The sequence below is a fragment of the Flavisolibacter ginsengiterrae DSM 18136 genome (assembly GCF_059568575.1).
Map to the genome: position 1 here is coordinate 1 of NZ_JCANTR010000025.1, position 57,671 is coordinate 57,671.

Consider the following 57,671-nt stretch of genomic DNA (forward strand, 5'->3'; position numbering starts at 1 on the left):
AAAAATGAAAGCTTATACAGCTGTTCAAAAGAAGCTGCTCATTTTAGTTTATACATTATGGAAGAAAGATGAAGCATATGATCCATTCTATGGGTATAAATCATCCGGAGAAAAGGAGCTGGCGCTCTCTTTCGTTAATATTAAAGCATAGGTGCAGAAAAAAAAGTAGCTCCGTTGTTGAACAGAGCTACACAAGATGAACATCCGTCGAGCTATCGCCGTATGCTCTCTTTCGTTACTTAAAATTAAAAAATATGTCTAAATAAATTTGGTTTTTCAGACAGTACCTCGCTGGCGAAGTAAATACCCCTGCGTTCTCCGCGCCCTCTGCGGTTATTTCAATGGCCGCGAGTCCTTTGCTTATGATTCTCGTCGATGAATCATGTTATACTCATGCAAAGAGACTCGCTGGCGAAGTAAAAAGAATGCCGCAAAGCCGCGAAGACTTTAAGAAACACAAAGAACCAAGGGAGAAGTACAAAGAATTCAAGGACTCTCCTTGTCAACTTTTTAACTTGTTAACTTGTCAACTCCTAATATCCCTCCCCCTACCTACAAAGGGGTAATTTTTGGCGCTGTTCGTTTAATACTCTAACAAAGTATATTTTTATCGCTATAGTTTTTGTGAACATCATTCATACATACCATAAACGGCTGCTATTCATATTGGTGTTCCTTGCCGGCAGTTATGCCGGCAGGGCTGGTATCAATTTGTTTGTGAATGAACAACCCATCAACCCGCAGCAATTATCACTGCACTATTTCCTGGATAGTGGCTCAGAACGCAGCTATGATCGCTATCGCTCCATCATGACATTGATGCAACCTGTTCCCTCATCCCTTAACCTGAGTTATAAGAATGAACAGGTATGGCTGCGCCTCGACCTTTCCGGCCTTCCACTTACAGATTCTGTTGTATACCTGGAGATCAACAACCCTCATATCAACTACCTGGGTGCCTGGCTGTTGAAAGATGGGCATCAGTTGATGGAATACCCAATGACCGGCGATCACCTTCCCTTCCATACAAGGAACATGAACCATGCGCAGTTTGTGTATAAGATCAACCTGAAAACAGATCACCTGCAGTTACTGTTGCTGGTGGATAAAAGAAATGAACAATTGCACCTGCCGCTTAATTTTTTCACTGACGAGGCCTTTATGGTCTACAACCGTCAGAACAATATGTTACAGGGATTGCTGGTAGGCATCAGCATATTCATCCTGTTGTTTACACTATTCCTTTACTTCAATATGCGTGACAGGCTCTATGTTTATTATAGCCTGTATGTGTTGATGGTGGCAGGTTATATATTCACTGACTTTGGCTTAAGCTTTATGTTTTTGTACCCCGACCACCCGGGCATAGCGGATTTTATTCGTCCATTTACCATTTCACAGGCGCCTATTTATTACATTCTTTTTTCAAGAGCCTTACTGGAAACCAAAATTCACTTTCCCCGTATCTATACATTCACCAACTGGTTTATCGGTATTTATTTACTCTGTTTTGTGCTGGCTTTTACCGTAATCCCCAATACAGGTATGTTGCGCATTTTCTGGCTGGTATTTATGCAGGTGCTGATGGTAGCTTCCATTATTCCCGTATTTGTTTTTGCAGCAATGGGATATCAAAAAAAGATCAGGTATTCGGCCTATATCTTTTTTGCCTCCCTTTTGTTCACCATCTCCTCGCAGGTATATATGCAATACATCACCGGCAATCTGCCCGATTCATTGCTCACCAGGAATGCCGTGAACATTGGATTTTCTATGGAGATCTGCCTGCTGGCCCTGGCCCTTTCGGTGCGGTTCAAGAACTACAAGCTTCGTGCAGAAGAATTGCTGGTTGAGCTGAACCGTAGACAGGAGAATATATTTAAGTCTGTCAGTGAATACCAGGAAAAGGAAATGAAACGCTTGTCCGGTCTCTTGCACGACTCCATAGGTGCAGGACTTTCTTCTATCAAATACAATCTCGAAGCACTGGGCGATGCGCCAATGGATAAAGCTTCATTGCTTCAACATACAATTGACGATGTGAGCAGCCTGACGGATGAAGTGCGGAACATTTCGCATAGCCTCTCGCCCGTGATACTGCAAAAAAAGGGATTGATGCAGGCCTTACGCGACCTGGTTGAACAATACAACCGGACGGGGAAGATCCATATCCACCTTGAATCTATCGGAACTTTGGAAGTTTCTGCCTTTCAAAACGAGTTAATGGTTTACCGCATAGTGCAGGAATTAATGCAGAATGCCGTCAAGCATGCGCATGCCACGGAAGTAATGATACAGGTGATGCTGGAGCCTGAGCTGATCTCCATTTTTGTGGAAGACAATGGGCGCGGATTTGATAAGGCGAATTTGAAAGAAGGATTAGGATTCTCCCAGATAAAAGGTTTGGTTACATTTGTGAATGGCCGGTTTGAAATGGACAGCCAGGTAAATAAAGGCTGCCGCATATCGATCGAATTTCCCATCATACCTCATGAAGCAACGGATAAAACTATTATTAGCAGACGATCACCCTATGTTTCTGGAAGGGGTTAGGAATGCCCTGCAAAAATTTGATCACCTGCAGATCGTTGCTGAATGCACTGATGGAGATGCAGTAGAAGAATATATCAGCCAGCACCCGGTGGATGTGGCTGTGCTGGATGTAAACATGCCAGGTAAGAATGGAATAGTATTGTCGAAGATCATCAGGAAAGATTACCCCCATACCAGGGTGGTGTTTCTTACTATGTATCATCCAGGCGCCCTGGCAAAAGAAAATCTCTATACACCCTTCGCTCATGGATATGTTTTGAAGAATTCAGGAAGCGCTGTTCTTTGCGAGGCCATAGAAACGGCTTATAGTGGCAACACCTACCTCGATGCAAGGTTGAAGGACCTGGTGCAATTGCCTCCCACTGATTTCATCCCCTCTCCTGTTAAATTAAGCAGCCGCGAAAAAGAGATTATTAAACTGGTGCTGCAGGGAAAAGGCAACCGGGAGATAGCAGAAAAATTATTTCTCAGCGAGCTAACCATCAAAACCCACCGCAAGAACATCAATCAAAAACTGGAAGTGAAGAACGCCATGGAACTGGTGCAGACAGTGAACAGGCTGGGAATAGACCTGGAAGGTTGAGTCGGGAGTCTGGAGTCCTGAGTCCGGAGCCTGCTATTCTCCTTTATAATCTTTTTCATCCTATTCATCTTAGTTCTATGGTATTTGTAAAACTTTCTTCGCCAGTTCTATGGCATCGGGTTCGCCGGTGTACTTAGCCGGCTCGTCCGAAAGTTTTACTACAGGCGTCCATGATTCATTTTCAGGCATGGCTTCGGTCATTTTAATAACGATATTCATAGCGGTGAGTCCTACATCATTCGAGAAATTGGTGCCTATTCCGAAAGACACACCAATCTTGCCCTTGCAGTAATTGGAGATCAGCTCCACTTTTTTATAATTAAGCGCATCAGAGAAAATAATGGTCTTGTTGAGTGGATTGATACTAAGAGAACGGTAATGCAAAACCGTTTTCTCGGCAAAGATCAATGGGTCACCACTATCATGACGTACCCCGTCAAAAAGCTTGGAAAATTTCCTGTCAAACACTTCAAAGAATTCATCGGTAGTAAAAGTATCGGACAAGGCTATGCCAAGGTCACCTCTATATATTTCTATCCAGTTTTCCAGGGCCATAGTATTGGCCATCTTAAACCCATACTTAGCGGCGTGAAACATGAACCATTCATGGGCATGGGTACCAATGGGTTTGGTATTATGCATTCTTGCCAGGTGCACATTGCTGGTACCAACAAAATTCTTTCCCCATTGTTTTAGTGTCTTTACGACCAGGTCCTGCACTTCATAGGAGTGCCTGCGGCGTGTTCCGAATTCTGCAATGGTCACACCCAGTTTGTCATAGGCTTCAATTTTACTCCTCGTTTTTTGCGCGACCGTATCATTGCTTTCCCTGTCTTTATTCAACAAGCGATAGAAATTTTCTGATATAAGACACAGCAAGGGCACTTCCCAAAGTATGGTGCGATACCAGTACCCTTCAACATAAACTTCCACATCCTGGCCGTTCTGTTCAATTGTCACCTCCGATGGATCATACCGATATCCCTGCAGGAAGTCGAGGTATACAGGATCCAGGTAAGGACATGTTTCACCCAGCCATTCCTTCTCTTCCCTGGATAAAGACAATCCTGTCATGGAGGCAACAGAAGCTTTCAAGGCAGCTGCAAATCCTTCAGGAAATACGTGATGACCACGGTTAATGAATTTATAGCGTGCCCGGGCCCTGGGAAATAATTTCACAACGCATTGCTGCATGGTAAACTTGTAAAAATCATTGTCCAGTATGGAGGGTAATGTAACCATGGAAAATTAGGTAAGTATCCTACAAATCTAAACAATGGATGTAAGCTCCTAAGCACAATACAAAAGGTGAGCATAAAATAAATAGCTTCCACCTAACTCTATTACGAGATAACTGTAAGGCATAAGGGAAGCTTATTATGGCTTGCAACCACTCAAAAGTCTTAGGATACTTTACGCTACACGCTTATCATGTTTTCTTAGATTTACAATACAACATCTTTCATACTCATAAACCCTTTTCCATGAAGTTTACACTTTCCCTCTTCTCAATCCTCTTCTCCTTTACTGCTTATTGCCAGCAGGGCTTTAACGGCCTTGATATGAACATGGCCAATTTATCAAGGTTAAGTGATGCCAGAACCAGGTCCATCTCTCCCGAAAATTACACAGGCGCCAAAGGCCGTGGAGGCATGGCTGATCCCAGGCTGGATAGCGGCAAAAGAAATGTGGCCAACTCTGCCCATGCTGCCAAAGACCTGGGAAAGGGATGGAAAGTAAACCCCTTTATAGAGATAGTTGGTAAAGAAACAATGACCATTGCGGAGATCGAAGGACCGGGAGCCATTCAGCATATCTGGATGACACCTACAGGCAACTGGCGTTTCTCAATACTCCGTTTTTACTGGGATGATGAAAAAGAAGCCTCGATTGAAGTGCCGGTGGGTGATTTCTTTGCTATGGGACTCAATCAATATGCGCCATTGAATTCACTGGCCGTGACCGTCAATCCTGGCAGCGCTTTTAATTGCTATTGGAAAATGCCTTTCCGCAGGAAATGCCGCATCACCATGGAGAACCTTGACAATGCACCTATGCGTTTGTATTACCAGGTTGATTATACATTGACACAGGTTGGCGACGATGAAGCTTATCTGCATGCCCAATTCAGAAGATCCAATCCTACTACAGGTGCACTACATACCCTGGTGGATGGCATCAGGGGAAAAGGACAATATGTAGGCACTTATATCGCCTGGAATGTCAACAATAATGCCTGGTGGGGCGAAGGTGAGATCAAATTCTACATGGATGGCGATACAGAATATCCTACTATCAATGGCACTGGCACAGAAGATTATTTTTGCGGGTCCTACAATTTCGAGAACAATAAAACACACCAGTATGAACCATTCTCCACTGCCTATGCAGGTTTGCACCAGGTGATCAAACCGGATGGCCTGTATCTTTCTCAACAAGGCTTTGGGATGTACCGCTGGCATATCATGGATCCTATCCGATTTGAAAAAGACCTGAGGGTGACCATACAGGATCTTGGCTGGAGACATGACTGGCGGTATTATCCTCAAAAATCAGATATATCATCCGTGGCTTTCTGGTACCAGCGGGAACCGCATGCGCATTTTCCATCACTTCCATCGAAAGATGACCTGGAAATACCCAAATGGTAAGAGGGAAATGAAAATCAACTTAACTGATGATATATATCATGTGCCTGCGGAAATTCATGAACTTACTTGCACCCTAATTCCTTTTCTATGGATCCCGTGATAATCCGATTTATGCAAAGGCAGACTGTAGCTTCCTTTACCTGTATTGATGAAGAGGGTTTGCCTTATTGCTTCACCTGCTTTTACGCTTTTGATGCGGAGAATAATTGTATTTATTTTAAATCTTCTTCTTCTTCAAAGCATGCAGGATTGCTGCAGAAAAATGGAAACCTGGCTGGTTCTGTATTACCCGATAAACTGAATGTACTGGCTATTCAGGGCATCCAATTCACCGGGCACATTGCCACCATTAGCCAGGGAAGCACGTTTTATCATAAAAAGTTCCCCATGGCTATGGCTATGCCGGGAGAGGTCTGGACCGTGTGCCTGGATACGATAAAGATGACCAACAATAAAGCCGGATTTGGAAAGAAGCTTACCTGGAACAGGGAAGAACCCCTGACCCTGAAGAAGACCTTTCTGCCGTCCATATACTAAAGAGTTTTTTTCATGTGTATTTAAGTGTAAAAAAAGCCGCTTCATTCCTGGAGCGGCTTTTGCTTTTTATGTTAAGCTCTTAGAAGTTAAAACCAAGACCTACTTTAAACGAACGGTTGTAAGAGTTCAGGTTCTGGTTGGCATCTACTTTTGATAAACCATGATCATAAGCGGCTGTAATATTCAGACCGTTTGAGAACTGGTATCCTATACCACCTGTCAATCCCATATCCCACCTGTTGAATTGCGAAGTAGCATCACTGGTACTGTTCACTACATTGAACCCGAGAGCACCCGCAGTAGTATGAAGAGATGCCTTAGTAAGATAAGAGATCTGTGGGCCTGCAAACACCTGCAACCCTCCCATAATTCCTTTCAAAACCACAGGTACATCTATATATTGTGAATTCAATTGTGCCTTACCATTTATACCTAAGAAATCTGCACCCTTGATATTCAATTTACCTGTCATAGTATATCCCTTCTGGGTATAATACATGGCCGGCTCAACTGATAATTCTTTGGACAAAGGAATGTTTACATACCCACCACCAAAAAACCCGCTATGGCTGGTAGTGCTGATAGCACCATTGGTAAAATCCAAAAGGTTTTGAAGACTATTGACAGCATCACCTTTCATGGAAGCAGAAGAAAATCCACCACGTACACCAAAATGAGGTTTGTCCTGGGCCATAGCCAGCGTGGAGATGATGACAGAAGCTAAAAGTAAAATTTGCTTTTTCATATGCCGAAGGGGAACGTGGTTTTTTCTTTCGTTCCATATATGAGAAATGAAAAGAAATCTTAGGATTAATGCAGCTTAGGTAAGCTTATGTTAAAGGAAATGAGTACTGTTAAAGGAATGAAAAGAGAGTTGACAAGTTGGTACGTTGACAGGTGAATAAGGAGGGAGAAAGTCAAAAGTAAAAAGTTCAAATGTTAACAGGTTGACAAGTCAACAAGGAGAGCAATTTTGTAATTCAATGTTACTTATTAGGTAGGTTCATGAAGAAGACATGGGAACACTGAAACGATCAAAAAACGCACTGTTTATATAATATCTCAGGGGAAAGAAATGTTAACAGGCAGAAAGTAAATGAAAAAGAATAGTTTCGGCCACTTCAAAAATATAACTAACACCTTATGAACAACAGCCTTGATACCATCAAAAAACAGGTCAGGTTATTGACAGTGTATGCCATTGTTTCTTCCCTGTTATTACTCCTTGCGTTGTTCCTTATTCTTAGGCAGGGAATCAATGGGAAGAATCTATCCGTTGAACAGCTTACAGCTAAACGCATCAATATAGTTGAACCGAACGGACAGCCACGCCTGATTCTTTCCAACATGGAAAGATCACCTGAAAATCTATACTACGGGAAGCCTTATGGAATTCCCGGTGGTGGCAGGCCAGGTCTTATATTTTATGATGACAATGCCACTGAATGTGGAGGATTGGTATTTACAGGTAGAAAAGACAGCAGTGGAAAATACTTTGCTTCAGGGCATTTCTCTTTCGATCAATACAACCAAAACCAGGTTTTATACCTGCAATACCTTGATGATAATGGAGACAAGAATACAGGACTTTATGTAGACGACTGGCACACCAGCCCTCCATTCCCTGAGTTTCGTCGTCAATACAAGGCCGCACAAAAATTGCCTGAAGGGCCGGTGAGGGATGCAAAAATCAAGGAACTCCTGGAACCTGCAAACAGTGACCCTGCCTTTGCTCACAGGGTGTTTATTGGAAAGGATTCAGATAAATCAGCATTGATCAACCTTGCGGATAAAAAAGGTAAAACAAGAATCCGGCTTATTGTTGATTCCACTGGTAGCGCAAGAATTGATTTTCTGAATGAAGCGGGCAAGGTGGTATCCAGCTTACCCAAACAGTAAATAATTAATTATCATTACTACAGCTGTTTTCATCAGTGATTCTTAATTGCCGTTATGTTGAAAAAATTCATCTGGCTTCCTAAAAACTTTTTTCCGGAAGTCATAGTGATCTATACTATTAATACGTAATTTGTCCGCCTTCATCAGTGTAAATTATGAAAACTGTAAACCAAAACTTCCTCGTCACTGCATTACTATTTGTGTCCATACTTTTTTTGAGCAGCTGCCTGACAACAAAAAAAATGGATCAATATGTAGCCGAACAATACGGCAACAGGATACCCAAACAAAACAAAAACAAGAAAGCAGATATCAGTGTATCATCTATCTACCCATCCGGCTCCAATAGTATTTCCACAACGGTAAAAACAAGAAGCAATTTCCTACCACTCATAGTTTACTGGCAGGCTGATTACAGGCATATCTGCACATTAAACTCCTCCATCGCTGTTAATAATTTTTCCAATGCAGTTAATACTATGACCAATAAAGCTCTGAGTGAGAAACTGGCAGGCCAAAGGCTGGAATTGACAGTAGAACAGATTCCCACTGCATTTGCACTGGTGGATAAAGCAAGGGTCATCTGGCTGATATATGCCATTAGCTGGGAAAAAATATATATGGAACCTGACTTCAAGGATCTTGTGGTGTCTTACAAATTATTGCAGAATGACAGTACGGTAAAGACAGGTCTATAAAGGGCGATGCGCACAATAAAGGCATCCGCTTTTTCCAATCATGGAAATCCGCTACCTCTGAATTTTTAGCAGACTACAATTCAAATCTCAATACCATGAGCAAGTCCTTCATGAATAAATTGTCTGAAGAATTGTAGTTGCTAATCATCCAAGAACAATTGTTTTGAATTCTTCAATAGGTCTTAGCGGCTTTAATGACCGCCTCTTCTTTAGTTAAAGTGAGCATTGTTCTCATAAACTTATTATTACGGTATGAAGTAAAACACCACGAGACATTTCCAGGAAATCGTTGGAAATCACGTACTATCTTCATTCGATATACTGTTTGCATTTCTCTACTGCAGAACTGGTTTTTCTGCCTGTGATACCAATCAGAAGATTGGCTAACGATCATCATTTTACAGGACTATAGATTGATTGAACTTAGGATCTCGCTCTTATAAATTATTAACCATGAGACCAGTAAAAATGCAGGCCGGAAACAAAACCGGTGCTTTCCAATGGAGCAACCTACTGCTCACCTGCGGCATCATAGCTTCCCTTTTGTATATAGCCATGAACCTGTTTATACCTTTGTTTTACCCGGGCTACGATCCGGTTTCCCAGGTTGTAAGCGAATTATCAGCCATAGGTGCGCCCACTAGAACTATCTGGCTGGTGCCAGGCATTCTATATTCCCTGCTTGTAGCTGCATTTGGATGGGGTATCAGTTTGTCGGCAGGCAAAAGCCGTAACCTACACCTAGTTGGAACATTAATGATCATAAGTGGACTTATCGGGCTGGCATGGTCACCCATGCACAGGCGTGAGATTCTTGCAGCCGGCGGTGGCAGTTTTACCGATACCTGGCATATTGTAATGACCTTCATCACCTTAGTGATGATGTTACTCATCATTGGCTTTGCTGCTGCTGCCATGAAAAGGTCATTCAGGATCTATTCTTTTTTGACCGTCGTTGTTTTTATGGTGTTTGGCATCCTTACCTGGCTGGCATCACCTGGTATTTCAACCAATGTTCCTACTCCAATGATAGGTGTGTGGGAACGCATTAACATCGGCGCTTATATGCTCTGGATGATCGTGCTGGCAGTGCTGTTATTGCAGAGGGCAAAAGGTAAAAAATTAATTATAACAGCCGCTGATGAAACTTTCAAAGGAAAGATAAAGAGTAACGGTCACCCGCAATCTAAGATCAAACACAGTATTTAAGCTAGCGTGAACATCGTACTTATCATAATAAAGTGGTTTATAGTTATAGCAGGTGGGTTGACTGCCCTGTTGAGCATTACGCTTTTTACGCGTTTGCGCTGGCCGGCACCCATACTTTGGTTTGTTAAACTATATACGGCTGCACTTGCACCTTTTTTGATGCTGACAGGTGTGCTTACTCTTGTTGCAGGACTGGCAACCGGGTCCATTATCACCAGTTGCATCGGTATCTACGATATCCTTGTCTTTGGCATTCATATTTACAAGGTCTCCCGACCGCCTGCTTCACCCGGCAGCTTTGAACAGGCCTATGGCCCTGGCTGGAAGGAAAGAATACCTGGCTCGCAAAAGACCCATTTCCTGTCCAGGCGTTTCCAGTTAAGTTTACCATCAGTCCCGTCCCCGCGATTTGAACAGGATATTGCCTTTGCAATCATTCCAGGAACAGAACGCAAGCTCTTATGTGATATCTGGCAGCCGCCACCAGGTATCTTACCTTCTGGGCTGGCTTTTATTTACCTGCATGGCAGCGCTTTTTACTTTCTTGACAAGGATTTTCAAACCCGGCCTTTCTTTACACAACTGGCCGCACAAGGGCATGTGGTAATGGACGTGGCTTACAGGATGGCTCCTGAAACCGATATGATGGGAATGGTATCTGATGTGAAACGTGCAATAAACTGGATGAAGGAAAATGCATCCAGGTACGCTGTTGACCCGGAAAAGGTCACCATTGGTGGAGGTTCAGCGGGTGGGCACCTGGCGCTGCTGGCAGCCTATACCGACGATGACCAGCGGTTTACTCCTCTAGACCTGGCAGGTAAAGATCTTAGTGTAAGCGCGGTGATATCGATATATGGCAGCAATGATATGGAGGCCCTTTATTACCATACCAACCAGCACCTCACTACCCGGGATGCGCCCAATAAGCTTAAAAATGCTGTTCCAAAAAATATACCTGCCTGGCTTATCAAAAAAATGGGCAAGGATTATTATCGACTGGGAATGAATAAAAACTTTGAAAACATAGGAACCTTAGCACCACTGTTGGGTGGACATCCTGATGAAAACCCGGGGGCTTATTCACTGTTCACAGTTATCACACACGTGCATCGCAACTGTCCACCTACCCTGCTCATTCATGATGAGGACGACATTATGGCCCCGGTTAGATCTACGCGCAAGTTATTTAACTCTTTAAAAAAACATCATGTGCCAGTTGTGTTGCATATCCTGCCACAAACAGACCATGCCTTTGATCTGATCCTGCCTAAGATATCACCCTGTGCGCATACCGCAATATATGAAGTGGAGCGGTTTTTAGCTTTCATGGCTAACCAGGCAACAACAGTTAACAGGGTATTGCCAACCAATAAGCTGATGCCTCAGGGCACCTGATTGACCTCTTTCAAATCTTCCAATTGTAAACTTATAATGGTACATTCAATCAGTCATTAGTCCCAGTTTATTTTCCCTAAAAAATAGTCAGTTTATCCACCTTAAATCCAACATTATGTTGAAGCTTTCATCCTTCCTGTTCATTGTAATCTGTTTTTCACTGGCAGCTTGCGAGTCAAAGACCTCAGACACTGCCACCGATAAGACCAGGCCAGGTTTTGATCAGCAACAGACGCGCTCATTCATTTACAGTATCAATGCCAGGTTTTCCCAGGAACTGGCTGCAGGGGATTCCGCTGCTCTGGCTTCACATTACTGGCCCGATGCAGAATTATTGCTGGACAATAGTGAACCTGTAAAAGGAAATGATATTATCAAGGCATGGGGTGGCGCCATACGTATGGGTATGAAAGAAATAAACTTAACCACTACAGATATAAAAGGTGATTCGCTATTCATCATTGAAACCGGTAATTATCAAATGAAGGATGCCAAAGGCTCCTTATTGGACAGGGGCAAATATGTGGTGGTCTGGGAACAGCGTAATGGAGAATGGAAACTGTACCGTGATATCGGCAGCACAAATATGCCGGTTGCCAGGCCATAACTACAAGTTTATTGCTGCTTATATGCTTAAAGAATAGGTTTTTTTATAAATGAGATAGAGAATTCGTTCTTTGAATTTGGATGTTTGACCATGTAAAGTATATTTGTCATTATGGAAAGCAATTTTTACACTATAGAAAAGAGAAAAAATAAGATTGCAGCAGGTTTATTACCCAATTATTTTAATAAAATTGGAATTATGGTTATGGTGCTGGCTTTTGTTCCTGCCATTATTGCCCGGGCTGTAAATATTCCATTAACACCAACCAGCAAAGAAGTCTTTAGGTTACTATCTATGAACGCTTTTATTCTGGGTCTGCTATTTATTGCCTGGGCAAGAGACAAGGTCGAAGATGAACTGACGATAGCAATACGTCAAAAATCTATGGTAATGGCATTTCTCTTAACAGTACTTTATGTTATTATAAAGCCCTTTATTGATATGCTGGTAAAAAGTCCAATTGCCGACCTTAAGGGCCAGGAGCTTGTCTTCAATATGCTTTTAGTTTACCTGTCATTGTATTTCCTTCAAAAGAAAGGCCGGTAATGAAGAACACAATCAAGGTTGAACGTGCAAAGTTGAATATTACCCAACAGGAGTTAGCGGATAAGGTGGGTGTGTCAAGACAAACTATAAATTCTATTGAGGCGGAACGGTATGTACCATCTACGGTGCTGGCAATAAAAATCGCAAGCGTTTTTAAGACAACGGTCAACGAGATTTTTCACCTGGAAAAGAATGAATAATTAGATTATTTGACTATAACTTATATCATTTGTATGTTAACTATATTGTTTTCAAATCATATAATGTGCAGATCTATATAGGCCAGCAGCAATAAAATCGAACAAATGAATACTGCAAATGACAGGTTTCCTCTGCCTTTAACATTATCAATAATTCTGAAACATAACAACATTGTAATACTCCCAATAATTACAAGCGGCACATAAATCTTACCAAAGCCAGCACGAAGAAAACCAGCTTCGTAAATATAAGTACCTTCGCCTGCATCAACATACAACATTTGAATTGAACCTGTGAGATAAGACTTGTCTATGCCTATTATGATATCTTTATTTATCCTGTCAAAGAATGATTCAGGTATATCATATTCTCCTACGTTTGTTTTCAATGTGTAAGTTCGATGGTCTGATCTTCCTCTATAACCGTTAGACCTATATACTCTGAAGTCTTTTACGGTCTCAACTGCATGGCTAAATGGAATTAAGTAAGTATCTACATAGAGAAAAATACAAATCAATAAAGAAGTAATGATCAAAGCGTAATGCTGCTTTGCAGTTTTATCCATAAGTATGGTTTATCTCTTCTTATCTAGAGGGTGGTTTTCTTCAAAATTCAAAGTAAAACATTTGTTGAGTGTCTAACTATATTTAAAATAACCACCCTTGCTTACCATTATTCGCTCATTAGATCATTGCCAGGAAACAATCCTATTTCATACTTTTTCGAGATTGGCGACTGTTTAAGGAATAGGGTTATGTCATTAATCCCTTTGGCCACTTGCTTGCGTGAAGAGAATTCAGCCATATGTCCAAGGTCTTTGCCGAAGTGCAACCTTGCCTTAGAGGAAACATCTTCAAAGACTTTCTTTAGTATTTCAAAAGCCTTAAAAGCTTTTTCCTTACTATTAAATTGTAGTCGCCAAAAAATGTTAAGCAACTTATTTGTACTCTCTGTTTCACCAAGCACCACCTCAATAACTCCGCTTTCGAAATTCAAACCTTTCATTGGACTTTGAGTGAACCTGAATTCATATCTTGAGGACCATGCCTTCTCTGAATTCATTTCAATTGTTACATTCAAATTCCATTGCCTTGCACCGTAATAATGTTTCAATTGCGGAACTAAAGTTAAACTGTCAAAAATGGAACCTGAGTTACCAGATATGTCAACTCCAAAGAATAACTTATTTACAGCCTGCGTAAAAGTCAAATCTTGAGACATAGTGGTTTCCGAACTCAATAGTATCGCAAATAGGAATAGAAACCGCATAATGACTTTTTGCTTAAGCATTCCCATTCATCAAATAAAAATCGAATTGAAAACAATTAAGCATTATCATTCCGTTCCCTTATAGTATCCGTATTGATAGCCTTTATTTGAAGATTTCAGATCGGGTACTTTTCCGTTCACATCCAATACTATCGTCGGTGGATCCTGGTCATTGGAAGGATTTATAGGCCTGTAAATGCCGGCAAATCCTTTTAAAGGACCCGAAGTAAACATGAAGCTCTTGCCCTTGGCCTGGTAAGCGCAGCCCCCGGATTTCCCATTTAAGGTGTATGAAGAATAGGACTTCAGGTACATAGTATATTGAAAACTAAACCCTGCACCGTCATTCTGGTAAACATTATATTTTCCAAAAGGAGCATTTTCTGGAGTTTCTTTCTTTTTAACTACCTGTTTCGAAGTGGTAAATGAACAGTCGTTAAGATAAACTACATCCCCGCTGGTAGGCGATACAATCCCTGTTACTGTAATAACATCACCGGTATTGAAACGGTTTAGTACAGCAGAATCCTCATAGGGAATCTGGCAGATCACGAAATTTTCGTAACCTGTAGCTGTCAGGTATACCCTGTGGTAATTTTTCTCTCCTTTCCAGAATACTGTAACAGGACTAATACTCCTGATCTTGCCATTTACAGTTATCTTTTGATTCCGGTATTTGTTTCCGAATGTGTAGTTGTTTTTTCTTTGCTCATCATACAACTGTTTTACAGTAAGGGTCTGGGATAACGCCTGGCAAGCAAAGGCCAGCATACAAAAAAGGGAAAAGATTAAATATTTCATAGCATTTTCTATAAAGCGCTTCAATATAGTCTACGTTGAGGCATTCTTCCAGTAGCGGCTATCTATGATACGTCTGGGACAAATATAAATTTCAACTAAAATACTATCCAAAATACACAATCAAAGGAACATGATCACTGTATGGGATCCAAAAATCATAGTCACCTATTTCAACTGACTGAATCCTTTGCACCAGGTCTGCTGATACAAAGCAATAGTCAATATGATAAGGTTTGTCCTGGTGCCTGTACATGTAAAGAGTTGGATGCACTTCTTTTCCCTGTAGCTGTTTGTGGAATAAATGGTAGGTACTGAAAATGCCTTTGTCTTCCAGATATTTTACAACATTCGAATGATTACTTACTCTATGTTTCCTGTCCCAGATGCTGTTGCTGTTAAAATCTCCCACCAGCATAGTATTCAAATTGGCTAAACCCTTGTCATAATGTTTGATTGCTTTCCATACCTGTTCAATGTAATGTCCATCCGGATCTTTTGGATTGTTTGCCCAAATGGCATAAAGGGTAAAGTCTTACCCGCCACCTGTAACGGCAATAGGGATGATCATTTTAAATGCAGGGTTATATGTCTCCAGAACCTTAAACCGGAAATCGCAATAAGAGAAAATTCCCAGGCCTTTGTTTTGATTGTCACCAAACCATAGTATATCAGTTGGCTTTGGTGTATTCTCTTTAAACAATAATTTACCCGGATGCTCACATTCAGGAACAATAAGAATATCAGGCTTATGAGTCAGGATGAATTCTGCCTTTTTCCTGAATGCCATGTTACAATTCCATGTGATGATCTTCATGATATGTTATAGGATTTACTTCCACCTTTCAATCCACTTCTTCTCACGTTCATCCAATTGATCGATATCTGGAACATAAGCAGGATTTGGGAAATACCAATCCAATTTTTTATAAAAAGTATTTAGCTCTGGATTTTGGAAAATGTATCCTCTTCTTGCAAATGGAAGATTTTTTAAAATTCGTTTTTGGCTCTCGTTAACAGGTTCTTTAATAACACTTTCCAGGTAATATGAAAATGGGAGGTAATCACTTTCAGTATCATATTGACTTTTTGAAAACAGGAAAAGCTCTGCTGCTGGTTTGAAATTGCTTTTGTGAAATATTAAAGTTCCCTTCCTGATATGAAATGTAACTCCATCGTTGAAGTAGTCATTGTCAGAGGTAGTCTTATAATCTTCAAACTTCCCGATTCCATTTATTAACCATTCATTTGAAGATTTGAAAAAGCTCTTAGATAGGCAGAATGTTTCGAAATCACCCATATCCAGTATTAGGGTAAAATCATCAATTTGCTTATTACCCCAACGTTTTGCAGCTGTTAAGACATATTGAAAATCGTAGTAGCTCATAACGGAACTGGAAAGACGGTAACTGTACGTGTGTTTTAAAATATTTAGGCCGCTTTTAAAACTTGCTTTGAAATGATAAACATAAAAAAAATCTGCCTCGTTGACATTGTCAACGTTTACATCTTTAAGGCTTTTTGATTTAATGATGCCAGCTTTAACGTAATCTGAATCACCGACATAAGCGATGTCGTACTTTAAAAATTCATTGTTTAGCTGCACCGTAAAGTCAGTCATATACGGATGCTGACCTTTTTTGGGAGTTGCATCCACATCCCCGCTTGGCGAGAAGGCCTCAAAGCCAACGGTTATAGTTTTTTCCTTTCCAGGGTTGAAGAATTCATAATAGACGGTCACCTCCATTACTTCATTCCTCACTTTTTTCAAAGTGAGAATTTCTCTTTTTACTGAAATGTCAGTTTCCATGATGGGTATAAGGTGATTGCCGCTGCCATAAAACGATCCATCATTTGCATAAATCAATTTGACACATAAAAGCAATGTGAAAAGTAAGATGTGTTTCATGTTTGAATTAAAATTTCTGGTAATGAGGGCTTTATGCTGCATGTGTTTGCAAAATTTAGCTTAGGCATCCCCCTTTGTTATTCCATCACCTAACGATCATTACCCAGCCGGTACGCTTGATGCCAATGTCTTTTACCTGTATAATATAGGGGTAGACGCCGATTGGGAGGTCCTTACCCTTGAAGCGGCCATCCCAGGGAGCACTGTTCTTTGCATGGTACACTTCAGCGCCCCAGCGGTTGAACACGATGATCTCCACATTGGAATAGACCTGCAGCACTGGAATGTTCCAGGTATCATTCTTGCCATCTCCGTTAGGAGAAAAGGCATTGGGTATATAGATATCGTTGAACACCCGCACCTTCACTGAATCGCTGGCAGTGCCGCAACCATCATTGGAAACTACTTCCAGTGTGTAGGTAATGTCGGCACCGGGATGCACATGGGGCTGCAATTCCATAGCATCATCCATATAGGTGGTGGGCGACCAGGAAAAGCTGGTATTGGTGCCTGAGGCACTGCCCTGCAACTGTATCACCTGACCCGCCAGCAATGCTTTGTCAGGACCGGCATTGGCTCTTGCCTTCTTGCTTACATTCACCTGTACAAAGCCGGTATCCGCACACAGGAAATCATTGGCAACGATCACCCGGTACAAGGTGCTGTCAACTGGCGAAGCAGCTGGTGCCGCATCGCTTGATGAAGAAAGATGTATAGCAGGGCTCCATACGTAGGAACTACCCCCCGAGGCCTGCAAATTCGTTGTTGTTCCTTCACAGATGGAAACTTCTGCAGGACTGACCGAGGCTACCGGTGTGGGATGAACGATAACGCCTGTGGAGTCCACAGCTTTACAGCCTGCGACGGAAGTTACCTGCACAAAATATTTTCCTGTCTGCCCTGGCTGTGCATTGTTAAGGCTAAAGCTTTGCGCGTTACTGGTAAACCCATTGGGACCCGTCCAGGCATATTGATCCCCGTCAGCTGCTGAGACCAATACACTGGAGCCACTGCAGGCAGGACTGGTATTGGTAGCAGATGGCACGGGACTGGAATTGATGGTGATGGTGATCACATTCGAATTGACACGGCAAACAGGGTTACCTATATTTTCCTGTTGCGATACGGACAACCTGTATTCATACACCCCTGCCGGGGTATTGGTAGAGAAATCCGTTTGTAAATTTAAACTGTTGGCACCGGGGATGTCGGTCCAGGTGGCCGCACTGTTGATACGCTGTTGCCATTGGTAGTGTGGGTTGGAATAACCTGCCGAAACTTCACAGGTCAATGTTTGCGGCAAGGCCTGGCCCTGGCAAAATTGAAAGGAAGTGCCATTACCTGCAATGGCTGCATTAAGCCTTGGGCCGCAGGGACGAAATGTAATATCATCCAGTGCAAGGTCATTGCCACAACCGCCCATCGCATTGTTGATGATGCGTAAAACGATCTTGCTGGTATTGGTAGGCGTATTGAAGAAAAAACCATATTGCCGCCATTCAGGACCGCTCTGCGGTCCAATATCACCCGAGTTGCTGCTTTGCAGCACTTTGCCGTCTACTGTCTCAATATTAAAGGTGAGATTAGGCTTATTGGGATTGCCATTACATTCGAAAGGCCTGTTCATATTGACCACCCAGGCGGCAAATTCATAAGTGGTGTTATTGCACTGCAGGTTCACCGTATCCACATAGAAAGCACTGGGTTGTTCAGTGGCATTCACCAGCATGAAATAGCCATTGCCATTACCTGTATGGTCAGCCGTGAGCGTATGCCAGCCGGTAAAACATTGGTCAGTACGGTTTCGCACCGTGTAAAAACCATCACTGGGACAATCGTGTGAAACATATTGATAGGAAGTTGAAGCAGCTGCCAAAGGCTGACCGGGATTAGAGCCCTGGCCAAAAGTGATATTTACTATAGGATCGCCCAGGCTACCCTGGCAAAGCTGCGCACCACAGATCTTCACCAGCAGAAAGGAAATCAGTACCAATAACACCCTGGGCGGATTCATGCGCTTTTCCTGCTATAATTCTTTTGTGCTAATTATAGCCGGGAAAGATACATATTAAGATGAAGAATATTGATGATATGGAAAGAAGGAAATGTCGGACAATAGAATAAGGAATATTGATAATGAAAGATTAAGAAAAACAATTTTCATTGTCCAACGATGAATGCTCAATTTACAAGGAAAGAAAAATGCTATTAAGTATATCAGAAACACTAACTATTGATAACCTCATTACCAGGCGAAGATCAGGGCTTGTGTGATTACAACAGATAGTGCACGTATGGTAAAAAAGAATATACTTTGTACCTTCATAAGCATCCCTATTAAACCTGCCAGTATTCGCGCCTGAGAACTCATTCTCTTCAAAATAAAAAACGAAAACCATGAACGAATCAACATCAGGGCAGGCTGCTGCTATTAACCCTAACAAAGCTTTATGGGAAAAAGGTGATTTTACCCAATTGGCGTAAACCATGCGTGAGAGTGGTACCGCATTCGTAGAACAACTGGGCATCACTCCCGGTATGGAGGTACTGGACCTTGCCTGTGGCGATGGCAATACTGCACTTCCTGAAGCCCGCCTGGGTGCCAAAGTTCAGGGCGTAGACATTGCCCGCAACCTAGTGGCGGCAGGCAATAAACGCATACAGGAAGAAGGGTTGACGAATATCAATATACGCGAGGGCGATGCCTCTGACCTGCAGGGCATAGAAGATGAAAGCTATGACCTTGTGGTAAGCATCTTTGGCGCCATGTTCGCCCCCCGGCCGTTTGATGTAGCCAAAGAAATAGTCCGTGTGACCCGCCCCGGGGGACGCATAGTAATGGGCAACTGGATTCCTAATGATCCAACCCTGGTAGCCCAGATATTAAAAATCAGTTCTGCTTACACACCGCCGCCACCTGAGGGATTTGTAAGCCCGATGCTCTGGGGTGTGGAATCTCAGGTGATCGAACGCTTCGGCAAGGCTGGCATTGCCCCTGAAAATATTTCATTCGGGCGCGAAACATTTACCTTCCGGGCTCCCTATGCACCCAGGGTCTTCCTGGAAAAATTCAGGGATTATTATGGACCTACCATGAATGCATTTGAAGCTGCAGGAAAGTCGGGCAAGGCTGATGAACTGCAACGTGAACTGGAGGAACTTTTTGTAAAGGAAAATAAAAGCGGCAACCCAAATACTACTTCTATCCCGGCCACTTTCCTGAAAGTGATAGTGAAGAAGTGATCTTCTTTCAGTGAATACAATGTAAAATACCATCCCCGTCCTATGTAGGCCGGGGATACTTTTTATAGTTGTGACTTATGGATTTAAACGGAATGGTTTATCATAAACTATACTGCTTGACTTTTTGATCTGCACACAGGCATCACCGTTAATAATAGAGGCATATGCTTTCCTGGAAAACAAAATAAAGGAGGAGGCAGTTTTCGAGTTGTACTAAGGGGAATTACTGTAAATCATCCATTTGCTGGGCATTATACGTATGCCCGGTTCTTTTTTCACGTTGATTCACTTAGGATTTGTTTGTAAGGTGCAATGATTTTCTTCGATTTGCTTTTTGTTACCGATCAGGCAAGCTACTTTCAGATCGTAATTGCTGACTAACGTTTTTAACCCTATTAAGCTGACCTATGAAAACACTACTTCACATCTACAAAGTCAACCCTATTGTAAGCCTGGTTGTCAATTGCATTGGCTTTTTTATCTGGGCTACCACACTGATCTTGATGATGGTTATACTAACAGTGGCTTTTGCTGGTTAGAGCTGCTGTACTTTAGGTTCATACAAGGCCTTCTTCGGAAGGCCTTTGTATTTAATAGCCTTTAGGAATGTGTCTTCCTGTATTTTTTATCCTTGTGACGACCATAGAGATAACCTGCACCTGCACCTACAGCGCCACCAATCAAAGCACCCTTACCTTTCTTTTTGCTGACAATAGCACCTGTACCCGCACCTGCCGCCGCACCGATCAATGCGTATTTTCCTTTCTTACTCTTTTGTACTGTTTTAGTTTGCTGTGCATGCAATCCATTAAAACCTGCAGAAGCACAACTAAAAACAAAGACCATACTCAAGACATACATCCACTTTTTCATAAAATACATTTATGATGATTAAATAATGATGCGACCACATCATTGCATAAATGATCGCCTTTTACCTACTTCCAACTTCAGGCCAATATGAGTCATACTATGGCCGCGACCGGTCATACGTTAAAAGGAATGCCCAAGGTTTGTTAACTTGTAGCATGTGTCGAATGGGTCATTCTATTGTTTTCCTTGCACTTACCCTATCCCTGCATCAGGCATTCGCTTATGATATGAACTGGGATACTTTGCCAGGTCACCATTTGTTCCTGGTGGACCATGGCGCGATACGCAGGGGCGATAGTACGTCCAAAAAAATAGCCATTGTTTTTACGGGTGATGAATATGGGGAAGGGGGCTCAGCCATCATGGCGGCACTGCAGAAAGAAAATGTAAAGGCATCCTTTTTTTTCACTGGCAGGTTTTACCGAAACCTATTATTCAAAGAACTGATCCGAGGCCTGAAAGAAAAAGGTCATTATTTAGGCGCCCACAGCAATGAACACTTGCTGTATTGCGATTGGGTAAAAAGGGATAGCCTGCTGGTAACTAAAAAACAATTCAACGATGACCTGGATAAAAATTATATGGAGCTCCGAAAACTTGGTATAACCTCCTCCGATGCCCGTTATTTTCTTCCACCCTATGAATGGTACAATGATTCCATAGCCTTATGGACAAGGGAACGGGGCCTCCAGTTGATCAGTTTTTCTCCAGGCACCCTAAGCAGTGCGGACTATACTACCACGCAAGACAATAATTACAGGAGCTCAGAGATCATCTATACTTCCATTCTTAACCTGGAGGCCAGGCAGGCTTCCGGTCTTAATGGGTTTATCCTGCTGATGCACATAGGTGCGGGACCGGGGCGCACAGATAAATTCTACAAGCGATTACCCCAACTCGTTAAATGGTTACGAAAAAGAGGCTATGAACCGGTGAGGATAGATCAATTGCTGGATCATACCGGTAAAAGCACTTTAAAGGGAAATGATCAAAAGTTGACCCATTAAGGCCTTGCCCATTAGAAACTTAACCTTAAATTTAGAGGTATCCGGACGAATAGCCATACTTCAAACCAAGGCAGTTTGTAAATTTGCCGTAAATCCATCATTGATGAAGTTTGAGAAAATTCATAATAAGGGCCAGGCGCAGCTTTTCCAGAATCCTTACCTGGAAATGCTCACCAAGGCGAATCCACTGGTGATCTGGGGTATTTACCTTCCCTTTATCATTGGCCTACCTATTTATGCTTTTATCAACCGCGGATTCAGCGGCGGCAAGATCGCCCTGCTTTTCTTTACAGGCATGTTCTTCTGGACTTTCTTTGAATACCTGGCCCACCGCTATGCATTTCATTGGGTGGCCAATAGCAATAAGGCTCAGAAGCTTGTTTATATCATGCATGGCAATCACCACCACTATCCCCGCGACAGGGACAGGCTGTTCATGCCTCCTGTTCCCAGCATTATCCTGGCCTCCGCCATTTTTGGGCTGGAATACCTGGTTTTGCGGGAAAATGCCTTTGTTTTCTTCCCTGGTTTCATATTGGGCTACCTGATCTATGCTTCCATGCACTATGCCATCCACGCCTGGAACCCTCCGTTCAAATGGATGAAACCATTGTGGAGAAACCACCACCTGCATCACTATAAGGATGAACATAAGGGCTTTGGTGTAAGTTCTACCCTATGGGACCTTGTTTTCGGGACCATGTTTGACCTGAAAAAAGAGAAAGAGGACAAGCAAAAAGTGCAGGAACTGATGTTCACCGCCCGTAGTTCCAAAAGAGAAGAAACAGGGGCCGCACACTAAGATTTACCTTTAGTATTCAATCATAGCTTACCGATCCAGGTAAGTGTCAGAAGCCTTCCAGGCATAAGAACGTAAAGTATATGGGTCAAAAGAAGCTGGTACGTTTTGCTGAACTGGAAACTTTTTCCAATGTATTGCAATACCCCGTGGCTATGCCCGGCACGTGGAATGGCTTTTTTGAAAATAAGAATCCCCTGGTGCTCGAGCTGGCCTGTGGTAAAGGCGAGTACAGTATTGGCCTGGCACAGATCTATCCCAATAAGAATTTTATAGGCATTGACCAGAAGGGAAACCGTCTTTGGGTAGGCGCCAAGAAAGCCACCCAGTTGGGCCTAAAGAATGTAGCTTTCCTTCGCATACAGATAGACAGGATCACTGAATTCTTTGCGACTGAAGAAGTGGATGAGATGTGGATCACTTTCCCTGACCCTCAACTCCGCATCTCCAAATCAAAAAAGCGACTGACGCACCCCAAATTCCTGCGTCTATATTACCAGTTCCTTGTTCCCGGCGGCAAGATCCACTTAAAAACAGATAGCCCAGACCTGTACCAGTTCACTAAAAAAGTGATCGACATGTATGGCTGCCACCTTTATAAGGACATGGATGATGTGTATGCCCAACCAGGCATTGGCAAAGAATTGCATATCAAGACCCATTACGAGATGCTGGACATTGCTGGAAGTAAAAAGGTTCATTACCTGTGCTTTTCATTGCCTGAGTATTTGCCTTCCAAAGAAATGGATGCCGTATTACAACAGTTTTTAAAAGATGAAGCAGGTGTTGACTGAGGGAGTGGATTATTACCTGAATGAAAAAGGCCTGCTGACCTTTACTGCCAAATACCTGCTGGAGCGGGGATATTGTTGTGGCAACGGCTGCAAAAATTGCCCTTATGAGTATGAAGCAGTTCCGGAACCGAGGAGGAGTGAGTTGATGAAAAGGCAGGACCGTTGATTAATTTGATTTGATATAGGTTAATTATTTTGATGTATTTGTTTTGATGGCAGTATGAGTGGCATTAGCATTATACTTTGGATTGATCAGTCTTCGATATTCAAGGCTTTTGGCTCCAAAGTTTAAAAGCATACCAATTTCAAGATTGTATGCTTCCAAATAATTGATAGCCTGCGCCAGGTGGGCATCTTCCATTTTCATAACAGCCTTGATCTCAACCGAGACAACATCCTCCACTAAAAAATCAACCCTACGCGTGCCCACAATTTTTTCTTTGTAATATACATTCATACCAAACTCCCGTTCAAATGAGAGTCCCTGCATATTAAACTCTTGTTCCAAAGCCCTTTGATAGATCACTTCCTGGAACCCATTGCCCAAATGTTTATGCACTTCCATAGCGCAGCCAATGATTTTGGCAGTTATAGCTGAATATTTATATTTAGTGTCAATCATCTTTATTAAAATAGCGTAATCAATGTAATCAATTTAATCACCTAATTCAATGGTATGCCCTCCAAAAAGATACCCCTACATGAGAAATTAAAAACCATAACGCCATCGGGTAAAAAAGATGAAAGCTTTTTTGAACTGGTGTTCGATGTGGTAAGAGAGATACCAAGGGGAAGGGTAACCTCCTATGGTGCCATTGCGGCTGCGCTGGGGGCCCGTTCTTCATCCCGGATGGTAGGCTGGGCCATGAATGGTTCGCACCGGGTAAGACCAAAAGTTCCGGCACACAGGGTGGTGAACCGCCAGGGTTTACTTACAGGCAAGGTCCATTTTGAATATCCTGAGCAGATGCAGGAATTGCTGGAAAAAGAAGGTATCAGAGTGGCGGATGATAAAGTGGTGGACTTCGCTAAAAAGTTCTGGGATCCCGTAAAAGAATTGGGGCTGGGATAAACCCAACCCCATCTAAAAGCTTTTTTTATTTAGTATCAATCGTTTTTCCCTACAGTATCGGCTGCAGCTTTTTTCTTTTTGAATAAGCCATTGAAGGTATTTTTTAAGGTCTCCGTGGCTTTTTGTTTGGTGCCTTCCACTGAAGGTTTATTAGCGGAATCTTTTGTTCCCAACAGTTGTTTGGCCACTTCTCCTTTCACATCTTCCAGCACCTGCTTTTTCACAACAGTGAGTGAATCTTTGATGGTTTGCCTGGCACTATCTGTCTTTTGTTTTACAAATGCTGTAGCCTGCTGCTTCAGTTCTTTGGTCACATCACCTGCAGCCTGCTTCAGGTCTGTTTCAATTGATGGATTGGAAATACTGCCCTGCATTTTCACATTCAGGTCAATGAAATCCGAAAGCGTTACAGGTATGCCTTTGGCGGTGGCCTGTGCCGCCAGGTTGTTGACCAATGCATTGCCATTAGCACCCAGGTATTTTCTGGGCACCTTCATGGCAATAATATAATCAAGGCTTTGATCGAAGCCGTGCATGCCACCTATTTCCATATCAATATCCTTTACCTTAATAGTAAAAGGCTTCACCAAAACCTTACCATTGGCAAATTCAAAATGGCTCTTGATATCTTTTACCGGAATTTCTTTCAATGCATCAATATTCAGCATGTTGGCCAGCTTTTCCAGGGGTTGAAACTTGCTCAGTATACCTTGTATCAACAACAAATTACCATTACCTGTCAGGCTGGTGAGGTCAGGGAACATATCCCCTTTCAAATTGCCTGTCATGCTGAATTGGGAGCTCAGTTTGCCCGCGAGGAACCTGCCCAACGGCATCAGCTTCTGCATGGTGTTATAAGCAAAGAAGGCCTTTTGCACATCCACATCTTTGATGTTATAGTCAAGGCTTACTTCAGGCTTTTCTTTCTGCTGCCTGGTGCTGTAAGATCCATTAAAGGTGATCGTTCCATCCATAGCCTGTGTTTGCACATTCTGCAGCCTTACTGTTTCATCCTTAACCTGCAAAGCTCCTTTTACGTTGCTGTACGTGACCTTGTCATACTTCACCGCATCTGCCGAAGCATTCACGGTAATATTCATTTTTGCCGGAACGAGGAATGGTGCAGATGAAGATGCAGCAGTTGAGGTAGCAGTATCAGTTCCCATCCAGTCATTCAAATTGATCCGGTCAGCCTTCAGGTTCAAGGTCCCACCCAGTTCGCCTTTATTCATAGCATAAACGATCATATTATCGAGTACGCCATTAGCAGTAAGGTTGGTATTCATAAACCTTCCGGAAAAGTTTTGCAGCGAAGCATGCTGGGGGCTGAACACCAGCATAGCATTTTGCACCTGCAAGCCTGCAGGATATTCTTTACTGGTATAGTTTACATTGGAGACATTGATGTTGCCGGCAGTGTTGATCTGTTCATAATTCTTTTTATCAATAGCTGCCTTGCTGCCTCTAAAGCTCAGGTCCATATCCATCAAACCCTTGATGGCTGTTCCTGGTTCAAGCGTTACAAACTGGTTAATATGATCCAATGTAAGTTGGCCTTTGGCAGTACCAGAAAAATCCACAGCCGAAACCGGCCTGCTGATCTTTAAAGAAAAGTCAACCGGATCATTGGCTACTTCCAAATGACCCGAGCTTATATTGATTGTAGTAGCATCGGCTATGCCGCCTTTATTTTCCAGTTCTATTTTGAAATTGCCATTTTGTATTGGATGAACAAAGTCATGGGATGCATAATACAGGTTGCTGATAGTAATGAATCCACCAGCTGAAAAAGACTTATCTATCTGTTGCAGGTTGCCCATATTCCCTTTGGCAAAAGCATCTGCAGCCAGTGCACCGGATAATTTAGTGCCGGCATCAAGCTTGACAAACCTGGTAAGATCTGCCAGGTTGATCTTTCCTTTTAGAGCACCATCCACATACCGGCTGGTTTCGGGATTCTTTACCAATAGCCTGAAATCAAAGGGTTCAGTACCCATTTCAAGATGGGCTTTGGGAATGTCTATTACAGTATGATCGGTAATGCCATCCGGGTTCGAAATATGTGCAGAGACCTGCACATTCTTTACTGGTTGTGGCAGGGCCGGGGATTGAAAAAAGCCATCTTTTATATCCAGGTTCACATCATACGCCGGGATCTGTGTAGGGCTATATATTCCTTTTACAAAACCTTTGAATGCCGCTGTTCCACTGGTCTTCAGTTTAGCGAAATCTTTCTGGTAAATAGCTGGTATTAGCGAAAGAATGCTCTTGAATTCATTGGAAGGCGCATCAAATTGTATATCCATGGAATAAGTGCTGCCATTATCCAGTTGCATAAATCCATCGGCAACCAGTTTCAAGTCATTGACCTTAATGGCTGCATTGGAAAAGGAATAGCGGCTTTTTTTATTGTCTATCTCAAAATCAGCATCAATATCTGTCTTTGCCTTCACCAGGTAGGGAACATTGGCATAGCTAAAGCTGGCCATGCCTGCATTAGTAGATGTGGTCAGTTTGAAAAGGTCCTGGTCAAGGTCTCCCTTTCCTTCATGATCCAACCCTGTGATCTCGGCGGTCATATCGCTGCTTTCATCCCTGTAATACACATAGCCATTCTTAATGGCATATTTTTCCAGCTGCACCCGGAAGGCAGAAGGTTCGGATGCAGATACCGATGTATCAACTTTGGTTATTTCCCAGTTGGCCTTTCCTTCCTTATTGACAAGCGCATGGATCCTTGGCTCATTGAAATAAACACCTTTGATCTTTATATCCTTTCCGGTGAATATACTCATCATGTTCACCGATGCATCTATCGAAGGTGCACTTACAAGGGTGTCCTTTGCAAATTCTCCGAGGCCTGTAACTGCAATATTTTCCAGGCTTACAGAAAGTTGTGGAAAATGACGGAAAAAAGAAAGGCTTACATCTTTAAAGTCAACCTTTGCTTCAATATTTTTATTAATTCCTGATTTGACAGCGCTTACAATTTTTCCTTTGAAGAGCAGTGGGAGTATGAAGGCTAGAACAAGCAGGGAAAACAAACCGATGCCTGTATATTTCAAGACCTTTTTCATAAATATTGGTGGTGTTTTGCGAATGGCAAATTACTACCTATTTATTTGGGAAGCAATATCTGTTTAGTGCTGATAGCTTAAGAAAAGCACATTTATATACATTGGTTAGATGTACTTGCGTGGCCTTAATTTGTTTTTAAGCTCGGGATATGCTTCAAAGAGTTTTTTAAGTGTCTTTGATGGTTTATGCATAAGATCTTCGATAAAAGTTTGCGGTTTATCTATGATCATTATAGTGCTACCATCGCTGAATGTAAATTCTATCATCTTAAACGACCATTTCAGCCTATTATCTGTCACTGGAGTTATTTTAAAAATGTCATTAGTATAAATAACACGGTCACCTAACAGTAAATCATTCCCAGTGCTCAAAGATTTTGGTTTTTTAAACTTAATGTATATGATTAATGTGTCCATTAACCAGAGTGCGCCAGTTAAAATAAGGAACACGTATATATTGGAGTTCATACCAGAGAAGTACCTTACTATTACAGCGAAAATTATCCAGGGAAGAACATTTACCAGAAGTCTGTCAAAGTAAGTGCCGCTTAAACGCATGTTGAATAAATACTGCTTATAGATGTTATAATTTAATTGTGGAAGTGTATTGCTTATACCTGGATTATCAATTAAGTTAAACCAGTAGAATTAACGATGTTGGTTGCTAGTTTTCTGCGTTCAAAATAATTTTGCATCACTTCGATAATTTCATTGTCACTACCAGCTAAAAATTGCATTGGGATAATGAATGGGGTATTGTAAAAAAAGTTGTTGTAATAACAAAGAAGTTTGCTAACAAAGCTTTTGTCATTTATAAATTCTCTTGTATCTGCAATTACAATTGCAATTCCTACTGATCCTTTGCCAAAACTTACTTTTCTTATTTCAGTTATATTTTCCCAAGTAGCTTTCTGTTTACCTATGTAGTCATAAATGCCTATGTCAGTTAATTCCATGGCCACCTTCCCATTAAGCATTGGAAGAAATATTTTATTAAAACAATAGAGCAAAAGGAGAATGATCCAGGCATCTCCAAAAATAATCCCACGTTTATCTTTAACGTCAATTAAACTTGTTACAATGAGCAACCCAAGAAGTCCAATCATTGTAATGTAACCAAACCCTTTATTGTATTTTATTTGGATTGTATTATTCATAACCTGGTATAAGACAACTTAAATATTAGTATAATTAACTAATAGGCTAAGGTTACTTATTCATTTACCTGACAATTTAATATTTAAACTTAAAGTAGGAATATTGGGTTGGACAAACACTCCAATGTATTATAGTATTTTCACAGCGTGAATAAATTATTAGTTGTTTGTATTTTTCTATTCATCTCCTGCCAGCATACTATGACCAAAACATATGCACTAAGATTAAAGCCGGGCGAAGACCTGAGAAAAGGGATCGAATCTTTTGTAAAAGCTAATGACATCAAGGCTGGATGGATCGTTAGCTGCGCGGGCAGCCTTACAGATTACAGTATTCGCTTCGCCAACCAGCCGGGTGCCAGTAAGGGACAGGGACATTTTGAGATCGTCAGCCTTACCGGAACGGTTTCTGTCAATGGCTCTCATATGCACATAAGCATCAGCGATAGCACAGGTAAAACCATCGGAGGCCATTTATTGGACAGTAATATTATCTACACTACAGCGGAGATCATCCTGCAGCAATCGGATGAATACATCTTTACCAGGGAAAAAGATGGCACTACACCCTGGGAAGAACTGCAGATCAAAAAGAAAGATCAATAGTATTTACTGATCATCAGGTACACCACTGGTCCTGTTACTGCTACATAGAACCATAAGGGCCAGGTGATCTTAGCAATCTTACGGTGCCTGTCATTTTCATTGATCAGGGCACGGTAGGCAGTAAACAAAATGAAAGGCAGGGAAATACCTGCCAGCAGGATATGCGTACCAAGCAAAAAGAAATAGAAGTAACGCATTCCGCCTGCGGTGGCTTTTTCAGATGCATCTACAATTCCATTCTTATCAAGATCACCATACAAGGTGGAACCTGCAAACAGGTGATGAAGGATATAGGTAATAAGAAATATGACAGAAAGCCCAATGGCTGTAAGCATAATATTTTTATGCAGCGTCAGTTTCCTGCTCTTCGCTGCTATCAAGCCTGCTACCAATAATATGGAAACCGTAGTGTTGATGACCGCATTGATCAATGCCAGAACATGTGGATCAAAACCAAGATCCACATTGATGGTAACCCGCTCCAATACGGTCACTGCCAGGAATACAAAAACAGAAAAGCTGTATATCCATATTTTAGCGTTGCGGTCGTTTTTGACCAATGCTATATTCATAGTCTTTTGTTCTCTTTTTTAAGCAGGTTCATTAAAACTACCAGCCCGATACCTGCTATCATAAATATGATAGCTATCAATTCCAGTTTGCCGGCAAAAAAGGATTTAGCCTTCCTGTCTCTTTCCATGGACAGTAACACTATATCTTCTGATAATTGCGATAAGGCATTCGAATCAAGGCCGTGGTAATAACCCCGGATATTCCGGTTCTTGTCTATCAGTACAAAATAGTCAGTATGCAGGAAGTTGGAATCAACAGGTCCGCCATCCTGGGCCAGTAATTTCATGTCATTGATCGACATGTCATAGATCTGTTTCCTGTCACCTGTGAGCAACCACCAGTTTTGCGGATCTATCTGGAACCGGTCAGCCCATTTTTTCAATCGCTCGACACTGTCTCGTTCAGGATCAATGCTGAAGGAAAGGAATTGAATGAAGTCTGCCTTTGTATTGCCTACCATTTCCGTGCTCTTGATACCATTCTGTAATGACTTCATATTGTTAGTCATGCCGGGGCAGATCGTTGGACAATGCGTAAAAAAGAAATCCGCTACCACTATTTTTCCTTCCATATCAGCCCAGGAAACCTTTTGACCTAACTGGTTGGTAAAACTAAAATCGGGTAATTTATGCCAGGTAGTGTCGTTGTATTGCTTGCCGTTCTTCGTACGGGTGACCACGGAATCAGGAATAAAATGCCGGGGCATGGGTGCCGCCGATTCTGTGGCATTTTTTAAATAGATATAACCAATCAAAGGAAGTAAGACCGTCAATAAGATCCCGTAGATCGCTTTTTTGTTCATAAAACACTGGTTTCACAGAAAAAAGGAAAGATTACCAGCAATAAATGGATACAGTAATCTATAGTTCTATGATAAAAAAAACCACCGTCACAAAATTATGATGACGGTGGTAAGTACATTTCATTATAACAGGACATTAACCGCCAAACCCATGTTGCGTTGTATCAACGCCTGTCGCAGGTTTTTCCATGGTCTTCTCCATCTTATACTTGTCATAACGGTTACGATTTGATTTGAAGGCATTGCCATCCCAAAGGAAGGCAGCAATAAACCAAATGAATAACATAAGCGGAACGACAACTGTCATGATCATATTCCTGATCTCATCGCCAAGGTGCATGAACACACTAACGATGTAATAAGCTTTTGCCAGGGTAAGTATGCATACCATGCCTTTGAACATCAGCACCAATAAATGACTTGGATGTTCACCTTTATGCAGGGTATATATAGTCAGGCCTATACCCAGTTCTATCATTGTAATGACAGAAAGCAGGATGGTGGTCTTGCGGATCCGCTTTTTAAATTCGGTATCCTCAATATGATGCTGGTAGGTGATCTCTGATGATATATTTTGATGCTCCATAATTCTTCAAAAATTTAGATTAGATAAAAACAAAGGAATACGAATACCCATACCAGGTCTACAAAGTGCCAGTAGAGACCTGCTTTTTCTATCATCAGGTAATGACCTTTATTAGCAAAAACATCCTTGCTGGTCATGATCAGCATAATAATATTAATGATAACTCCTGAAAATACGTGGAATCCATGGAATCCTGTAATACCATAAAAAAATCCGCCGAATGCAACAGGACCGGTTTCCCTAACATGTAATTCAGCTGCATCGATCATGCCTTTTAACTGGTTGTCTGAAAGGGCTGCCAGTTGCACCTCCGTCATATCATGGTGGTGAGAACCAACGATCTTCACCAGCGCATCATGCGGTGTATTTTGTAAGGCGTTCATTACTGTGGCCGGGTTCACCAGTTGTCCCCAGGGATTTACCCTGGTAGTTTGACCGATCACGTCCAGGTGGTTATCCATCAGGACAACATGTTCACCGGTGATCAGGTGATGCCACTCCCATGCCTGGCAACCAAGGAAAGCCAGTCCACCTACAATGGTCCATGCCAGCCATTTCATCACGCCTTTCTTGTCATTGTTATGACCTGCATGTACCGCCAGCACCATGGTAACGGAGCTGATGATCAAAATAAAGGTCATCACACTCACGAAGGCAAGTGGCAGGTTGGTATGCCCCGCACCTGGGAATGCATTGAACACTACGTTAGGGTCTGCCCAGACGTTTTGAGAAAAGCGGATGGTGCCATAAGAGATCAGGAATGCTCCAAAGGTGAAGGCATCACTCATCAGGAAGTACCACATCATCAGCTTGCCATACTCTACATTGAATGGGCTTTTACCTCCATTCCACCAATTTGTTTTTGTTGCCGCAGCAGTTGTTGCCATATTCAATTTCAAGTTTTTAGTAGCCGGTAATTGCTCCTGTGAACCATTACCATCACTTCTTATTTATGTATCCTATCCAGGTATTTATCCAATTGTTATTTTCCTTTTTTACAGGAATAAATTGAATAAAGCCCGGTACCAAACTTTTTTACCCGATCCAAACAAAGAACACCAGTAAATACAACCACAGCGCATCTACAAAATGCCAGTAGGTGCTCATTACTTCTGCCTGTACTGTATTATAGCTCCTGGTCTTGCCGGTATACTGCTTTAATATGATAATGATCAAAGCAATGATACCACCCAGCACATGCAGGGCATGCAAGCCAAACAAAATATATAAGAACTGTCCTGCGCCGGCACCATCAAAATGAACACCATGCGCCCACAACCACCTGAATCCAATGCTTTGCAACACCACGAAGGCAATGCCCAGCACCAATGTCACTATAAGCAATGAGCGGTACTGCGTCATCTCTCTTTGCTTGATAGCCCTGTAAGCAACCTGGATGGTAATGCTGCTGATAAGCAAAACGGCTGTTGAATACCAGAAGGTATTAGGCAACCTTACATCCTGCCAGTTAGCCTGGCCGCTTTTAACTATATAAGCACTGGTCAGCCCTGCAAACATCATAATGATGCTGGCGATGGCAACCCACAAAACGAATTTGTGTGGATGGACCTTATTGTTTTGTTGTGCGCTCACTATATCCATAATCACTGATTACACAGGTTTGGTGAATAATACGAATGTAAGCCCTGGGTAATCAGTTTTACTACTTTCATCCGTTTTTAAAATTTCGCGGCCAACAATGCCAGTAATACTATTGGCAAATAAATATAGCTGCTGAACATCACCCGCCTTGCAGCCTTAGCATCCATTTCCCTGTAAAGCCGTATGCACTGCCATACAAGGAATAGGTCTGATACCAGTACCAGCACCAGGCATATAATTCCTTTTGTCCCCTGGAAGCTTGTCAGACCTATGATATAGGGCAGTATGCTAACAGGAATTAACAAAAGGGCATAGATGATGGTTTGCAATGCCGTGAACTTGGTAGGTCCTTTTTCCGCAGGTAACAATTTGAAACCCGCAGTGGTATAGTCCTTATGCGCTATCCAGGCTATAGCCCAGAAGTGCGGGAACTGCCACAGGAATTGAAGACCAAACAAGGCCCAGCCACCATAATCTTTCCAGCCATGACCATTTTCAAAGACCGAATCATTCCCGGCCGCCCATCCTATAAGGCAAGGCAATGCTCCAGGAAACGCCCCTATCAATACAGCGATGGCATTCACTTTTTTTAAAGGCGTATAAATAAACGCGTATAAAAAAAGACTGAAGGCTGCCAGCCCTGCACTCAGTGGATTAAAAAAATAACCCAGGATAAAGCATCCTACCACTCCTGTTATCACTGCAAAAACCCATGCTTCAGAAACAGACATGCGTCCGGCAGCTACAGGCCTTTTGGAGGTGCGCTTCATCACCGCATCCGTATCTTTTTCCACTGCCTGGTTAATGGCGTTGGCACTACCGGTGACCAAAAAGCCACCTACAAACAATAAGGCGATCATGAGCCAGTCGTACTCCACCACTTTGGGTGCCATCAGGTAACAGATCACGCTGGAGAACACCACCATGATATTCAGTGATGGCTTTGTAAGTTGCAGGTAATCCTTCAACTTATTGTTCCTTGCGTTGTTTGCTAACTGATCCGAGTGGCCCATTTCCCTGCATTGTTTACCGTGCCTGCAAACACCTTTATTTCAAAAAACTTATTATATACTTCAGCTACATCTTTTCCAAACATCTCATAGCTCCAACTGCTCAACTTTATTCTAATGTCCTGTTTCACCAGGTTGCACTGGTTCTGTCTGCTGAATGAAATCTCTTCCATCCTTACCATAGTCATAGGCCCAACGGTGAACTTCAGGAATTTCTCCTACCCAGTTACCATGTCCAGGGTTAATTGGTGTCGTCCATTCCAGTGTTGTAGCATCCCATGGATTGGTAGTCCTGACTTTTCTACCCTTGAAAATGGAATAGAAGAAGTTGAAAACAAACATCAGGTTCACAAAGAATACTATGATGGTAACAATAGAGATCATTTTATTCAGGCTGTCGAACTTATTAAAGGAAGTCCACAGGCTGAAGTCAAGGTAACGGCGAGGCACACCTGCCAGTCCCATGTAGTGCATAGGCCAGAAGATCAGGTAGGCGCCGGTAAGCGTAACCCAGAAATGGATATATCCCAGTGTATTATTCAGGTAACGCCCGAACATTTTGGGGAACCAATGATAAATACCTGCGAACATTCCAAAGAATGCTGCTACACCCATTACCAGGTGGAAGTGGGCAATGATGAAATACGTATCGTGGATATGAATATCGATAGTAGAGTTACCCAGCCAGATACCTGTTAAACCACCGGAGATGAAGATGCTCACAAAACCGATAGAGAAAAGCATACCCGGTGTGAAACGGATATTTCCTCTCCATATAGTGGTAAGCCAGTTAAACACCTTGATGGCTGAAGGAATGGCGATGAGAAGAGTAAGCAGAACAAATACGCCTCCCAGGAAAGGATTCATACCGCTCACAAACATATGGTGCGCCCAAACCAACAGCGCCAGGATACAAATAGCAAATAACGATCCCACCATAGCCATGTATCCGAAGATAGGCTTGCGGGAGTTGATGCTCATGATCTCTGATACCATACCCATGGTTGGAAGGATAACGATATATACCTCAGGGTGACCAAGGAACCAGAACAAGTGTTGGTATAAAACCGGGCTACCACCTTCATTCGGAAGGATCTGGCCGGCCACATAGATATCACTCAGGTAAAAGCTGGTACCCAGGTTACGGTCGAATAATAATAATATGGCTGCAGAAAGCAATACAGGGAAAGAAAGGATACCCAGTACGGCTGTAAAAAACAAGGCCCAGATAGTTAAAGGCAGCCTTGTCATGCTCATACCTTTAGTACGCATGTTCAGGATGGTGGATACATAGTTCAAGCCACCCATCAACTGGGAAACAATGAACATGGCCATACTCACCAGCCAGAAGTCCACCCCTCTTTTAGAACCAGAGGAAGCTTCATGCAGGGCACTTAAAGGAGGATAGGTTGTCCAGCCACCACTATGCGCACCTGTAGAAAGGAATAAGGAAGATATCATGATGATACTGGCTAAAAAGAAAAACCAGTATGAAAGCATGTTCAGGAATGGAGAAGCCATATCACGGGCACCAATCTGAAGAGGAATTAAGAGGTTGGCAAAGGTTCCGCTTAGTCCTGCTGTCAATACAAAGAACACCATGATGGTTCCGTGCATGGTAACCGCTGCATAATAAAACTCCGGATCTATCTTGCCACCCTTTGCCCATTTACCCAGGAAGGTTTCCAGAAATGGGAAGGTTTGGTCAGGATATCCTATCTGCAAACGGAAGATGATGGAAAACAAGGCACCTACAATGGCCCATGCCATACCCGTGATCAAAAACTGTTTGGCAATGGTTTTATGGTCCTGGCTAAAGATATATTTAGAAACAAAACTCTGCTTGTGATGATGATGTCCATCTCCATCGTGGTGTACGCCATGCTCCACTGCTCCTTCATGCACATGTATTGTTGAATCGTTGCTCATATCAATATTGTTTAACCGTTTGGTTTAATTACGTGTTTTATTAGCATTAGATGCACCGGTTGAATCTTTAGCAGCGCCACCGGCTGGTGTTGCGGGTACAGCAGATGCTGGCGCAGCAGGTGTTGCCGGGGCATTGGCAGTAACATACTGTGGTGTTTGTTTTGCCAGCCATACCCTGAATTCTGCAGCTGATTCAACAATTACAACACCTCTCATGCTATAGTGACCTTTACCACACAACTGGTCGCAGGAGATCTCGTAATTGAAATCCTCGCCATATTTTTCTTTCATCTCACGGGTAGTGAACTTAGGGGTGAACCACATGGTGGTTGGCATTCCTGGTACAGCATCCATCTTCATCCGGAAGTGAGGCAGACCCACGTCATGGATCACATCCTTGGCATTGATGATAAGTTTTACCGGTTTGCCTACAATAATGTGCATCTCCTGGCTTCCTACGACGTCATCATGGTTATCGGGATCGCTCCAGATCTGGCCCAGAGGATTCTGTTTTGTTTCGCTGATGTCTTTGAAATATTTCCTTCCCAGTTTGCCGTCCTTTCCAGGGTATCGAAACTCCCATTTGAACTGGCTTCCTGTTACCTCTACCAATTGCGCATCCTTCGGCGCATCACCGGTGATCTGGAACCAATAGTACAAACCAAAACCAACCAGCACTGTCAGTGTGATGGCCGGGATCACCGTCCAGATCACTTCCAGTTTATTGTTATGAGGGAAGTAATAAGCTTTTTGTCCTTCTTTTTCCTGGTACTTGTAGGCAAACCAGAAAAGCAGGATCTGTGTAATAAGGAAAACGAAGAAGGTGATACCTAAAGTGATCCAGATCATGGTATCTATTTTCTCACCATGATCGGAAGCTGATTCAGGAAGGATCTTATCTTTTAATTGTTCATTGCAGTACCATACTCCAAAAAGCCCTACCACGAGAAAGGCAAGCAAGAGAAAGGCATTGACCCTGTTGGATTCTTTGCGGGTTTTGTCTTCTCCTCTCAGTATAGCTACATATTCACTTGCCTTGGCTATTTGAAAGACAATAATAAATCCCAAAATAAACGCTACAAGTATCCAGATAGTTGACATATTCTAATGAGTTATTTTGTTCAGGCCACTGGTACGATACCGGCGGCCCTGGAATTTCTACGTATGATGTATAATGCTTTCTTTTAAGAATGGGTGGTTTTTAGCGATCAGCGGCCATTTAGCCATTGACCTGACGGTAACAAACATGATCAAACCTACAAAACCTAATGCAATTCCGAAATCTGCCAACATGAAAGGTACATGGGTCAGCTTTGTTGTGGGATCGGTCAGGGGACCAGGCATCACCATTTGGAAAAAATCCAGCCAGTGACCAAATAAGATCAGTACGCACAACATGGTCATAGTACCATAGTTTCTCTTAGCTGTCCGCGTCATGAGCAGCAATATTGGTGCTAAAAAGTTAATGATTAGCATCAGGAAGAATATACCCCTGTAAGGTCCCTGCAGGCGTGCTTTAAAGTAAACAGTCTCCTCAGGTATGTTCGCATACCATATCAACATGAACTGGTCGAACCAGAGGTAGGTCCAGAAAATGGAAAAGGCAAAAAGCATAATACCCAGTGAGTGTAAATGTTCCCTGTTGGTTAGTTCCAGGTAATTATTATTCTTCAGGAATACTACGAACAAGGTAATCAATGCAATTCCGGCTACGAAGGTGCTAGCAAAAGTGTACCAGCTATACATGGTAGAATACCAGTGTGCATCAATACTCATCAGCCAGAACCATGGAGTACAGGACATAACGGTCAATCCAAACAATACTACATATACGCCAGACCATACTGTATTATCCCACATGTATTTCCTTCCCTCTTCAATGGTCATTTTATTATCATCGATAGCGCGGGACATGCGGCGGATCTTATAACCCAGCAATGACCAGCCTATTAATGTGATCAGCGTCCAAACAGTGAAAAATGTTTTATTTAAGAAACCGGACTTTCCCAGGAGAATTGGATCGTGTTGCACATGTTCTGCATCCGTCCAGTGGTATATAATGTGATCGCCACCAAAAACTATGGCCATCAGGATCACAAAGGTGATGATGCCAATAACGGGAACACAGGCTGAAATAGCTTCAGTGACCCTGCGGAATGAAAGCTGCCAGCCACCCCACATCAGGGTTGTGGCGCATATAAAAAACATAGCCGCATTGGTGATCAGTAAAAAGTAAACGCTGTTCTGCAAAAGGGCAGCCCAGAACCTGGCTCTTACCACTGCGTTCTCAGCGCCGCTTTTGGAGCCATGTGTAATAAACAAAATGATGATCGATAACAAACCTATGGCCATTAAAGCCATTGAAAGCATGTTATATTTTTTGGGTATTACGTATTGTTCTCTAATTGTCATTACAATCTTTTTATCTATGCTCTAATTATTTTGCTTTGGTTGTATCCTTTTGAGCTGTTGCTGCAGCAGGTTTTGCTGCTGTAGCCGAAGCAGTATCAGTTGCTGCCTTGGCAGCACCACCACCTTGTTTGGAACGGATATATTTAATGATTGCCCAGCGTTGCTCAGGGTGAGTTTGAGAAGCATAACTTCCCATGGTACGGATACCATTGGTGATCACCCAGAAAATATGTCCATCACTTAACTTCTTTGTATAATCATCCATCAGGTTACGGGGCGCAGCAGGGAAAGGACCATTGCCACCATTCCATAAAGGACCATTACCATCCAGCTTATCACCATGACAGATAGCGCAATTCACCAGGTAAACACGCTCAGCCTCCTTCATATTCACCGGAGAAATTGTCACTGAATCCAGAGGATTTTTTAAAGCATTGGAGGCGGCTAAACCAGCGGAATCATTACTCAGGTGATAAGATAATTCCTCTCCACGGGCTACTGTACCAGCAACCGGCATCGCATTGTAAAATATTCCTCTTGCTTTCAAGCTATCTCTTTCTCCACCCACATTATTATATCCATAGGATTCATAGGCGCGGCTGTAATACATATCCGGCATATACGAATGGCCGGGGTCATCTCCATGAGCTCCACCGCAGCCGATAAAACCAAAGCTTATGGCCAGTAATCCTGCAGCAATTGCAAATTTTTTCATCTACGTATAAGGTTTAATTAACTGACAGCTTCAGTTGGTTTACCAAATAATTGTGTTTCCTTGTCATAGCGGCCTAACCACCAGCCTGTTTCTTTATATTGAGTAGTAACCTCGATAGCTCCGATATTGGAAAGGAACTGGCTGACCTCAGTTTCATTGGTCTTATCTGAACACTCAATGGCCATGACAAAAAGATCATCTGTTGCACGCAGGTGGAAGTGGTCCTTTTTTACAAAAGGTGCCAACTGGCAGAGGTAACAAAATGTAAGTACCATGCCTACTGCAGCAAATAAAACTGTGAGCTCGAACATGATGGGTATCCATGCTGGCAGGGAGAAGAAAGGCTTACCGCCGATGTTCATTGGCCAGTCTGTTGTAAATACCCAGGTAATGAAGCTGAAAGCCGTTGTGGTTCCGGCAATACCGTAAATAAATCCTGCTGTGTGAAGGCTGGTATCTCTAAGACCCATGGCAGCATCCAAACCGTGTATCGGCATGGGAGTGTACACATCATGGATCCTGTAACCTGCTTTTCTTACGTTCTTGACAGCAGGAAACAACACCTGCTCATCATCGAAGCACCCAACCACAAATTTTTTTATAGCCATTTTAATTGTTTCTGGTTTTTATTATTCTCTTTCGTTTTGTGCGATATCCTGCACACCATTTTTATCAGTGTGCCGTGTCGTGCACAAATTTTTCTACCGATTCCTCCTCCACTACCGTCATCTGTTCCTTATAATTATTACCGCTCTTCTTGAGTATATGCTTGATCTCCGCCGCTGCAATAACTGGGAAGAATTTAGCAAACAGAAAGTAACAGGTAAAGAACAATCCGAAGGTTCCGATATAGAATCCCACCTCCCAGATGGTTGGTGAGTAATAGGTACTCCAGGAAGAAGGCAGGTAGTCACGGTAAAGAGAAGTAACGATGATCACAAAACGCTCGAACCACATACCGATATTCACAAGAATGGACATGAAGAAAGTAACATACAGGTTCCTTCTCATCTTCCTGAACCAGAAGATCTGCGGAGAAAGAACGTTACATCCCATCATCAGGTAATAGCTCCATCCGTAGGGACTTGCCAGGTTCACCCTGTTTTGCTCGAAAGCAAACCACTCATACTTCACACCTGAATACCAGGCCATGAACAATTCCGTGAGGTAAGCGATACCTACGATAGAACCTGTCAGTACAATCACTTTATTCATTACCTCGATGTGCTCGATGGTTATATATTCCTGCAGGTTCAATACTTTTCTAGTTACGAGCAACAGGGTTTGCACCATGGCGAATCCTGAGAAGATGGCACCCGCAACGAAGTATGGAGGGAAGATGGTAGTGTGCCATCCGGGAATTACCGATGTGGCAAAGTCAAAGGATACGATGGTGTGTACCGAAAGTACCAGTGGTGTTGCCAGACCTGCCAATACCAGTGACAATGCTTCGTGGCGCTGCCAGTGCTTGGTAGAACCAGTCCATCCGAAAGCTGTGATACCATAAAACATTTTTCTCCATTTTTCCCGGGCCCTGTCGCGCAGTGTTGCCAGGTCAGGCAGCAAACCTGCATACCAGAAGAGAAGAGAAACGGTAAAATATGTTGAGATCGCGAATACGTCCCATAACAGGGGTGAGTTGAAGTTCACCCACAAAGGACCACGTGTATTTGGATAAGGAAGCGTAAAGAATGCATTCCACACACGACCCATGTGGAAGATAGGGAACTGACCGGCGCACATTACGGCGAAGATGGTCATCGCTTCAGCAGCACGGTTCACACCCGTTCTCCATCCCTGGCGGAAAAGCAAAAGGATCGCAGAGATCAGTGTTCCGGCGTGACCAATACCCACCCACCATACGAAGTTGGTAATATCCCATCCCCAACCAACGGTCTTGTTCAGGTTCCATTGGCCGGTACCAAACCAAACCTCGCGGGTAACGGATACAACACCAAACAAAAGCATTAAAACAGAGATAATAAAACCAACCCACCAAAGCGTTGAAGGACGGGCTTCCACAGGACGGCAAATGTCTTCTGTTACCTGGTGGTAATCTTTGTCACCCACTACCAACGGTGGTCTTACCTGCGATTCATATTTAAGTAATGCCATAATTTATTAGCTACAAGCCAGGGCAATTGTCCAGGGCTCTTGTTTAATTTTTATGCTTTCCCGGCTGGGCCTATACCCGCCTGGTTTTCTACTTTATTCTTATAATGGTAGCTGCTCTGTAGCAACTACCTCTTTAACTGTTTTTATCCTCTGATCATTCAACCTTCCTCTTAGTGTCCCGCCTCGGTGGAAGCCGGTGCCTGTTGTGAAGGCACAGGTTCGTGCGACTGTTGCTGTGCATGTTCTGCACCAGCTTCTTCATGCTCACCCTTTATCACTTCCTGTGTATTACGGATCTTAGCCAGGTAACTTACGTTAGGCAAGGTATGGATCTGCTCCAGCACATAGAATAAGCGACGTGGGTTTTGTTCACGGATCTTGGAAACAGTACTTGTTTTATCGTTTACATTACTAAAAGTGATGGCATTGGTAGGACAAGCCTGGGCACATGCAGTGATCACATCATCACCACCCAACTGCCTGTTCTCCATCTTGGCTTGTAATTTTCCAGCCTGTGTACGCTGAACGCAGAAAGAACATTTTTCCATCACACCACGGCTACGGGTAACAACATCAGGGTTCAATACCATACGTGTCAGCTCGTCGTTCATCTGGTGAACCACAGGATCCAGTTTTCCTACACCACTTGATGGCCCTAACACACCATGCGTACTTGCCCCTGTATAATCACCCCAGTTAAAGCGGCGTACTTTATAAGGACAGTTGTTGGCGCAATACCTTGTACCAATACAACGGTTATAAGCCATTTGGTTCACACCTTCTGAGTTGTGCATAGTGGCAGCAACAGGGCAAACGTTCTCACAAGGAGCATTGTCACAGTGCTGGCAGAGCATAGGCTGGAATACAACAGCTTTCAGGTTGTCCGGGTTAGCTTCATCGCTTACGAAGTAGCGGTCAATCCTTAACCAGTGCATATCGTGGTAGCGCAATACTTCGCTTTTACCAACAACCGGCACATTGTTCTCCAGGTGACAGGCAACTACGCAGGCATGGCAACCGATACAAAGGTTCATGTCTATTGACATACCCCATTTTGGTCCAGGCTGCACATGATCACCATACAGGGTTCCTTCCTTGCGGTAGTCGCCGGTGGATGGTGCAAAGTCTTTATGTAATTCTTCTCTCCACTCTTTATAGGCATCCGGGTGCAGCATGAAAGAAGCCATTGAGGTTTCTTTTACCACTTCGGTCCTGCCGTCGTATGAATTGTGTACCTGCACCCTTGCCACCTGGTAAGTACCGCCAGCAAGAGCCACATTTACATCATTGGCATATTCAATAGAAGATCCATTCCAGCGGGCCAGCGGGTAAACATTCTGACCTACACCCTGTGTAGCTTTCGAATAGTTTTCGCTGCGTCCATAACCTACTGCAACAGCAATGGTATCAGCCTGCATACCAGGAATAACCAGGGCTGGCAGTGAAACCTTTTTGTTGCCAACAGTAATATCAATTATTGGCTTGTCAGGATAGTATTCAAAATCAACAGCTTTATAATCGATGCCTAATTCTTCTGCCTTTTTGGTAGAAATCATGGCATAGTTGTCCCAGCTGGACCTTGTAACAGGATCAGGTACTTCCAGCAACCATGGGTTTCCACCCTGGCGCCCTGTACCCATTGCCACATTCTGGTATAAGATCACTTCGGTCTTTCCACCTTTGCGGCCCGCTGTAATAGCAGTGACGGCAGCCGGCAGACCTACTGATGTAACAGTTGAAGTTGCAGGTGCAGATACTGTCGTAGCCAGTACGCCATCCTGCAGCACCTTATCAAAACCTGCCTGTCCACCAACCTTACCCATCCAGAAGTTCCTGAAATAAGTTTCGTAGTCAGTATTGTTACCGCTCCATTTTAGCAGGGAAGTCTGGTAAGGACGCGTTTTAAATAGAGGATTGATAGTTGGCTGGATAAAGCAGACATAGCCTGTTCTTGGCTCAGCATCCCCCCAGCTTTCCAGGTAATGGTGCGTGGGAACAGAATACTGGCAAAGCTCAGTGGTCTCATCCAGCTTCTCATTAAAGGAAACGGAGAGCCTTACCTTGCTTAAACCGGTCTTGAATTTATCAGCATCGAAATAATCGTAAACAGGGTTGGCACCATAAATTAAAAGGGCACCAATTTGGCCGGCATTCATCTGGTTGACAAGGTTTACCATGTCAGCATCAATACCCTGCCTGTTGTTCAAGCTAACAGCCGGATCAATGGTAGCGCCGATGGCACTGTTGATGGCTGTTACAACGGCCTGCACATTAGGATCATTGCTTCCGCAAACCACCAGGGCAGCACCGTTATGTGCTTTCAGGTCATTCGCCACCTTCTGAATACCAGCACTCAGGTTGGCATCAGCAAGATTTACAGCTGGTGCCTGTCCGCCTACTGCTCCCAGTAAGGCAAGAGCCACCTGGCCCAATTCGGAAGGCCTGTGTGTAAAACGTTCATCAGCACAGGAACCAGTCATGCTCAGGAAGCTTTCAAACTGGTAGTGCTTACTCATGGAAACATTTTTCTCATCGATCTTGCGACCTACAGCATACTGGCGGGCAAATTCAACCGGGGATAACCAGGTACCTAAAAAGTCAGCACCCAGGCTCACGATCACTTTTGCACGGTCAAACTGGTAGGCAGGGATCTTTCCACCATTGGCCTGTATCAAACCGCTATAGGAAATTGCATCATATTGCACATGGCGACTTCCGGGGTGTTTGCCCAGGAATTCAGCTATGATCTGTTTGGTAGTAGGAGAAACAACAGTGCTTGTCAGCAGTACTACAGGCGCACCACCCAATCCGGCTAATGCATTATTGATCTGCGTGTCAAGTTGATCAAATGTGGGGATCTCCTGGAATTTGTTGCCCGACTTGCGCTTTGGATGCGGAAGGCGGTACATATCATAAAGGTCAAGAACAGAGGCCTGGGCCCTTGCAGAAGTACCACCTTTGGTAAAAGGATACAGCTCGTTACCTTCAATTTTGATGGGTCTGCCATCTCTAACCTTCACCACCACAGGCACCACGTCACCATCCTGCACATAGGTTGAAGCAAAATACCTTGCGATACCCGGAGTTACATTCTCAGGGCGGTTAACATATGGCATTGCTTTTCTGACAGGATTCTCACAGCTTGCAGCCAGTGTAGCTGCAGCAGTGCTAAAGCCCAAATACTTTAAAAAATCACGTCGGGGAGTCTTGGCGTCAAATAATCCTTTATCATCAAGGTCTTCAAAAGGAAGGTCCTCAGCAAATTCATTCTGTGCCAGTTTTTGAACTTCTTCTTTATTGTTCAGCTCAGCGAAACTTTGCCAATATTTTTTATCGCTCATATTAGAATTTGAAAATTTGACCCATCGACAAGCTCAGGGCAACAATTATATGGTTCAGGCCTGACGGGATGATTCCGCAAAAGCCATATGTTCAATGCTGATTAATAGTGACATTTTTGACATTCCAGACCTCCGATGTCCTTCACGGTCACACTATCCATTTTACCCGATTTAATATCGTTGTGAAACTTCTCGTATATACTGTAGAATTTGTTTCCTGTACTATCGCTGTAATTAAAGTTCACTTTTGTTTCGCGGTGGCAGTTGATACACCATCCCATGCTCAGTTCAGCCATTTGCTGTACTTTATCCATCTGCTGGATGTTTCCATGACAGGTCTGGCACTGTACGTTTCCTACCTTGGTATGCTGTGAGTGGTTAAAATAAACGTGGTCTGGCAGGTTGTGGATCTTCACCCATTCAGGAGATTTAGCGTTGGCCGGATCCCATGTAGCTCCGGGTCCGGGGGTGAAACCTGCATATTTGTATAGTTTCTGGATCTCTGCAGTTCCGTTGACCTCGTTCTTGTTCTCGTCATAGATCTTAGGACCTTTTTCGTAGGCATTGATCGATTTATGACAGTTCATACACACATTCAATGTGGGAATACCGGCGTGTTTGCCTTCAAAAGCACTGTTGTGACAGTATAAACAGTTGATCTGGTTGATACCCGCATGCACTTTGTGTGAAAAGTAAATTGGCTGCGTTGGCTGGTAACCTTGCTGGCGGCCAAGACCAATAGCGCCCTTACCTACATAATAACCACCTACTATAAATAATAAGATGGCAAATAAAGCAATATAGATCTTATTGCGCCAGAATGGAACCGGCTCCGGACGAAGGATACTTTCCTTATCGTCAGACAGCTTTTTCAGGTTGCTGTTCACCTGCATCAGTATCAGGGCTACGATGGCCAGTATCAGTGAAATGATACCGAAGATCAACGCATTCCTGTTAGATGTTCCTTCACCTTCAGCAGCAGTGGCACCCTCTCCTGTTGGCTTGGCAGCTCCGGGAGCTGGTGCATTCTTGATCCAGTCAAAAATGGCATCAATATCAGCTTCAGATAATTGCGGGAAAGAAGGCATTATCTGCCCGAAAGTCTTATGTAATTCCTGTGTATAAGGAGTAGTTGGGATAAAAGCTCCGGGATTATGTACCCACTTGTGCAGATTCTGTCTTCCTTCAGCCCAGGGCCCTCTTTCTTCAACGCCCCTCAGGTGCGGACCTGTACCATCCTTATCCAAATTGTGGCAGGTTTGGCAATTCTGTTGAAATATCTGCTGACCCGATTGAGCTTTTATGGAGTTAAAGGAAATTAGAAGCAAAAGTCCTGGCAAAACACTCCTCTTAGCAATTATCTTAAAAAAATTCATAGAAAAGATTGGTCTGAAATGTGGATAATTTCCCGAATCGGGTGCAAAAATATGACAGGAATCTAACAAATCATCGAGGTTGCAAAAAATTTTTTAACCCGCTACCAGCCTGTGTTTCAGCCGATTTTCACCCCCTTTCGAAAATAGCATAAAGATTTATGTCATGTTTTTGTCTGATTAAGGTCAGGTTGTTGAAATCTATGATATCTATGTTTAACAGCCCCAATTCAATACCCCGGCCAAAGGCTAATTTCGTAACAATCAACGGCGAAAACATGTTCGAAAGATTACAAGAAAAATGGGGAGTCGGACCTGTAAGGATCATCCTTATTTTGGTAACATTTGCATTGGGCGGGAGTCTTACCGGATACTTGGCCAAAAAACTGATTGCCGCTTTTGATATCGATAGTATATATCTATATATACCGGTTTACATATTATTGGTGACAGTTCTTTGGCCTCTCATGGTCATCCTTGTCAGCCTTCCTCTTGGCCAGTTCTTTTTCTTTAGGAGCTATATTCGCAGGATCGCAAATAAAATTGCCCGAAAATGACGGATCCATTGCCTTTCAACAAACCCATTGCAGCCGGGGAATTCAAACACATTACCATATTTGCCTCAGGTGCGGGAAGCAACGCCTCCCGAATCATAGACTATTTCAGTAACTCAGAACATGCAAGAGTATCCCTTGTAGTATGTAACAAGCCGGGTGCGGGTGTCATAACGATCGCTGAAAAAGCCGGCATCCCCGTATTGATGATTGAGAAGGAGCGGTTTTTTAAAGGAGATGGCTACCTGCCTGAAATCCAACAGGCCGGATCCAGCCTGCTTGTATTGGCAGGCTTTCTATGGAAAGTGCCCCAAACCCTGATCAATGCCTTTCCCCGCCGGATCATCAACATCCACCCTGCCCTATTGCCAAAATACGGAGGAAGGGGCATGTATGGACAATACGTACATGAATCAGTTTTAAATGCTGGCGAGATGGAGTCGGGTATTACCATCCATTATGTAGATGAGCATTATGATAATGGTGATATTATTTTTCAAACGGCCTGCCCGGTGCTTGACACTGATTCAGCTGATAGCCTGGCGCAACGCATCCACCAGCTGGAACACCTCCATTACCCAATGGTAATAGATGGTCTGCTACAGGAATTACCCTAAAAAAAAGCCGGAACAGTTTCCTGCCCGGCCTACATATTACATCTTACAAATTTCTATTGCTTATTCTCCGCTTGCAACCTGCACGCTCCTTTCCACGAAAGCGGTAAGGTCGGCACCCTTTAACATGCCTTGCGACAGTAAGGCAAGGTCAAAGGCCTGCCTGGCCAGCTGCACCCTATGCGTATCATCAGCCTGTAAAATGCGTTGAACCAACTTGTGGTTGCCATTCACGGCCACTTTATAGGAATCAGGCAATGAACCATAGAAATTCATTCCGCCGCCACCGCCCATACGTGCCATATCTTTCATGCGGCGCATCCATTCTTCCATAGTAATGGTCACCGGCATTTCTTCGGCAGAAAGGCTTTCCACTTCCACCTTCATATTAGTATTATTGATGGCTTTCTCAAACACTTCCTTTACCAGTTTTTGTTCGTCTTCAGTCAACTGGTGGGTTTGCGCATCTTCTTTTTGTATCAGCTTATCCAATACGTCCGCATCAACCCTTTTAAATGAAACTTTCTCCAATTTCATTTCCAGGTGCTGCATAAAATGGTTATCGATAGGTGAATCCATCACCAGTACATCATAACCTTTTTTATTGGCAGACTGCACATAACTGTGTTGCCTTTCTTCATCCACTGTATACAGGTAAACGGTTGTACCATTTTTATCAGTCTGGAAGTCCTTCACCTTCGCACTGTATTCTTCCAGTGTATAATGCTCTCCGGCTGTATTGGTCAGTAACAAAAAGTCTTTGGCTTTTTCATAAAACTTTTCCTCGCTCAGTGCACCATACTTTACAAACAAGCCTATATCCTTCCACTTTTCCTCGTAGGCTTTCCTGTCTTTCCGGAACAACTCATTGAGCTTGTCAGCCACCTTGCGGGTAATGTAGCTATTGATCTTTTTTACATTGCTGTCTGCCTGTAAAAAGCTACGGCTAACATTCAACGGGATGTCAGGGGAATCGATCACACCATGCAACAGCATTAAGAATTCAGGCACAATATCCTTGACTTCATCGGTGATGAATACCTGGCGGGAGAAAAGCTTGATCTTGTTACGCTGTACCTCGAAATCATTCTTCAATTTGGGAAAGTAAAGAACGCCTGTAAGGTTAAAGGGATAATCCACATTCAGGTGTATCCAAAACAGTGGGTCTTCAGCGAAAGGATATAACTCCCTGTAAAAATTAAGGTAATCCTCATCTTTCAGGTCAGCTGGCTGCTTTGTCCAGATGGGCGTTGTATTATTGATGATGTTGGGAACATCAATGCTTTTGTATTTCTTTTCGCCCTTTTCATCTTCTCCATCCTCTACCGACTCTGAGCGTGTTCCAAACTGGATAGGTACAGGCAGGAATTTGGCATACTTATCCAGTATTCCCTGCAGGCGGCTTTCCTGCAAAAACTCTTCACTTTCTGCATTGATATATAAAATAACATCTGTACCTCTTTCCTGTTTGTTGCCTTCTGTGATCTCGAATTCCGTACTTCCATCACAGATCCAGCGAGCTGGTTCTGCCCCTTCCTGGTAGCTTAGGGTTTGTATCTCTACTTTATCAGCCACCATGAATGCTGAATAGAAACCCAGACCAAAACGGCCAATGATCTCGTTGGCATCATTGGCTTCCTTAAACTTTTCCATGAACTCAGTGGCACCTGAAAAAGCTATCTGGTTGATATATTTTTTGATCTCTTCTGCAGTCATACCTAGACCTTTATCACTAATGGTGATGGTCTTAGCTTTTTCGTCCACCGATACCTGGATGGTCAGGTCGCCCAGTTCCTGGTTGTATTGACCAAGAGAGGACAAACGTTTGATCTTTTGCGTAGCATCAACGGCATTACTTACCAGTTCACGCAGGAAGATCTCGTTATCTGAATACAAAAACTTTTTGATGATGGGAAAGATGTTCTCTGTGTGAATGGAAATGGTTCCCTTTTCTTGTACCATAGTCTGTAATATATTTATCTGTTGGTGTAATAGATTGTCCCTTAGCTATCAATGCCTGTTCCAAACAATGAAATTTGCCAGATTGACAGGAGTTAATTAAAGGATCTAAGTAAAAAGAGGATCAGGTGCTTTGTTTCAGCTGGTTGATCTCAAAATTGCAGCGGTTGACGAATTCCCGGGCTATTCCCTCGAGGTCATTGAAGTTGAGGGGTTTGGTAATGAGTTCAACGCCCCATTGCTGGGCAAAGAACTGGTCAGATATGCTATTGGAAGTACTGAATAGCACGATGGGTACTGATTTCAATTTATGGTTATTCCTGACCTTCGCCAGGGCTTCCTTTCCATCCATTACCGGCATATTAATATCCAGAATCAGGAGGCAGGGCAGCACATCATTGGAATGCATGTTATCAAGGATCTGCAGGGCTTCCCAACCATTAAAAGCATGCACCACCTCGATATGGTCATGTTTTTCGAATGCCTCTTTCACCATGAACACATCATCAATATCGTCCTCTGCATATAAAATGGTGTGCTTGCTTATCATACAATAAAGGTATCAATTATGAACTAATCTTTGCACTTCCAATAGCTGAAGCCGCTGAGAAATTCACGTATTCTTACCATAACCGTATTTTATTGATCCGGTGCAAGGATTGATACCTGGTTGAAACCCATAGAAACATTGATTGACGCATTTCATCTACACTGCTAAAACATGTGGCTGCAGCAGGATAATTATTTTGTGAAGGATAAAGTTGAATTGTAGAATAGTATTCCTTTATTGTTGACCAGATTTTACATTAATAATTTTTATTGGCTATACTCTTAAAAGGGCATGCTCTTTGGATTTATCCTGGCAAAAGCATGTGTTATGGAAATGACAGCAGTAGTGTTGCACGAGGGTGCTTTAGCTCATTACGATGTAGCAATAGGAAATGATGGGAGGTGTTTTGCACACCTTCAAAAATATAATGGCAGGCAGGAAAATGCTCCCCCACAGCAATTGGTGCTGCAAAAAGACAGGAGAAGGTGGGTGGCTGATGAAAGGTATAAGGACCTGTCGGATGAATTGGGATATGCCATTGAATTAAAAGCCAAACCCATATTGGAACGAAATCGTTTTGGCGGGCATCCCGCAGGCTAATTATTCAGATTTGCAGTAAGTGATCAGCTTTAAAACAGCCTTTTCCAAGCTTTTATAGTTTGGTGGTTTGGTGATCATCTCCACCTGGTATTTACGGCAGTAGAGTTTATCCAGTTCGCTATTGGATGTCGTGAAGATCACCAGGGGGATGGCCATATATGCTTCCGATTGCTTGATGCGGGAAAGCGTTTCCTTTCCATCCATAATGGGCATATTGATATCAAGAATGATCAAAGAAGGGTAGGATCCGTCTTGCCCTGCTTTTTGCAAATAATTCATGACCTCCTGCCCGTTTCTTACTTCTATGATCTCAAAATTGCGGTTATTCTTAAGCAGGATCTCCTTCATAAGCATAAGATCATCTGCATCATCGTCGGCCCATAGAATGGTGTTTTTCAGCATGCTTATTTTTAGAAGGTTTAGGCTGGCGGGCAACAACAGGGTCGCTGCCTGAAATTATGTTCAACAAAGGTATTCCAAGCCTATTTTACTCCAAAATTCCTTAGGCCGGAACAGGAAATTACTCGTTGAAAATCGAATTCAAATAGTCCGTTTTCTCCTTTAAAAGCCCGGAAACTGCTCATATGGCATAGTTTTTTTACACGTATGGCAAAACGTTGTAGCATGAAAAAACACTACAGCCTCCTCATATCCTCCCTATTTTGCATTTTATTACTTTCCTCGTGCATATCACGTAAAAAATATGAAGCATCCCTTACCCGTGAGCAGGACCTGATGGCCCAGAATACAGAGCTCAGGAACGAGATAACCCAATTAAAAGGGCAGGTTGAAGGTCTCCAGGGGGACAATGCCAAACTGGTGAAGCAAATTGATGATGCCATGAAAAGCGCATCACAGGCTACCGGTGTCGCTAATATGACCCAGAAACAACTGGAAGCCGAACAAAAAAGGCTTTGGGATCTTAGAAAACTCCTGGACCAGCAAAGACAGGCAGTGGAAAACCTGCGCAAGAAAATGTCTGATGCACTTACTGGTTTTAGCTCCAATGAACTACAGGTCTTTACTAAAAATGGAAAGGTATATGTAAGCCTGCAGGAAAACCTGCTGTTCCCTTCAGGTAGTGCCGTGGTCAATGCAAAGGGTAAACAGGCACTTGCTACCCTGGCCCAGGTACTGAATGTAAATCCTGATATCAATGTGGTAGTGGAAGGGCATACAGATTCCATTCCTATCCATGGCAAATATGAAGATAACTGGGCGCTCAGTGTTGCCAGGGCCACCTCTATCGTTCGTATTTTAACTGATACCTACCATGTTGACCCCACCAGGGTAACCGCCAGCGGCCGCAGCAAATTTGAACCGGTAGAACCCAATGAGTCAGCAGAAGGGAGGCAACGCAACCGCAGAACAGAGATCATCCTGGCTCCAAAGCTCGATGAACTGATGCAACTGTTGCAGCAGGGACCTGCTCAACAGGATTCGTCCTCTACCCAATAAAGAATATTACCGGGAACACCTGGAGACTTGAAATCCATGGGTTCCCGGTCAACTTATAAAAGCTGCATATGGAAGATCTGTTCTCTACACAACTGGATGTCAACCATCAAAACATCACCTACCACGTCATTTTCGATAAGGAGCGTTATACTTTTATTCCCCAGGGAGCCAAAACGGCGGTAGAACCATTTTCTTTTATACGCGAACACGACGAATGGCATTTGACCGAACTATTAGACCCCACGCTGAAAGCGCAGGCCATAGAAGCCCTCGACCGTTACCTGTTCAGGCAACATTAAACCCTAAGTGCTTCCTATTATTCGGCTGGCGTTAAAACACTTATCTTTCGGATAAACGTTTATAAGGATATAAATTTGTTTATTTACGCTATGGAAGTACCCCTGATCCTTACTCTGGCCTTAGAAGAGTATGCTTTCCAGTTTTTCAATGCCCTAAGAAAGATCTATTACCCGGCTGACCAAAATAAGTCTGGTGCCCATCTTACTTTATTTCGCTTATTACCCAACGAAGAATCAATAATTGAAAAGATAGCTACCCTCGCTGCACATCAAAATACCATCACATTACAAGTAAAGGAACCTGTCCTGACTTCCACTGGAGTTGCCTATTCCATCGAAAGTAATTGCCTTATGCAGTTGCATCATAAGTTTCAAACTAGCTGGAAAGATTTCCTGATACCACAGGATCGTGAAGTTTTGTGGCCACATATTACTATCCAAAGCCAGGCAGGTAAAGAAGAAGCTTCTGAATTGCTGCAATTCCTGAAAGATAATTTTTCTGCCTTTGATATTGTTTCCACCGGGCTTCAACTCTGGGAAAACCAGGGAGGCAACTGGAAATTATTTAGAGAATTCCCTTTTGTAAAAGATTGATAATTAGGCCTTCACCACGGTTTTTAAAAGGAAAAAGCTGATGGCCATTCCTATGCCGCAACCCAATAAGGAAGAATACACTTTATCCCTTCGGTTGTTTAGGGCAAAAAGACTGAAAGCCACACCAAAAATGCCAAATAACAGTCCGACGATAAAGGGTACCCAAAGAAAATAAAAGCTGTTGTTTTTCATATTCAGATCCCAAGGTAGGTAGTGAATCAATGAGGCCTTCCGCCAGGAAAGACCTCAATTAGTATTTGTTATTCCATTAATAATTTACAACCTGCTCTTCGATGGCCTGGGGAATTTCCCTCCATTCATATTGCTGGTTGCGAAGCTGGGGTTCAAAGCCTGCTTCTTTGATCGCTTCCTGTATAGTGCGGTAGGTAAACCTGTGTGGGGCACCGGCAGCACTAACCACATTCTCTTCGATCATGATGCTTCCAAAATCATTTGCTCCCCCATTCAAACATAACTGGGCTGTTTGCTTACCTACGGTCAGCCAGGAGGCCTGAATGTTCTTGATATTAGGCAGCATGATACGGCTGATAGCGATCATGCGTATATATTCTTCCGGTGTGGTCAGGTTATGAACGCCACGGATACGGGTCAGCAAGGTATCTACATCCTGGAAGGTCCATGGAATGAAAGCCAGGAAGCCCTTGGCATCCTTTGGCTTTTTCGCCTGCACTTCCCTGATCTTCACCAGGTGTTCAAAGCGTTCCCGGATGGTTTCCACATGTCCAAACATCATGGTGGCGGATGTGGTGATATTCAGCTTGTGTGCTTCATGCATAATCGCCAGCCATTCGTCCGCTCCACACTTACCCTTGGAGATCAGGCGGCGTACCCTGTCCACCAGTATCTCTGCTCCTGCGCCGGGAAGTGAATCCAGGCCGGCTTCTTTCAAAGCCTTCAACACTTCATGGTGAGTCGACTTTGCCAGCTTGGTGATATGTGCTACTTCGGGTGGCCCGAGCGCGTGTAATTTAATGGTTGGAAACTCCTGCTTGATCTGGCGGAAGATGTTGGTATAGAAATCAAGACCCAGTTCCGGGTGGTGTCCACCTTGCAACAGCAACTGGTCACCGCCATATTTGATCGTTTCCGAGATCTTCTGCCTGTAGGCAGGCATATCTGTAATATAGGCTTCTGGATGGCCGGGAATGCGGTAGAAATTGCAAAACTTGCAATTGGCAATACATACGTTGGTAGTATTCACATTCCGGTCTATCTGCCAGGTCACCTTCCCGTGCGGCACCTGCTTCTTCCTCAATTCATCGGCTACATACATTAACTCTGTCAGGGGCGCATGTTCGAAAAGGTGCATACCTTCTTCGATACTCAGGAACTCAAAGGCTAATGCTTTGGTGTATAATTCGGAAAGATTCATAGCGCGGCAAATTTACAATGCTTTGCCAGCATTATGGATGAAAGGTTTGGCCGGAGCCAAAGCTTAGAATAATTTTAATACTTCTGGCGATTGCAACTTTTAAAATTTATCTTTTGTCCTACTAAAGGAATGAAGAGAACCATTACGCTTATACTGCTGCTTGCTTTAACCTTTTCTTCTATTGCCCAGGAGGAGTTCATAGCTCCTTCCCGTTTTCTCACCAGGTGCGATTTCTCACAGCTTACGGGGGGCGTCATACTGATGCGGGCCCGCCTGGAACCCTTTCCCGACACGCTTAATTTCATCCTTGACAGTGGCAGCGGTGGTATTTCCCTGGATTCTGTCACCGTTCAATACTTCGGGCTTAAAAGCATCCCATCCAACAGGACCATCAGGGGTATAGCAGGTATAAGAAGAGTGAGCTTTGTCCATAACCAGGTCTTAAAGCTGCCTGACCTCAGTATTGACAGCCTGGATTTTCATGTCAATGACTACTCCATACTTACCAGCGTTTATGGCGAAAGGATCGATGGCATTATTGGATATGCGGTACTCAGTCGCTATATCCTGAAAATAGATTACGATAGCAACAAGATCGAATTCTGGTCACGCGGGTCCTTCAAATATCCACGTGGTGGTTTTTTGTTAAGACCACAGATCAATATGCTGCCGGTGCAAACCCTTCGCATCAAGGATGACAAAACCATAACCAGCCGTTTCCTGTTCGATATGGGCGCCGGGCTAAATATGATGCTGACCTCGGATTTTATCAGGGATAGCTCCATCATGCGTAAAAAACGAAAATTCTTTACCAAGCAGGCGGAGGGGCTGGGAGGTAAGATAGATATGAGCCTGACAGTGATCAAAGAGGTCAAGCTGGGACCCTACCGATTCCGCAATGTGCCTGTCTATATCTTCGACGACACCTACAACGTCACTTCCTATCCTTACCTGGGTGGCATTTTGGGCAATGACCTGCTGCGAAGGTTTAACCTGATCCTCAATTACGAACACCGGGACATTTATATGCTGCCTAATACGCATTACAATGAACCATTTGATTATTCCTATACAGGTATGGAGCTGTTTTATGAGAATGGCCATATAGTCATTGGAGATGTGGCCAAAGGATCACCTGCCGAGGCGGTAGGACTCAAAGAGGGAGACATTGTCATCGCTATAGACAGGAATTTCAGCCAGAACATACAGCAATACAAGCTGGCCATCCAGAATGCCGGGGATAAACTGAAAATGATCATCCAGAGGGGAACGGATATCATGGAATACAATGTCAAGGTCAAAAGCATTCTTTAATAAGGGCCAGGACCTGGCCAACATCCTAATCGTATCTTTTGAATACTTTTACACCCCTTTATAATAAGGGCAAAGGTTTAGCGCATACATTTGTCCGTTCACTATTAAATTATTAGTTCGTGGTTCAATTTGAAAGGTTCACGCTGCAAAATGGATTAAGGGTCATCGTTCACCAGGATACTTCCACGCCCATGGCGGTGGTCAATGTGATGTACGATGTAGGAGCGAGAGATGAAGATCCCGCTAAAACAGGTTTTGCCCACCTGTTCGAACACCTGATGTTTGGCGGCTCCGTAAATATCCCGGTGTATGATGAGCCCCTGCAAATGGCAGGAGGTGAGAACAATGCCTATACTACCAACGACCTGACCAACTATTATATACAGCTTCCTTCCGAAAACCTGGAGACAGCTTTCTGGCTGGAAAGCGACCGCATGCTTTCACTGGCTTTTACAGAGAACAGCCTGGAAGTGCAGCGCAAAGTGGTAAGTGAAGAGTTCAAGGAGCATTACCTGAACAAGCCTTACGGTGATGTTTGGTTGAAATTGCGCGAGCTGGCCTACCAGGTGCATCCTTACCGCTGGATGACCATTGGAAAGGAACTCTCTCATATTGAAAATGCCCAGCTGCAGGATGTAAAGGATTTCTTTTTCAAATACTACCGCCCCAACAATGCCATCCTTGTCGTGGCAGGCAACGTGACTGTAGACCAGGTACGCACACAGGCAGAGAAATGGTTTGGCCCGATAGAGCCGGGTGAAAAATACCAGCGCAACCTCCCTTCGGAGCCCCCACAATCCACGGCCAAAAAGTTGGAGGTTTTTGCCAATGTACCCCTGGATGCCTTGTATAAATGCTGGCATATTTACCCCCGCATGGACCACCGGTATTATGTTTCAGACCTTATCACGGAGATATTGGGAGGCGGTGGATCTTCCCGCCTGTACCAGGCCCTGGTAAAAGAGAAACAATTGTTCAGCAATATTGAATGCTATCATTTTGGCACCCTGGATGCTGGTCTGCTAGCTATTGAAGGTAAATTGGTGAAAGGTGTGAAAATGGAGGATGCCGAAGCGGCGATTGAAGTGGAACTGGAAAAGATCAAAAATGAAAAAGTTACGGAAGCGGAATTGCAGAAAGTGAAGAATAAAACTGAAAGCATGATCGCCTTCGAAGACATGAGCGTCATGAACAGGGCCAATAGCCTGGCTTTTTACGAGCTGCTGGGAGATGCAACCCTGATGAATACGGAACTGGACCGGTATAATGCCGTAACGGTTGAAGATATATTGCAGGAAGCTCAAAAGATCTTCAGGGAAGAAAATAGCAGCACCTTGTATTATCGTACCCAGGTGTAAGTTACCTGTCCCAAAAAGAATCATCGCCTTACATCTAACCTGGCAACATAGGTTGCCCTGTTAGACAAAAAAACAAAAGATACATGTTGAACAGAACCATCGCTCCCCCTATAAAAGATGCAATAGAATTCAATTTAAGTTTAAAGCCTTTGGAGAAACATACCCTAAATAATGGGGTGCCAGTATATGCTGTCAATGCGGGGGCTGAAGAAGTATTGCAATTGGAATGGGTGTATTATGCGGGCAACTCGTTTGAAAAAAGTAACCTGGTTGCTGCCAGTACCAACTTTTTATTAAAGAATGGCACCTCCACTAAAAACGCTTTCCAGGTCAATGAGCATTTTGAATACTACGGCTCTTACCTCAACCGCAACTGCTTTAATGAAACTGCTGTCATCACATTGCATTGTCTGGCCAAGCACCTGGAAGTGCTGTTGCCGGTGGTGAGAGAGATGCTGGTTGATGCCGTCTTCCCTGAAGAAGAGATCAGCATTTACAAGCAGAACATGAAGCAGCGCCTGAATGTGAACCTCAAGAAAAGTGATTTTGTTGCCGGTCGCCTGATCGACACTTACCTATATGGGCCGGAGCATCCCTATGGGCGCTTCAGCCGCTTTGAAGATTTTGACAGTCTTTCGCGGGAAGATGTAGTGAACTTTTACCAGCAATATTACCGGGATGGTAAGTTCCTGCTCTTTGCTGCAGGCAAGCTTCCATCCAACCTGTTCTCCCTGTTGAATCAGCACTTCGGTGATCTGAAAAACAGCGAAGTAACAGTTCCGCTTATCCCATCTGTGCAGGCGGAAGAAAAAAAATACCGGGTCACCAACGATCCGCAGGGTGTACAGGGTGCCATACGCATGGGCTCCAATTTTCCCAATCGTCACCATCCCGATTTTATTAAAGCACAGGTGCTGAATAATGTATTCGGTGGTTTCTTCGGCTCCAGGCTGATGAGCAATATCCGGGAAGAAAAAGGATATACCTATGGCATATACAGCTACCTGGAAAACCATATACAGGAAAGCGCCTGG

Annotated in this window: 61 protein-coding genes (1 of these 61 running past the window's edge); 28 read left to right on the forward strand and 33 right to left on the reverse strand. The window is 43.3% G+C overall.

What is annotated here, in order from left to right:
* The first annotated feature begins 624 nt into the window (after positions 1 to 624).
* Positions 625 to 2,553, forward strand: coding sequence for a sensor histidine kinase (locus tag BP74_RS19075; RefSeq protein ID WP_496376665.1), 1,929 nt, complete (start codon positions 625 to 627; stop codon positions 2,551 to 2,553).
* Positions 2,492 to 3,136, forward strand: coding sequence for a response regulator (locus BP74_RS19080; protein ID WP_496376667.1), 645 nt, complete (start codon positions 2,492 to 2,494; stop codon positions 3,134 to 3,136). Before BP74_RS19075 ends, BP74_RS19080 begins: the two co-directional genes overlap by 62 nt.
* A gap of 75 nt (positions 3,137 to 3,211) precedes the next feature.
* On the opposite strand, the gene pncB is transcribed toward BP74_RS19080, so the two are convergent.
* Positions 3,212 to 4,378 (reverse strand): nicotinate phosphoribosyltransferase, encoded by a 1,167-nt coding sequence (gene pncB / locus BP74_RS19085; protein ID WP_496376669.1) that lies wholly within the window; start codon positions 4,376 to 4,378, stop codon positions 3,212 to 3,214.
* Positions 4,379 to 4,620: 242 nt separating this feature from the next.
* Here pncB and BP74_RS19090 point away from each other — a divergent pair, with 242 nt between their 5' ends.
* Together BP74_RS19090 and BP74_RS19095 are read left to right on the forward strand one after the other, a co-directional pair.
* Entirely contained in the window at positions 4,621 to 5,787 is a 1,167-nt protein-coding gene (locus BP74_RS19090) for a glycoside hydrolase family 172 protein (protein ID WP_496376671.1), read from the forward strand.
* A 111-nt stretch (positions 5,788 to 5,898) separates the two neighbouring features.
* Complete coding sequence (locus tag BP74_RS19095) at positions 5,899 to 6,324, forward strand: hypothetical protein (RefSeq protein WP_496376673.1); 426 nt, start codon at positions 5,899 to 5,901, stop codon at positions 6,322 to 6,324.
* 79 nt (positions 6,325 to 6,403) lie between these two features.
* On the opposite strand, the gene BP74_RS19100 is transcribed toward BP74_RS19095, so the two are convergent.
* On the reverse strand, positions 6,404 to 7,069 hold the full coding sequence (locus BP74_RS19100) for a porin family protein (protein WP_496376675.1): 666 nt from the start codon (positions 7,067 to 7,069) through the stop codon (positions 6,404 to 6,406).
* 398 nt (positions 7,070 to 7,467) lie between these two features.
* On the opposite strand from BP74_RS19100, the gene BP74_RS19105 reads away from it, so the two are divergent.
* From BP74_RS19105 to BP74_RS19135, 7 genes are all read left to right on the forward strand, one after another.
* On the forward strand, positions 7,468 to 8,223 hold the full coding sequence (locus BP74_RS19105) for a hypothetical protein (RefSeq protein WP_496376677.1): 756 nt from the start codon (positions 7,468 to 7,470) through the stop codon (positions 8,221 to 8,223).
* Between the two features lie 155 nt (positions 8,224 to 8,378).
* Positions 8,379 to 8,921, forward strand: coding sequence for a hypothetical protein (locus BP74_RS19110; protein WP_496376679.1), 543 nt, complete (start codon positions 8,379 to 8,381; stop codon positions 8,919 to 8,921).
* Positions 8,922 to 9,374: 453 nt separating this feature from the next.
* Positions 9,375 to 10,130 (forward strand): DUF998 domain-containing protein, encoded by a 756-nt coding sequence (locus tag BP74_RS19115; RefSeq protein WP_496376681.1) that lies wholly within the window; start codon positions 9,375 to 9,377, stop codon positions 10,128 to 10,130.
* A 6-nt stretch (positions 10,131 to 10,136) separates the two neighbouring features.
* Positions 10,137 to 11,528, forward strand: coding sequence for an alpha/beta hydrolase (locus tag BP74_RS19120; protein WP_496376683.1), 1,392 nt, complete (start codon positions 10,137 to 10,139; stop codon positions 11,526 to 11,528).
* Positions 11,529 to 11,643: 115 nt separating this feature from the next.
* Complete coding sequence (locus tag BP74_RS19125) at positions 11,644 to 12,135, forward strand: YybH family protein (protein ID WP_496376685.1); 492 nt, start codon at positions 11,644 to 11,646, stop codon at positions 12,133 to 12,135.
* 111 nt (positions 12,136 to 12,246) lie between these two features.
* Positions 12,247 to 12,681, forward strand: a complete 435-nt coding sequence (locus BP74_RS19130) for a hypothetical protein (RefSeq protein WP_496376687.1) — start codon at positions 12,247 to 12,249, stop codon at positions 12,679 to 12,681.
* Positions 12,681 to 12,881, forward strand: a complete 201-nt coding sequence (locus BP74_RS19135) for a helix-turn-helix transcriptional regulator (RefSeq protein ID WP_496376689.1) — start codon at positions 12,681 to 12,683, stop codon at positions 12,879 to 12,881. The genes BP74_RS19130 and BP74_RS19135 overlap by 1 nt, the downstream gene beginning before the upstream one ends.
* 56 nt (positions 12,882 to 12,937) lie before the next feature.
* On the opposite strand, the gene BP74_RS19140 is transcribed toward BP74_RS19135, so the two are convergent.
* From BP74_RS19140 to BP74_RS19170, 7 genes are all read right to left on the reverse strand, one after another.
* Positions 12,938 to 13,447 (reverse strand): hypothetical protein, encoded by a 510-nt coding sequence (locus tag BP74_RS19140; RefSeq protein ID WP_496376691.1) that lies wholly within the window; start codon positions 13,445 to 13,447, stop codon positions 12,938 to 12,940.
* Positions 13,448 to 13,554: 107 nt separating this feature from the next.
* Positions 13,555 to 14,172 carry a hypothetical protein gene (locus BP74_RS19145; protein WP_496376693.1) on the reverse strand — a complete coding sequence of 206 codons (618 nt, stop codon included), beginning with the start codon at positions 14,170 to 14,172 and terminating at the stop codon, positions 13,555 to 13,557.
* A gap of 45 nt (positions 14,173 to 14,217) precedes the next feature.
* On the reverse strand, positions 14,218 to 14,952 hold the full coding sequence (locus tag BP74_RS19150; protein WP_496376695.1) for an OB-fold protein: 735 nt from the start codon (positions 14,950 to 14,952) through the stop codon (positions 14,218 to 14,220).
* Positions 14,953 to 15,055: 103 nt separating this feature from the next.
* Entirely contained in the window at positions 15,056 to 15,367 is a 312-nt protein-coding gene (locus BP74_RS19155; protein ID WP_496376697.1) for an exonuclease/endonuclease/phosphatase family protein, read from the reverse strand.
* Positions 15,368 to 15,484: 117 nt separating this feature from the next.
* A complete protein-coding gene (locus BP74_RS19160) occupies positions 15,485 to 15,766 on the reverse strand; it encodes a hypothetical protein (protein WP_496376699.1) in 282 nt (93 codons plus the stop codon).
* 15 nt (positions 15,767 to 15,781) lie between these two features.
* On the reverse strand, positions 15,782 to 16,759 hold the full coding sequence (locus BP74_RS19165) for a YARHG domain-containing protein (RefSeq protein WP_496376701.1): 978 nt from the start codon (positions 16,757 to 16,759) through the stop codon (positions 15,782 to 15,784).
* A gap of 184 nt (positions 16,760 to 16,943) precedes the next feature.
* Positions 16,944 to 18,872 carry a T9SS type B sorting domain-containing protein gene (locus BP74_RS19170; RefSeq protein WP_496376703.1) on the reverse strand — a complete coding sequence of 643 codons (1,929 nt, stop codon included), beginning with the start codon at positions 18,870 to 18,872 and terminating at the stop codon, positions 16,944 to 16,946.
* A gap of 473 nt (positions 18,873 to 19,345) precedes the next feature.
* Here BP74_RS19170 and BP74_RS19175 point away from each other — a divergent pair, with 473 nt between their 5' ends.
* Positions 19,346 to 20,101, forward strand: a complete 756-nt coding sequence (locus BP74_RS19175) for a class I SAM-dependent methyltransferase (protein ID WP_496376705.1) — start codon at positions 19,346 to 19,348, stop codon at positions 20,099 to 20,101.
* A 407-nt stretch (positions 20,102 to 20,508) separates the two neighbouring features.
* A complete protein-coding gene (locus BP74_RS19180) occupies positions 20,509 to 20,640 on the forward strand; it encodes a hypothetical protein (protein WP_496376707.1) in 132 nt (43 codons plus the stop codon).
* 61 nt (positions 20,641 to 20,701) lie between these two features.
* Here BP74_RS19180 and BP74_RS19185 read toward each other — a convergent pair whose 3' ends face one another.
* On the reverse strand, positions 20,702 to 20,974 hold the full coding sequence (locus BP74_RS19185; protein ID WP_496376709.1) for a YMGG-like glycine zipper-containing protein: 273 nt from the start codon (positions 20,972 to 20,974) through the stop codon (positions 20,702 to 20,704).
* Between the two features lie 155 nt (positions 20,975 to 21,129).
* Between BP74_RS19185 and BP74_RS19190 the strand changes: the two genes are divergently transcribed.
* The 4 genes from BP74_RS19190 to BP74_RS19205 all read left to right on the forward strand — a co-directional run bounded on the left by BP74_RS19190 (position 21,130) and on the right by BP74_RS19205 (position 23,740).
* A complete protein-coding gene (locus BP74_RS19190) occupies positions 21,130 to 21,981 on the forward strand; it encodes a polysaccharide deacetylase family protein (RefSeq protein WP_496376711.1) in 852 nt (283 codons plus the stop codon).
* A 103-nt stretch (positions 21,982 to 22,084) separates the two neighbouring features.
* Complete coding sequence (locus tag BP74_RS19195; RefSeq protein WP_496376713.1) at positions 22,085 to 22,783, forward strand: sterol desaturase family protein; 699 nt, start codon at positions 22,085 to 22,087, stop codon at positions 22,781 to 22,783.
* 80 nt (positions 22,784 to 22,863) lie between these two features.
* Positions 22,864 to 23,574 carry a tRNA (guanosine(46)-N7)-methyltransferase TrmB gene (gene trmB / locus BP74_RS19200; protein WP_496376715.1) on the forward strand — a complete coding sequence of 237 codons (711 nt, stop codon included), beginning with the start codon at positions 22,864 to 22,866 and terminating at the stop codon, positions 23,572 to 23,574.
* A complete protein-coding gene (locus tag BP74_RS19205; RefSeq protein WP_496376717.1) occupies positions 23,555 to 23,740 on the forward strand; it encodes a C1orf53 family protein in 186 nt (61 codons plus the stop codon). Before trmB ends, BP74_RS19205 begins: the two co-directional genes overlap by 20 nt.
* 24 nt (positions 23,741 to 23,764) lie before the next feature.
* Here BP74_RS19205 and BP74_RS19210 read toward each other — a convergent pair whose 3' ends face one another.
* Positions 23,765 to 24,196 (reverse strand): GxxExxY protein, encoded by a 432-nt coding sequence (locus tag BP74_RS19210; protein ID WP_496376719.1) that lies wholly within the window; start codon positions 24,194 to 24,196, stop codon positions 23,765 to 23,767.
* A gap of 54 nt (positions 24,197 to 24,250) precedes the next feature.
* Here BP74_RS19210 and BP74_RS19215 point away from each other — a divergent pair, with 54 nt between their 5' ends.
* A complete protein-coding gene (locus BP74_RS19215) occupies positions 24,251 to 24,646 on the forward strand; it encodes an MGMT family protein (RefSeq protein ID WP_496376721.1) in 396 nt (131 codons plus the stop codon).
* A 35-nt stretch (positions 24,647 to 24,681) separates the two neighbouring features.
* On the opposite strand, the gene BP74_RS19220 is transcribed toward BP74_RS19215, so the two are convergent.
* The 3 genes from BP74_RS19220 to BP74_RS19230 form a co-directional block, all read right to left on the reverse strand.
* Positions 24,682 to 27,723: an AsmA family protein gene (locus BP74_RS19220; RefSeq protein WP_496376723.1), complete on the reverse strand. Its 3,042-nt coding sequence runs from the start codon at positions 27,721 to 27,723 to the stop codon at positions 24,682 to 24,684.
* Between the two features lie 105 nt (positions 27,724 to 27,828).
* On the reverse strand, positions 27,829 to 28,023 hold the full coding sequence (locus tag BP74_RS19225; RefSeq protein ID WP_496376725.1) for a hypothetical protein: 195 nt from the start codon (positions 28,021 to 28,023) through the stop codon (positions 27,829 to 27,831).
* A 329-nt stretch (positions 28,024 to 28,352) separates the two neighbouring features.
* Positions 28,353 to 28,880 carry a hypothetical protein gene (locus tag BP74_RS19230; protein WP_496376727.1) on the reverse strand — a complete coding sequence of 176 codons (528 nt, stop codon included), beginning with the start codon at positions 28,878 to 28,880 and terminating at the stop codon, positions 28,353 to 28,355.
* A 147-nt stretch (positions 28,881 to 29,027) separates the two neighbouring features.
* On the opposite strand from BP74_RS19230, the gene BP74_RS19235 reads away from it, so the two are divergent.
* Positions 29,028 to 29,486 (forward strand): PPC domain-containing DNA-binding protein, encoded by a 459-nt coding sequence (locus BP74_RS19235; RefSeq protein WP_496376729.1) that lies wholly within the window; start codon positions 29,028 to 29,030, stop codon positions 29,484 to 29,486.
* On the opposite strand, the gene BP74_RS19240 is transcribed toward BP74_RS19235, so the two are convergent.
* The 14 genes from BP74_RS19240 to BP74_RS19305 form a co-directional block, all read right to left on the reverse strand.
* Complete coding sequence (locus BP74_RS19240) at positions 29,480 to 30,058, reverse strand: DUF420 domain-containing protein (RefSeq protein WP_496376731.1); 579 nt, start codon at positions 30,056 to 30,058, stop codon at positions 29,480 to 29,482. The genes BP74_RS19235 and BP74_RS19240 overlap by 7 nt on opposite strands.
* Positions 30,055 to 30,861, reverse strand: a complete 807-nt coding sequence (locus BP74_RS19245; protein WP_496376733.1) for an SCO family protein — start codon at positions 30,859 to 30,861, stop codon at positions 30,055 to 30,057. Before BP74_RS19245 ends, BP74_RS19240 begins: the two co-directional genes overlap by 4 nt.
* A gap of 136 nt (positions 30,862 to 30,997) precedes the next feature.
* Positions 30,998 to 31,447: a cytochrome C oxidase subunit IV family protein gene (locus tag BP74_RS19250; protein WP_496376735.1), complete on the reverse strand. Its 450-nt coding sequence runs from the start codon at positions 31,445 to 31,447 to the stop codon at positions 30,998 to 31,000.
* Positions 31,448 to 31,461: 14 nt separating this feature from the next.
* On the reverse strand, positions 31,462 to 32,334 hold the full coding sequence (locus BP74_RS19255; RefSeq protein ID WP_496376737.1) for a cytochrome c oxidase subunit 3: 873 nt from the start codon (positions 32,332 to 32,334) through the stop codon (positions 31,462 to 31,464).
* Between the two features lie 148 nt (positions 32,335 to 32,482).
* Positions 32,483 to 33,049 carry a cytochrome c oxidase subunit 3 gene (locus BP74_RS19260; RefSeq protein ID WP_496376739.1) on the reverse strand — a complete coding sequence of 189 codons (567 nt, stop codon included), beginning with the start codon at positions 33,047 to 33,049 and terminating at the stop codon, positions 32,483 to 32,485.
* 77 nt (positions 33,050 to 33,126) lie between these two features.
* Positions 33,127 to 34,062, reverse strand: coding sequence for a heme o synthase (gene cyoE, locus BP74_RS19265; protein WP_496376741.1), 936 nt, complete (start codon positions 34,060 to 34,062; stop codon positions 33,127 to 33,129).
* Between the two features lie 111 nt (positions 34,063 to 34,173).
* Positions 34,174 to 35,988 carry a cytochrome c oxidase subunit I gene (locus tag BP74_RS19270; protein ID WP_496376743.1) on the reverse strand — a complete coding sequence of 605 codons (1,815 nt, stop codon included), beginning with the start codon at positions 35,986 to 35,988 and terminating at the stop codon, positions 34,174 to 34,176.
* 24 nt (positions 35,989 to 36,012) lie between these two features.
* Positions 36,013 to 37,089: a cytochrome c oxidase subunit II gene (locus tag BP74_RS19275; protein ID WP_496376745.1), complete on the reverse strand. Its 1,077-nt coding sequence runs from the start codon at positions 37,087 to 37,089 to the stop codon at positions 36,013 to 36,015.
* A 57-nt stretch (positions 37,090 to 37,146) separates the two neighbouring features.
* Positions 37,147 to 38,400 carry a quinol:cytochrome C oxidoreductase gene (locus tag BP74_RS19280; protein WP_496376747.1) on the reverse strand — a complete coding sequence of 418 codons (1,254 nt, stop codon included), beginning with the start codon at positions 38,398 to 38,400 and terminating at the stop codon, positions 37,147 to 37,149.
* A gap of 25 nt (positions 38,401 to 38,425) precedes the next feature.
* Positions 38,426 to 39,115, reverse strand: a complete 690-nt coding sequence (locus BP74_RS19285) for a c-type cytochrome (protein ID WP_496376749.1) — start codon at positions 39,113 to 39,115, stop codon at positions 38,426 to 38,428.
* Positions 39,116 to 39,132: 17 nt separating this feature from the next.
* Entirely contained in the window at positions 39,133 to 39,723 is a 591-nt protein-coding gene (locus tag BP74_RS19290) for a DUF3341 domain-containing protein (protein ID WP_496376751.1), read from the reverse strand.
* Positions 39,724 to 39,787: 64 nt separating this feature from the next.
* Positions 39,788 to 41,230 carry an NrfD/PsrC family molybdoenzyme membrane anchor subunit gene (nrfD, locus tag BP74_RS19295; protein WP_496376753.1) on the reverse strand — a complete coding sequence of 481 codons (1,443 nt, stop codon included), beginning with the start codon at positions 41,228 to 41,230 and terminating at the stop codon, positions 39,788 to 39,790.
* A 170-nt stretch (positions 41,231 to 41,400) separates the two neighbouring features.
* The gene (locus BP74_RS19300; protein ID WP_496376755.1) at positions 41,401 to 44,571 is read right to left on the reverse strand and encodes a TAT-variant-translocated molybdopterin oxidoreductase; all 3,171 of its coding nucleotides are present in this window, start codon (positions 44,569 to 44,571) and stop codon (positions 41,401 to 41,403) included.
* Positions 44,572 to 44,672: 101 nt separating this feature from the next.
* Complete coding sequence (locus BP74_RS19305; RefSeq protein ID WP_496376757.1) at positions 44,673 to 45,947, reverse strand: c-type cytochrome; 1,275 nt, start codon at positions 45,945 to 45,947, stop codon at positions 44,673 to 44,675.
* A 275-nt stretch (positions 45,948 to 46,222) separates the two neighbouring features.
* Here BP74_RS19305 and BP74_RS19310 point away from each other — a divergent pair, with 275 nt between their 5' ends.
* Positions 46,223 to 46,501 (forward strand): DUF6787 family protein, encoded by a 279-nt coding sequence (locus BP74_RS19310; RefSeq protein ID WP_496376759.1) that lies wholly within the window; start codon positions 46,223 to 46,225, stop codon positions 46,499 to 46,501.
* A complete protein-coding gene (gene purN / locus BP74_RS19315) occupies positions 46,498 to 47,115 on the forward strand; it encodes a phosphoribosylglycinamide formyltransferase (RefSeq protein WP_496376761.1) in 618 nt (205 codons plus the stop codon). The genes BP74_RS19310 and purN overlap by 4 nt, the downstream gene beginning before the upstream one ends.
* 60 nt (positions 47,116 to 47,175) lie before the next feature.
* Here purN and htpG read toward each other — a convergent pair whose 3' ends face one another.
* On the reverse strand, positions 47,176 to 49,074 hold the full coding sequence (htpG, locus tag BP74_RS19320) for a molecular chaperone HtpG (RefSeq protein WP_496376763.1): 1,899 nt from the start codon (positions 49,072 to 49,074) through the stop codon (positions 47,176 to 47,178).
* A gap of 121 nt (positions 49,075 to 49,195) precedes the next feature.
* Entirely contained in the window at positions 49,196 to 49,621 is a 426-nt protein-coding gene (locus BP74_RS19325) for a response regulator (protein ID WP_496376765.1), read from the reverse strand.
* A gap of 327 nt (positions 49,622 to 49,948) precedes the next feature.
* On the opposite strand from BP74_RS19325, the gene BP74_RS19330 reads away from it, so the two are divergent.
* Positions 49,949 to 50,221 (forward strand): hypothetical protein, encoded by a 273-nt coding sequence (locus BP74_RS19330; RefSeq protein ID WP_496376767.1) that lies wholly within the window; start codon positions 49,949 to 49,951, stop codon positions 50,219 to 50,221.
* Here BP74_RS19330 and BP74_RS19335 read toward each other — a convergent pair whose 3' ends face one another.
* A complete protein-coding gene (locus BP74_RS19335) occupies positions 50,222 to 50,623 on the reverse strand; it encodes a response regulator (RefSeq protein WP_496376769.1) in 402 nt (133 codons plus the stop codon).
* Positions 50,624 to 50,845: 222 nt separating this feature from the next.
* On the opposite strand from BP74_RS19335, the gene BP74_RS19340 reads away from it, so the two are divergent.
* The 3 genes from BP74_RS19340 (at position 50,846) to BP74_RS19350 (ending at position 52,572) form a co-directional block, all read left to right on the forward strand.
* Positions 50,846 to 51,679, forward strand: coding sequence for an OmpA/MotB family protein (locus tag BP74_RS19340; protein WP_496376771.1), 834 nt, complete (start codon positions 50,846 to 50,848; stop codon positions 51,677 to 51,679).
* Between the two features lie 68 nt (positions 51,680 to 51,747).
* Entirely contained in the window at positions 51,748 to 51,978 is a 231-nt protein-coding gene (locus BP74_RS19345) for a hypothetical protein (RefSeq protein ID WP_496376773.1), read from the forward strand.
* A gap of 90 nt (positions 51,979 to 52,068) precedes the next feature.
* Complete coding sequence (locus BP74_RS19350; protein WP_496376775.1) at positions 52,069 to 52,572, forward strand: 2'-5' RNA ligase family protein; 504 nt, start codon at positions 52,069 to 52,071, stop codon at positions 52,570 to 52,572.
* Positions 52,573 to 52,575: 3 nt separating this feature from the next.
* Here the strand turns inward: BP74_RS19350 and BP74_RS19355 are convergent, their stop codons facing one another.
* Positions 52,576 to 52,764, reverse strand: coding sequence for a hypothetical protein (locus BP74_RS19355; protein ID WP_496376777.1), 189 nt, complete (start codon positions 52,762 to 52,764; stop codon positions 52,576 to 52,578).
* A gap of 76 nt (positions 52,765 to 52,840) precedes the next feature.
* A complete protein-coding gene (mqnC, locus tag BP74_RS19360; protein WP_496376779.1) occupies positions 52,841 to 53,965 on the reverse strand; it encodes a cyclic dehypoxanthinyl futalosine synthase in 1,125 nt (374 codons plus the stop codon).
* Between the two features lie 129 nt (positions 53,966 to 54,094).
* Between mqnC and BP74_RS19365 the strand changes: the two genes are divergently transcribed.
* The 3 genes from BP74_RS19365 to BP74_RS19375 form a co-directional block, all read left to right on the forward strand.
* Complete coding sequence (locus tag BP74_RS19365) at positions 54,095 to 55,279, forward strand: aspartyl protease family protein (RefSeq protein ID WP_496376781.1); 1,185 nt, start codon at positions 54,095 to 54,097, stop codon at positions 55,277 to 55,279.
* Positions 55,280 to 55,398: 119 nt separating this feature from the next.
* Positions 55,399 to 56,637: a M16 family metallopeptidase gene (locus BP74_RS19370; RefSeq protein ID WP_496376783.1), complete on the forward strand. Its 1,239-nt coding sequence runs from the start codon at positions 55,399 to 55,401 to the stop codon at positions 56,635 to 56,637.
* Positions 56,638 to 56,720: 83 nt separating this feature from the next.
* Positions 56,721 to 57,671: the 5' portion of a M16 family metallopeptidase gene (locus BP74_RS19375; protein ID WP_496376785.1), read on the forward strand. It continues 324 nt past the right edge of the window; 951 of the gene's 1,275 nt are visible here — the first part of the coding sequence; the start codon lies at positions 56,721 to 56,723; the stop codon falls past the right edge of the window.

Coding starts and splice junctions, on each gene's coding strand:
- BP74_RS19355 (WP_496376777.1), bottom strand. CDS start 52,764: ATGAAAAACAACAGCTTTTATTTTCTTTGGGTACCCTTTATCGTCGGA.
- BP74_RS19300 (WP_496376755.1), bottom strand. CDS start 44,571: ATGAGCGATAAAAAATATTGGCAAAGTTTCGCTGAGCTGAACAATAAA.
- BP74_RS19080 (WP_496376667.1), top strand. CDS start 2,492: ATGAAGCAACGGATAAAACTATTATTAGCAGACGATCACCCTATGTTT.
- BP74_RS19210 (WP_496376719.1), bottom strand. CDS start 24,196: ATGATTGACACTAAATATAAATATTCAGCTATAACTGCCAAAATCATT.
- BP74_RS19290 (WP_496376751.1), bottom strand. CDS start 39,723: ATGGCTATAAAAAAATTTGTGGTTGGGTGCTTCGATGATGAGCAGGTG.
- BP74_RS19340 (WP_496376771.1), top strand. CDS start 50,846: ATGAAAAAACACTACAGCCTCCTCATATCCTCCCTATTTTGCATTTTA.
- BP74_RS19305 (WP_496376757.1), bottom strand. CDS start 45,947: ATGAATTTTTTTAAGATAATTGCTAAGAGGAGTGTTTTGCCAGGACTT.
- BP74_RS19195 (WP_496376713.1), top strand. CDS start 22,085: ATGAAGTTTGAGAAAATTCATAATAAGGGCCAGGCGCAGCTTTTCCAG.
- BP74_RS19345 (WP_496376773.1), top strand. CDS start 51,748: ATGGAAGATCTGTTCTCTACACAACTGGATGTCAACCATCAAAACATC.
- BP74_RS19125 (WP_496376685.1), top strand. CDS start 11,644: ATGTTGAAGCTTTCATCCTTCCTGTTCATTGTAATCTGTTTTTCACTG.
- BP74_RS19160 (WP_496376699.1), bottom strand. CDS start 15,766: ATGAAGATCATCACATGGAATTGTAACATGGCATTCAGGAAAAAGGCA.
- htpG (WP_496376763.1), bottom strand. CDS start 49,074: ATGGTACAAGAAAAGGGAACCATTTCCATTCACACAGAGAACATCTTT.
- BP74_RS19365 (WP_496376781.1), top strand. CDS start 54,095: ATGAAGAGAACCATTACGCTTATACTGCTGCTTGCTTTAACCTTTTCT.
- cyoE (WP_496376741.1), bottom strand. CDS start 34,062: ATGGGCCACTCGGATCAGTTAGCAAACAACGCAAGGAACAATAAGTTG.
- BP74_RS19270 (WP_496376743.1), bottom strand. CDS start 35,988: ATGAGCAACGATTCAACAATACATGTGCATGAAGGAGCAGTGGAGCAT.
- BP74_RS19350 (WP_496376775.1), top strand. CDS start 52,069: ATGGAAGTACCCCTGATCCTTACTCTGGCCTTAGAAGAGTATGCTTTC.
- BP74_RS19180 (WP_496376707.1), top strand. CDS start 20,509: ATGAAAACACTACTTCACATCTACAAAGTCAACCCTATTGTAAGCCTG.
- BP74_RS19145 (WP_496376693.1), bottom strand. CDS start 14,172: ATGCTTAAGCAAAAAGTCATTATGCGGTTTCTATTCCTATTTGCGATA.
- BP74_RS19260 (WP_496376739.1), bottom strand. CDS start 33,049: ATGGATATAGTGAGCGCACAACAAAACAATAAGGTCCATCCACACAAA.
- BP74_RS19185 (WP_496376709.1), bottom strand. CDS start 20,974: ATGAAAAAGTGGATGTATGTCTTGAGTATGGTCTTTGTTTTTAGTTGT.
- BP74_RS19190 (WP_496376711.1), top strand. CDS start 21,130: ATGTGTCGAATGGGTCATTCTATTGTTTTCCTTGCACTTACCCTATCC.
- BP74_RS19330 (WP_496376767.1), top strand. CDS start 49,949: ATGGAAATGACAGCAGTAGTGTTGCACGAGGGTGCTTTAGCTCATTAC.
- BP74_RS19215 (WP_496376721.1), top strand. CDS start 24,251: ATGCCCTCCAAAAAGATACCCCTACATGAGAAATTAAAAACCATAACG.
- BP74_RS19275 (WP_496376745.1), bottom strand. CDS start 37,089: ATGTCAACTATCTGGATACTTGTAGCGTTTATTTTGGGATTTATTATT.
- BP74_RS19335 (WP_496376769.1), bottom strand. CDS start 50,623: ATGCTGAAAAACACCATTCTATGGGCCGACGATGATGCAGATGATCTT.
- BP74_RS19230 (WP_496376727.1), bottom strand. CDS start 28,880: ATGAATAATACAATCCAAATAAAATACAATAAAGGGTTTGGTTACATT.
- BP74_RS19240 (WP_496376731.1), bottom strand. CDS start 30,058: ATGAATATAGCATTGGTCAAAAACGACCGCAACGCTAAAATATGGATA.
- BP74_RS19325 (WP_496376765.1), bottom strand. CDS start 49,621: ATGATAAGCAAGCACACCATTTTATATGCAGAGGACGATATTGATGAT.
- BP74_RS19100 (WP_496376675.1), bottom strand. CDS start 7,069: ATGAAAAAGCAAATTTTACTTTTAGCTTCTGTCATCATCTCCACGCTG.
- BP74_RS19140 (WP_496376691.1), bottom strand. CDS start 13,447: ATGGATAAAACTGCAAAGCAGCATTACGCTTTGATCATTACTTCTTTA.
- BP74_RS19150 (WP_496376695.1), bottom strand. CDS start 14,952: ATGAAATATTTAATCTTTTCCCTTTTTTGTATGCTGGCCTTTGCTTGC.
- purN (WP_496376761.1), top strand. CDS start 46,498: ATGACGGATCCATTGCCTTTCAACAAACCCATTGCAGCCGGGGAATTC.
- trmB (WP_496376715.1), top strand. CDS start 22,864: ATGGGTCAAAAGAAGCTGGTACGTTTTGCTGAACTGGAAACTTTTTCC.
- BP74_RS19245 (WP_496376733.1), bottom strand. CDS start 30,861: ATGAACAAAAAAGCGATCTACGGGATCTTATTGACGGTCTTACTTCCT.
- pncB (WP_496376669.1), bottom strand. CDS start 4,378: ATGGTTACATTACCCTCCATACTGGACAATGATTTTTACAAGTTTACC.
- BP74_RS19095 (WP_496376673.1), top strand. CDS start 5,899: ATGCAAAGGCAGACTGTAGCTTCCTTTACCTGTATTGATGAAGAGGGT.
- nrfD (WP_496376753.1), bottom strand. CDS start 41,230: ATGGCATTACTTAAATATGAATCGCAGGTAAGACCACCGTTGGTAGTG.
- BP74_RS19285 (WP_496376749.1), bottom strand. CDS start 39,115: ATGAAAAAATTTGCAATTGCTGCAGGATTACTGGCCATAAGCTTTGGT.
- BP74_RS19135 (WP_496376689.1), top strand. CDS start 12,681: ATGAAGAACACAATCAAGGTTGAACGTGCAAAGTTGAATATTACCCAA.
- BP74_RS19155 (WP_496376697.1), bottom strand. CDS start 15,367: ATGCTGGTGGGAGATTTTAACAGCAACAGCATCTGGGACAGGAAACAT.
- BP74_RS19130 (WP_496376687.1), top strand. CDS start 12,247: ATGGAAAGCAATTTTTACACTATAGAAAAGAGAAAAAATAAGATTGCA.
- BP74_RS19090 (WP_496376671.1), top strand. CDS start 4,621: ATGAAGTTTACACTTTCCCTCTTCTCAATCCTCTTCTCCTTTACTGCT.
- BP74_RS19310 (WP_496376759.1), top strand. CDS start 46,223: ATGTTCGAAAGATTACAAGAAAAATGGGGAGTCGGACCTGTAAGGATC.
- BP74_RS19165 (WP_496376701.1), bottom strand. CDS start 16,759: ATGGAAACTGACATTTCAGTAAAAAGAGAAATTCTCACTTTGAAAAAA.
- BP74_RS19280 (WP_496376747.1), bottom strand. CDS start 38,400: ATGACAATTAGAGAACAATACGTAATACCCAAAAAATATAACATGCTT.
- BP74_RS19250 (WP_496376735.1), bottom strand. CDS start 31,447: ATGGAGCATCAAAATATATCATCAGAGATCACCTACCAGCATCATATT.
- mqnC (WP_496376779.1), bottom strand. CDS start 53,965: ATGAATCTTTCCGAATTATACACCAAAGCATTAGCCTTTGAGTTCCTG.
- BP74_RS19110 (WP_496376679.1), top strand. CDS start 8,379: ATGAAAACTGTAAACCAAAACTTCCTCGTCACTGCATTACTATTTGTG.
- BP74_RS19220 (WP_496376723.1), bottom strand. CDS start 27,723: ATGAAAAAGGTCTTGAAATATACAGGCATCGGTTTGTTTTCCCTGCTT.
- BP74_RS19115 (WP_496376681.1), top strand. CDS start 9,375: ATGAGACCAGTAAAAATGCAGGCCGGAAACAAAACCGGTGCTTTCCAA.
- BP74_RS19255 (WP_496376737.1), bottom strand. CDS start 32,334: ATGGCAACAACTGCTGCGGCAACAAAAACAAATTGGTGGAATGGAGGT.
- BP74_RS19170 (WP_496376703.1), bottom strand. CDS start 18,872: ATGAATCCGCCCAGGGTGTTATTGGTACTGATTTCCTTTCTGCTGGTG.
- BP74_RS19205 (WP_496376717.1), top strand. CDS start 23,555: ATGAAGCAGGTGTTGACTGAGGGAGTGGATTATTACCTGAATGAAAAA.
- BP74_RS19175 (WP_496376705.1), top strand. CDS start 19,346: ATGCGTGAGAGTGGTACCGCATTCGTAGAACAACTGGGCATCACTCCC.
- BP74_RS19105 (WP_496376677.1), top strand. CDS start 7,468: ATGAACAACAGCCTTGATACCATCAAAAAACAGGTCAGGTTATTGACA.